Origin of the sequence: Geodermatophilus africanus (assembly GCF_900107105.1) — a bacterium.
Classification (GTDB): Bacteria; Actinomycetota; Actinomycetes; order Mycobacteriales; family Geodermatophilaceae; genus Geodermatophilus; species Geodermatophilus africanus.
On record NZ_FNOT01000001.1, the window covers coordinates 398,919 to 454,449 of the forward strand.

Here is a 55,531-nt window from a genome sequence, read left to right on the forward strand (position 1 = left end):
CCAGCCGCGCCGGCCGGCACATCGGCAAGGAGGCCATCCAGCTGCACGGCGGGATCGGCGTGACCGCCGAGTACACCGTCGGTCACCACACCAGCCGGCTCACCGCCATCGACCACGTCCTCGGCGACGGCGACTGGGCGCTGTCCCGCCTCGCCGCGGACGTGATCGGGCACGAGACCGTCGACCCGCTGGGCGCGCCCTACACCGGGTGACGTCGGGCACCGACGCACCGCGGCCGGCGTCCCCCTCGTGGGGCGCCGGCCGCGGTGCGTGTCGCACCGGTCGTCAGCTGAGCATCGCCATCCGCAGCTCCTCGGCCTCGGCGCGGACCCGCTCCACCACCAGGTCCAGCGCGTCCTCGGTGAGCAAACCGCCGCAGAGCCGGCCGACGGGCACCGGGACGTGCGGCCGCCGGGACAGTCGCGCGGCCACCTCGAAGGCGACCCGCAGCAGCGCGCCGTCCGGGGCGGTCAGGTCGTCGAGGGAGTGCAGCGCGGCGACCATGCGGGGCGGGAAGCCCCAGTGCTCGAGCGCGACGGCGGTCAGGCGCAGGGCGTGGATGCCGTAGCGCCGCTCCTCCGCTAGCCGCCGGCTGGGCAGGTCCGGCTCATCGGCGACGAGCTGGGCGTAGCCCTCCGGGTCGTTGTGGTGCAGCAGCGCGCTGCCCAGCTGCGCCAGCATGCCGAGGCACAACGCGTCCGGGGGGCGCTCGCCGAACCGAGGCGCCAGCAGGGTGGCGGCCTGCGCCAGGTGGGTGCTGGTCGGCCAGAAGTCCTCCGGCAGCCGCGACTCGTCGTCGAGGTCGGTCAGTGCCACCGTGGCCATCGTCCGCACGGTCATGAAGCCGACGACGGCGATCGCGAACTGCAGGGAGCCGACCCGCCCGCTCATGCCGAAGTACGCGGAGTTGGCCAGCTTCGTGACCCGCCCGGCCAGGGCCAGGTCCCCGGCCAGGATCGCCGCCAGCTCCCTGGCGCTCGTGTCGTCGGCGCTGGCCCGGGCCACGATCTGCGCGGCCACCGCCTTCTGCGTGGCCATCGTGTCGATGCCGGCGAGGATGCGCTGCACGTCCAGCGGTGCGGGGACGGTCGCGGTGGTCACGGTGCGAGCTCCTGTCGGGAGGCGAACCAGGTGGTGCACTCGGCGCCGGTCATGGGCAGGCCGAGGCCGAAGCCCTGCAAGTAGGTCACGCCGAGCCCGGTGAGCTCGGCGGCCTGCTCCGGGGTCTCGACGCCCTCCGCGACCGTCGACAGGCCGAGGGTGCGGGCCAGCCCGATGACCGCGGAGGCGATCTCGTTGTGACCGGCCGTGAGCTCGGCGACGAACGACCGGTCCACCTTGAGGCTGTCGACCGGCAGGTGCCGCAGGTAGGCCAGGGAGGAGTAGCCGGTGCCGAAGTCGTCGATCGCGAGGTGCAGCCCGAGGTCCCGCAGGTCCTGCAGGATGTCGCGGGCGGCGGCGGGGTCGGTCATGAGCGCCGACTCCGTGAGCTCCATGGACAGCCGGGAAGGCGCCAACCCGTGCCGGTCCAGCGCGGCCTGCACCTGCGCGGGCAGCGACGGGTCCAGCTGCAGCGCCGAGACGTTGACCTGGGCGTGCGACGGGGCCCCGGCGCCCAGCTCCCGGGTCCACTCGGCCAGCTGCCGGCAGGTCTCGTCGAGCACCAGCAGGCCGAGCCCGTCGATGAGCCCGCTCTGCTCGGCCAGCGGGACGAACACCTCGGGGCTCACCGGCCCCCGCTCGGCGTGCCGCCACCGGGCCAGGGCCTCGACGCCGACCGCCACGCCGTCGCCGGCCCGGAAGATGGGCTGGTAGGCGACCGTAAGGGACCGCTGCTCGATCGCGTCGCGCAGGTCGGCGACCAGTCGGAGCCGGTCACGCGCGGCCTCGCGGCCGTTCTCGTCGAGCAGGGCGACCCGTCCCTTGCCGCCCGCCTTGGCCTGGTAGAGCGCGATGTCGCAGTCCCGGATCAGCTCATTGGCGTCGGCGTGCTCGGCGGTCTGGACGGTCACGCCGACGCTGACGTGCGGCCGGACGTCCACGCCGCCGAGCCGGACCGGCCGGCTCAGCGTCGTGACGACGCGCTGCGCGAGGGCCACGGCACCGTCCTCGGCCAGCCCTTCGCAGACCACCACGAACTCGTCCCCGCCGAACCGCGCGATGAGGTCCCCGGGGCGCACCGCGCGGCGCAGCCGGTCGGCGAGCTCGACGAGCAACGTGTCCCCGGCGGTGTGACCGAGGGAGTCGTTGACCAGCTTGAAGTCGTCGACGTCGAGGAACAGGCAGGCCAGTCCGCTGTCCCCGGCGGTGAAGCGTTCCGCCACCCAGTGCTGGAGCAGGGTCCGGTTGGGCAGCCCGGTCAGCGGGTCGTGGGTGGCCTGGTGGGCGAGGCGGGCCTCGAAGGCCAGCCGCTCGGTGATGTCCTCCAGGGTGCCCACGAACCCGGCGCCCACCCCGGGGGTGAGCAGCGGCGAGAGCCGCAGCACCGCCGTGCGCACCTCGTGCCCGGCGAGCACCAGCCGGACCTGCACCTGCCCCTCCTCGCCGTCGAGGACGGCGGTCACCCGGTCGACCACCGCGTCGACGTCGTCGGGGTGCAGCACGGTGAGCCAGCCGGTGCCGAGCAGCTGCTCGGCGCGCAGCCCGACGAGGTCGCACAGCGCCTCGTTGGCGTGCGCCAGCCGCATCCCCTGCTCGGAGAGCAGCATCGGCACCGGCGACCGCTCGGTGATCGTCGCGAAGCGCCGCTCGTGCGCGTCGGCCGTCGCCCGCAGCGCTCGCTCCAGCTCGTTCGCCGTGGCGATGATCCGGACCATCCACCGCCGGCCGCTCGGCTCGGGCATGGCGACCAGCACGCACTCGACCGCCGCGCCGGTCGCCGTCCGGACCGGGACGGTGACCTGGGCGGTGCGCTCCCGCAGGAGCAGGGCCAGTCCGCCGTCCCCCAGGTCGGGCAGCAGGACGGCCAGCGGCGACCGGCGCAGCTCGTCCGGCGGGTGGCCCAGCAGGTGCGCCGCGCTGTCGTTGCCCCAGCTGATGAGCGCCTCGCCGTCGACGCACTCGACCACCAGGAGGGCCGTCGCGTCGCCGACCGTGGCGCTGTAGAAGATCGACGGGCTCACCTCGGTCGGCAGACGGTCCACACGCGACTGCACCGTCTCGCTCACGTGCCCTCCCCCGGATGTCGTCCTGCGCTGCGCCGTCCGGCGCTCGTCCCGGTCGTCGGCCGGGAGGGCCGCGCCCTTGAGGGAGCGGTGCGCTCCCCTCCACCCTCTGGGTGAGGCGGGTGGCACCGCGGCCCCGCTGCTCCCCGAGCATCGCGAGCCGGAGCTCCTCGGCCTCGGCGCGCACCCGGTCGAGCACCGGTCCGACGGCGTCCTCCTGCAGCTGCCCGCCGGCAGCTCGGGCTCAGCGCGTCCGGCTCGGTGGTCGCTCCTACGGAGCGTGACGCAGCCCACTCACGGTGCTGGACCGGGAGACGGCAGAATCGCCCCCGGCTGCGCCACCGGTGCACGCCGTCCCGGCCACCCGCCCACCGGCGGGCGCCACCGCTTTACCGGACCGCACCGTCACCCACGGCGGGCGGCGACCGACCCCGTGCAGGAGGAACCCGGACGTGCTCATCGGAGTCCCTCGGGAGACCCGGCCCGGCGAGACGCGCGTGGCGGCGACGCCGGCCACCGTGCGCCAGCTGACCGCGCTGGGCTACGACGTCGTCGTCGAGGCGGGGGCGGGGACGGCGGCCAGCTCCCCCGACGACGGCTACCGCGAGGCCGGGGCACGGGTGGGGACGGCCGACGACGCGTGGGGCGCCGACGTCGTCCTGCACGTGGCCAAGCCGACCCCCGAGGAGGTCGGGCGGCTGCGCGCCGGCGCGGTGCTGGTCAGCGCCCTCGCTCCCGCGCTCGACCCCGACCTCCTGGCGACGTTGGCCGCCCGGCCGATCACCGCGCTGGCGATGGACGCCGTCCCCCGGATCAGCCGCGCGCAGTCGCTGGACGTGCTCAGCTCGATGGCCAACATCGCCGGCTACCGGGCGGTGATCGAGGCCGCGCACGCCTTCGGCCGCTCCTTCACCGGACAGGTCACCGCGGCCGGCAAGGTGCCCCCCGCAACGGTGCTCGTCGTCGGCGCGGGCGTCGCCGGGCTGGCCGCGATCGGCGCGGCCAGCAGCCTGGGCGCGATCGTGCGGGCCACCGACGTCCGACCCGAGGTCGCCGAGCAGATCGCCTCGATGGGCGGGCAGTACGTCGGGGTGCCCGCCGACGAGCCGCTGAGCGGCCGCGGCACCGGCTACGCGAGCGTGACCAGCGAGGACTACGACCGGCGGGCCGCGGAGATGTACGCCGAGCAGGCCCGCGAGGTCGACATCGTCATCACGACGGCGCTGATCCCGGGCCGTCCCGCGCCGCGGCTGATCACCGAGGAGATGGTGGCGAGCATGCGGCCGGGCAGCGTGCTGGTCGACATGGCCGCCGCGCAGGGCGGCAACGTGGCCGGCTCCGTGCCCGACGAGGTCGTGGTCACCCCCAACGGGGTCACGATCATCGGCTACACCGACCTGCCCGGCCGGCTGCCCGGCCAGGCCTCGCAGCTGTTCGGCACGAACCTGGTCAACCTGGTCAAGTTGCTCACCCCCGGCAAGGACGGGCGGCTGGTGCTCGACCTGGAGGACGTCGTCCAGCGCTCGATGACCGTGGTGCGCGACGGCGAGCTGCTGTGGCCACCGCCCCCGGTGCAGGTGTCGGCGGCGCCGGCTGCCGCACCGGCCCCGCGCCCGGCTCCGCCGGCGCCCGCGCCGAGGGCGCCGCGCTCCCCCGCCCGGACCGCCGCCGTCGTCGGGGTCGCCGCGGCGCTGCTGTTCCTGGCGGCCGCGTTCTCGCCCAACCAGCTGATCGGCAACCTGACCGTGTTCGCGCTCGCGGTCGTCGTCGGCTTCTACGTGATCGGCAACGTGCACCACGCGCTGCACACGCCGCTGATGAGCGTCACCAACGCGATCTCCGGGATCATCGTGGTCGGCGCCCTGGTGCAGATCGGCCACACCGGCGCCGTGGTCACCGTGCTCGCCACGGTCGCGGTGCTGGTCGCCAGCATCAACGTCTTCGGCGGCTTCGCCGTGACCCGCCGCATGCTCGGCATGTTCACGAGGAGCTGACCATGACCGCCGTCTCCGCCGCCGCCGCGGCCTACATCGTCTCCGGCCTGCTCTTCGTGCTCAGCCTCGCCGGGCTGTCGAGGCACGAGACCGCGAAGTCGGGCAACGCCTTCGGCATCGCCGGCATGGCCATCGCCCTCGCCGCCACCGTCGGGCTGGCCGCCCGCAGCATCGAGGCCGCCGCCGTCGGGCTGATCGTCGTCGCCATGGCCGGCGGCGCGGCGATCGGGCTGTGGCGGGCCCGCCGGGTCGCGATGACCGGCATGCCCGAGCTCATCGCGCTGCTGCACAGCTTCGTCGGCCTGGCCGCCGTCCTCGTCGGCTGGAACGGCTACCTGTCGGTCGAGGCGGACGCCGGGGAGCAGACCGAGGTGCCGGCCGGCCTGCTCGGCATCCACTCCGCCGAGGTGGGGATCGGCGTCTTCATCGGCGCGGTCACCCTCACCGGCTCGATCGTGGCCTTCCTCAAGCTCTCGGCGCGGATCAAGAGCAACCCGCTGATGCTGCCGGGCCGCAATTGGCTCAACCTCGGCGCGCTGGTCGCCTTCGCCGCGCTCACCGTGGCCTTCGTCGTGGCGCCGTCGCTCGGGGTGCTGGCCGCGATCACGGTGCTCGCGCTGGCACTGGGGTGGCACCTGGTCGCCTCCATCGGCGGCGGCGACATGCCGGTCGTCGTCTCGATGCTCAACAGCTACTCGGGCTGGGCGGCCGCGGCCTCGGGCTTCCTGCTGGACAACGACCTGCTGATCATCACCGGCGCGCTGGTCGGCTCCTCGGGTGCCTACCTCAGCTACATCATGTGCCGGGCGATGAACCGGTCGTTCCTGTCGGTCATCGCCGGCGGCTTCGGCAACGAGGGCAGCACCGCCTCCGGCACCGAGGACGGTGAGCACACCGAGATCACCGCCGAGGAGGTCGCCCAGCTGCTGCGCGACGCCGGGTCGGTGGTCATCACGCCCGGCTACGGCATGGCGGTGGCGCACGCGCAGTACCCGGTCGCCGAGCTCACCCGCACGCTCAGCGAGAAGGGCGTCGCGGTGCGGTTCGGCATCCACCCGGTCGCCGGCCGGCTGCCCGGGCACATGAACGTGCTGCTGGCCGAGGCGAAGGTGCCCTACGACATCGTCCTGGAGATGGACGAGATCAACGACGACCTCGCCAAGACCGACGTGGTCCTGGTCATCGGCGCCAACGACACGGTGAACCCGGCCGCGCTCGAGGACCCGGGCAGCCCGATCGCCGGCATGCCGGTGCTGCAGGTGTGGGAGGCCGAGCACGTCGTCGTCTTCAAGCGGTCGATGAGCACCGGCTACGCCGGCGTGCAGAACCCGCTGTTCTTCCGGGAGAACACCCGGATGCTCTTCGGCGACGCCCGCGAGCGGGTGGAGGACATCCTCAAGGCGCTCTGACGGTTTGCGGGGACGGCCGGGTCCGGCGACGGTGGGGGTCGTGGACCCCTTCCGCGGCCTCGGCCTCCCCCGCATCCCCGGGCTGTCCGAGCTGATCGACGTCCTGCAGAAGCAGACCGAGGCGCTCGCGCAGCTGCCGCGGACGCTCACCGACCTCAACACCGCCGTCCGGGAGCTGATCACGGCCACCCGGGTGGCCACCGAGACCATCGCCTCGGCGCAGCGGACCGCCGAGCGGCTCGAGGGCCTGGTCGACGATCTGGAGGAGCCGGTACGGGCGCTGCGCCCCGGGCTGGAGCGCGTCGGCCGGGTGCTCGACGACCCGGCCATCGAGACCGTGCCCGACACCCTGCGGACCGTCGCCGACGACCTGCTGCCGCTGGTGCACGGGCTGCGGCAGGCCACCGACCGGGTCGGCTCGCTGACCGGTTTCCTGCGCCGCCGTGCGCCCGGGCGGGACGGCGGGCCGGAGGACGACCTCTAGTCCCGCTCGAGCAGGAAGGCGAACGGGTCGGGCAGTCCCCGCATGTCCATGAGCCCGAGCAGCAGGTCCGGCGTCACCCGGCGGAAGACGTCGACCACCGGCAGCCGGTCGTAGACCAGCGCCGCGGTGGGCACCCCGCGGTGCACCACCGGGCGCAGCCGGGCGGTGGGCCGGCGGGTGGTCAGCAGCGGCCGGACGGCGGCGAACGCCAGCCGGGCCGGGGCGCTGCGGGCCAGGCCCGGCGCGCGGCGCAGCAGGGTCAGCGGGGCGGGCGCGGGGTCGACCGGGCGCGGCCGGCCGGAGCGGTCCGGGAACAGCAGCGGGTGCACCGTGTCGGCGTCGAGCACCTCCTTGCCCCACCAGCGGTGCGCCGGGAGCAGGCCGTCGAGCGGCGAGCCGGTGGGCAGCTCGGCGCCCCGCCAGCGGCCGGTCATCTCCGCGACCGCGACGCCGGGCAGCCGGTCGGCGAACGCCAGCACGTCGGCCGGCGCCGCCCCGACGCGGTGCCGCTCGACCCACCGCTCGGCGTCGCTCACGAGTCCTCCCAGTGCGCCGGGTGCTCGAGCCCGGCCGGCAGCCGGGTCGTGGCGTCGCCGCGGGCCCCGGCCACCTGGCGCCGGGTGAGGAACAGCGCGCCGGAGAGGTCGGTGCCGCCCACGTCCGCGCCTCGCAGGTCGGCGCCGAGCAGGTCGGTTCGGTGGAGGTCGGCGCCGCGCAGGTCCGCGCCGATCAGCAGGGCCCCGCGCAGGCTGACGCCGCGCAGCTCCGCACGCCGCAGGTCGGCGCCCACCAGGTCCGCGTTGCGCCGTTCGGCCCGGCGCCGACCCCCCGACCGCGGCCGGACGCCGGACCGCGCCAGCTCGCTGACCGACAGCAGCAGCGCGCCCACCTCCGCCTTGAGGGCGCCGGCGTCGACGGCCGCGAGCTCGTCGGGGCCGGCGGCGGTGAGGTGGGCGGTGCGCTCGTGCGCGGCGGCCAGCTCCCGGTGCAGCGGCGCGGCGGCGTCCAGGGCGCGGGCCTCGGCCAGGTACCAGAGCAGCTCGTGCAGCAGCCGCTGGACGCCGAAGGCCGCGAACACCGTCGCCGCCTGCTCCGGGGACTCACGCCAGTGTGAGGAGCCGGCGAACGTCACCTGCACCGTCTGCTGCCCGGCGCCGAAGCAGTCGAAGACCGTGCAGCCGGGGAAGCCGCGCTCGCGCAGTTGCGCGTGGATGCCGCAGCGGTCGTCGTCCTGGAGGTTCGGGCAGGCGGACCCGGCCGGCTTGTCGATGGCGAAGTCGGCCGAGGCGGCGAACGCCGGGGCGACGCAGCACAGTCCCGTGCACCGGGTGCAGTCGGCGCGCAGCCGGGCGCGGGCCGCGACGGCGTCGGGCACGGGCGCTCCTCGGCTCAGGTGGTCGGGCGCTCGAGGGTCACGAGCACGCCCTCGACGCCGCCCGGGCCGATCCGGCCCTTGACCTCGACGGACGTGATCGCTTTGAGCTGCCAGCCCTCGCGGGCGTGCTGGTTGAGCACCTTCTCCAGCTTGTCACCCGACATCTTCCCGCCGATGAGCCCCTCGCGGAGCTCGACCACCCGGTACTCGAAGCGCTGTGCCACGGCGTCCTCCTCGTCTCCGTCGTGCCCTGCCGCGATGATGCCTGAGTGGACGTGCTGAGCAGCCGGGTCCTCCTGCGGCCGGTCGACCCCGGGCGGTCGCAGGCCTTCTACCGCGACGTCCTGGGTCTGGCGGTGTACCGCGAGTTCGGCCCGCCCGAGCACCCCGGCCTGGTGTTCTTCCTCGGCAACGGCCTGCTCGAGGTCTCCGGGCCCGGGGACGAACCGCCGCGCGGCCTCGCGTTGTGGTTGCAGGTGCGCGACGTCGCCGCCGAGGTCGACCGGCTGCGCGCCGCAGGGACGACGGTGCTGCGCGACCCGCGCACCGAACCGTGGGGGCTGGTCGAGGCGTGGGTCGCCGCCCCCGAGGGCGTGCGGATCGTGCTCGTCCAGGTGCCCGCCGACCACCCGCTCCGGCGCGACCAGCGGTAGCTCAGGCGCGCGGCGTCGTCCCGTCGTCGGGGTCGGCCGGGTCGCCGGGACGGCGGACCAGGTCGGCCACCGACTCCTCCAACCGGGCCCAGGTCGAGCTCCACTCCACCAGCGGCTCGAGGATCCGCTCGAAGACGGCGAGCTGCTCGTCGAAGGCCTGCAGCTGGGCGGTCATCGCCGCGATCTGCTGCCGCTGACTGCGCACCGCCCGGTCGATGGCGCGCAGCTGGGCCGCCGACAACGCACCGGGCGGCGAGGGCAGCCGCGGCATGGAGAAGGGCACCGCGCCCCGCGCGCGGTCGGTGAAGGCGCGCAACTGGCCGACGAACTCCTCGACCGACCGGCTCACCCGGTTGCCCGACCCGCTCTCGCGGCCGCCCGCATCCTGCTCGCTCATGGCCCCATGATCCCGCCGACGGGTCCCCGGCGCGCTCCCGGCGTGCCACGCTGGGGTCGTGCTGTGGGCGCAGCTCGTCGCGGTGGTGCACGGGCTCGCCGTCGTCCTCATGCTGACCGGCGCGCTGGTCGCGCTGCGCCATCCCCGGCTGCTGTGGGTGCACGCACCGGTCGCGGCGGCGATCCTCGCGGTCCACCTGGCCGGGGCGCCGTGCCCGCTCACCGACCTGGAGCTGGCGCTGCGCGAGCGGGCCGGCGGTGAGCCGTACCCCGGCGGGTTCCTCGGCCACTACGCCCTGGCCCCGTTCGGGCTCGACGTCGCCGGCCCCGCCGTCCAGGCCGGCATCTACACCGTCGCGCTGGTGCCCAACGTGCTCGGCTACGGGCTGCTGGCCGCGCGGGCCGCTCGCGAGCCCCGTAGGTGTGCGAGAACGGTGGTCTCCGTCGGGGTCGAGGCCACACTTTCCGCACAGCCGCGCGTCCCCCTCCGGGGCGCAGGGCTCAGCCGCCGGTCAGCGCCTTCAGGGTCTCCGCGTTGCGGACCGCGTGCCCGTGCCCGTCGTTGTTGAAGTAGGCGTAGACGTCGCGGCCGGCGCCCGCCCACTCGCCGATCCGGTCGGCCCACCAGCGCAGGTCGGCGTCGGGGTAGGAGCCGGCGTAGAGGTGGGCGTCGTCCGGGCCGTGCAGCCGCACGTACACGAACGGCGCGGTCGCCCGCAGCACGCACGGCAGGCCGGCGCCGCTCATCACGCAGTACGCCGCGCCGTGCCGCTCGAGCAGCGCGTACACCGCCTCGTCGTGCCAACTGGGGTGGCGGAACTCCACCGCGACCCGCAGCCAGTCCGGCAGCAGGCCGAGGAAGAAGTCGAGCCGGGCGTCGTCGCGGGCCTGGGTCGGCGCCAGCTGTACCAGCAGGACGGCGCGCCTGTCGCCCAGCTCGTGCCAGCACTCGGTGAGCCGGCCGACCCACGTCTCGGGCGCGTACAGCCGCTTGGCGTGGGTCAGCCCGCGCGGGGCCTTGACGGAGAGCTGGAAGCCGGGGGGCAGCCGGCGGCGCCAGGAGGCGAAGGTCGCGGTGCGCGGCCAGCGGTAGAAGCTGGCGTTGAGCTCGACGGTGCCGAAGCGCCGGACGTAGTGCGCCAGCCGGTCGCGCGGCGGCGTGCCCGGCGGGTAGAGGACGCCGTCCCAGTGGTCGTAGCTCCAGCCCGACGTCCCCACGTGCACGCTCAGGGCAGCCGCCAGACCGTCGTCCGCCGCAGCCCCGGGCCCTCGGTCTCCGGGATCTCGTACACGGCGACGGCCTCGAGCCGGTCGTGCGGCAGGTAGGGGCGGCCGGGGTCGCCGACGTAGACCTCGAGGCCGCGGGCGCGGGCCCGGTCGAGGAAGGGCAGCACCCGCTCGGTCATCTCCCGGTCGTAGCAGACGTCACCGGCGAGGACGACGTCGGCGCCCACCGGATCGCGGCCCAGGACGTCACCGGTGACGCTGATCCCGCCGACGCCGTTGAGGCCGGCGTTGACGCCGACCGCCGTCCGGCTGAACGGGTCGACGTCGCTGGCCAGTACCGAGCGGGCGCCGGCGAGGCGCGCGGCCAGCGCCACCAGCCCGCTGCCGGAGCCGAGGTCGAGGACGACCCGCCCGGCCACCACCCCCGGGGTGTCGAGCACGTAGCGGGCCAGGGCCTGCCCGCCGGGCCAGGCCGCGGCCCAGAACGGTGGGCTCTCCCCCGCCCCGCCGTCGGCGGCCTCCATCGCCTCCCACAGGGCGACGACGTCGTCGGCCACGTGCAGCCGGACCTCCGGGACCGCGGAGGGCCGCCGCACCTGGGTGTGTGCGCGGACGAAGGCGGAGGGGACGGCGCGGGCGGTCACGTCCCGCAGTCCACCACGGGGCCGCACCCGGGCAGCGGGCCGCCTGGGAGCATCCGCCCGTGCTCGTCGCCCGGTCGATCGCCCTGTTCCTCGCCGCCGCGCTGCTCGAGATCGGCGGCGCCTGGCTGGTCTGGCAGGGCGTGCGAGAGCACCGCGGCTGGCTCTGGATCGGCCTGGGGGTGGTGGCCCTCGGCGCCTACGGCTTCGTCGCCACCCTGCAGCCGGACGCCTCGTTCGGCCGGGTCCTGGCGGCCTACGGCGGTGTCTTCGTCGCCGGGAGCCTCGCCTGGGGCATGGCGCGCTGGACGGCTACCGGCCGGACCGTTACGACGTGGCCGGCGCGCTGGTCTGCCTCGTCGGCGTGGCGATGATCATGTACGCGCCGCGGGGCGGCTGACCCCGGACACGGCCGAGGGCCGCTCCCGCGGTGCGGGAACGGCCCTCGACGGCCCGAGCGAGGCGTGGGGGAAGGGTGGTCCTTCTAGTACCAGCCGTTGGCCTGCGAGTGCGACCAGGCGCCGCAGGGGCTGCCGTAGCGGTTCTCGATGTAGATCAGGCCGGCGTCGATCTGCCGGTAGCCGTCCGACGTCTTGGCGATGCCGGTGCTCGCCCAGGTCGAGTTCAGGAACTGCGGGATGCCGTAGGCGGTGCTGGTGGGGTTCTGCGCGTTGGGGTTCCAGCCGCTCTCCTTGCCCCACAGCTTCTCCAGGCAGCTGAACTGCTCGGCGCTGCCGACCTTGGCCATCGCGTACTCCTTGTAGGAGCCGCGCGGCGCGGGCGACGACGACGAGCTGCCGGCGGCCGGCGCCGCAGCCGGGGCGGACGCGGCCGCCTCGCGCTGGGCGGCCTCGCGGGCGGCGGCCTCGGCCGCGGCCTTCTCGGCAGCAGCGCGCTCCGCGGCTTCCCGGGCGGCCTGCTCGGCGGCGGCCTTCTCGGCGGCCTGGCGGTCCAGCTCGGCCTGCTCGGCGGCGGCCTGCGCCTGCGCGGCCTGCGCCTCGGCGGCCTGGCGCTCGCTGCGCGAGGCGGCGAGGTCCTGCAGCGGGGCCAGCTCGGTGGCGGCCGGGGCGCTGAGCGGCTGCTGCGCGCCGTCGGCGGTGATGCCGAGCTGCTGGGCGACGCTCACGGAGGCGGGGACCGTCTCGGTCTCGGCCTCGGCGGCCGGCTGCGTGCCGACGACGGTGGTGACGACGATCGCGCCGGCGGCGGCCGTGGCCAGCAGGATCGCCGGGCGGCGGCCGTGGGAGGGCAGCCGCAGGCGGCGCCTGACGGTGCGGTCGGTGGAGGCGTCGGTGGCCGGGACGGCCGGGAACTGCTTGGTGTTCATCAGGCGGGGGTGCTCCGTGGCGAGAGGGCGCGCGGGGTCGGTCCTCCTGGCAGAGGACAGCCCGGTGCGGCGCGGTCTACGGGGGATGCCGGCGGATCAGGAAGAGCCGGCGGGCGCGATCGGGTGCCGGGTCAGCTGGCCGGGGAGGAGGCGCGAGGTGCGCATGGCCGGGCGAGCCGGCGAGCCGTGAGGGCCCGGGGGCGGGGCATGCGGAGTGCTCCGTTCTTCCGTGAGCCGCCTACCGAGTTAGCTGACGGGTTCGGGCGGGAAGCAGCCCTACCGGCCCGCGCATCGTGCTCGCGGGCGGGATTCACCCCAGTACTGCGGTGGGTCCCCGGCTCGCGCCCGCTGGCGGCGGACACGACTCGGCGGCGTCCGGTCAGGCTCCCCGAGCGGGGACGAGACGACCGACCGGACTCAGCCACCGTAGGCGCCGTTACCGTCCCGTGACAATGCCGCGAGGGGCAACTGTGACGCGAGTGACGTCGCGGTGCGGCGCGGGCCCTCCCTCCGGGGGAACCGGGCGAGGGGAATACCGCGGGCCGCGGTACGTTGCACCGGCCGGTAGTTGCACTCTCAACCAACGGAGACCGACATGCAGTTCGGCGTCTTCTCGGTCAGCGACATCACGACCGATCCCACGAACGGCCGCACGCCCAGCGAGGCCGAGCGGGTCCAGGCGATCGTCACCATCGCCAAGAAGGCCGAGGAGGTCGGGCTCGACGTCTTCGCCCTCGGCGAGCACCACAACCCGCCGTTCTTCTCCTCCTCGCCGACCACGACGCTGGCCTACATCGCCGCGCAGACGCGCACGCTGCAGCTGTCGACGGCGACCACGCTGATCACCACCAACGACCCGGTGAAGATCGCCGAGGACTACGCGATGCTGCAGCACCTGACCGGCGGCCGCGTGGACCTGATGATGGGCCGCGGCAACACCGGCCCGGTCTATCCGTGGTTCGGGCAGGACATCCGCAACGGCCTGCCGCTGGCGGTGGAGAACTACGCGCTGCTGCGCCGGCTGTGGGACACCGACGTCGTCGACTGGTCCGGGCAGTACCGCACCCCGCTGCAGGGCTTCACCTCGACCCCGCGGCCGCTGGACGGCGTCCCGCCGTTCGTCTGGCACGGCTCGATCCGCTCCCCGCAGATCGCCGAGCAGGCCGCCTACTACGGCGACGGCTTCTTCTCCAACCACATCTTCTGGCCGGCCGAGCACACCGCCCGGATGGTGGAGTTCTACCGCCGCCGCTTCGAGCACCACGGCCACGGCGCCGCCGATCAGGCGATCGTCGGCCTCGGTGGGCAGGTGTTCATGCGGAAGAACAGCCAGGACGCGATCGCTGAGTTCCGGCCGTACTTCGACAACGCCCCGGTCTACGGCCACGGCCCCTCGCTGGAGGACTTCTCCCGCGAGACGCCGCTGACCGTCGGCTCCCCGCAGCAGGTCATCGAGCGGACCCTCGGCTTCCGCGAGTACGTCGGGGACTACCAGCGGCAGCTGTTCCTCATCGACCACGCCGGCCTGCCGCTGAAGACCGTGCTCGAGCAGCTGGACATCCTCGGCGAGGAGGTCGTGCCGGTGCTGCGCCGCGAGTTCGCCGCCCTCAAGCCCGCGCACGTGCCCGACGCGCCGACCCACGCCTCCCGGGTGGCGGCCCGGCGGGCGTCCCTCGAGGAGGTCCCCGCATGACCACCCGCACCCTCGCCGTCGTGAGCGCCGGGCTGTCCACGCCGTCGTCCACCCGGCTGCTGGCCGACCGGCTCACCGCCGCCACCGTCGCCGCCCTGCGCGAGCGGGGCGACGACGCGACGGTGGAGCTCGTCGAGCTGCGCGCGCACGCCCGCGACCTGGCCGACAACCTCGTGACCGGGTTCGCCAACGAGCCGCTGCGGGCGGCGATCGACACGGTCACCGGCGCCGACGGACTGATCGCGGTGACGCCGGTGTTCTCGGCGTCCTACAGCGGGCTGTTCAAGACGTTCTTCGACGTCCTGGACAAGGACTCGCTGACCGGGACGCCGGTGCTGCTCGGCGCCACCGCCGGCACCGCCCGGCACTCGCTGGTGATCGAGCACGCCATGCGGCCGCTGTTCGCCTACCTGCGCGCCATCCCCGCGCCCACCGGCGTCTTCGCCGCGTCGGAGGACTGGGCCGGCGCCGGCGGCGTGGACGCCGAGCTGGCCCGCCGCATCGAGCGGGCGGCCGGCGAGCTGGCCGACCTGGTCGCCGGCCGGCCGTCCACCAAGCGGCCGGCCGATCCGTTCGCCGACGTCCCCTCCTTCGAGGAGCTGCTCCGCGGGGCCTGAGCTCCGTACTCCTCCGCGATCACGGCGCCGGGACCACCTGCCGAGCCTGGTGGGTGGTCCCGGCGCCATGGTCTCGAGGGACGACGCGCGTCCGTGCCGGGCCGCCATGGTGCTCACCGTGGGCGACGGAGCCGGGTCACCCGCTCCGCCGCCCGCCGGGTCAGCCCTGCCGGGGCGGCGCGCCCGATCCGGCGGGCCGGTCGGCGGCCTCGCCGGCGACGTTGTCCCGGACGGCGTACTGCCGTGCGGAGGGCACCTCCGCGGCTCCCGCTCCCCCGGGCGCCGGCGCGGACGGGGGGACGGCCGGCTCCGGGCGCCCGTGGAGCGGCCCGTACAGCAGGACGAGGCTGGCCGCGCAGACGACGGCGAGCACGACCGCCGAGAGCCCGATGTAGTCGTCCCACACGCCGGTGAGCAGCATGAACGCCGGGACGGCTGCGGTCAGCAGGCCCGCGATGAGCGCGATGGCCCCGGTGTACCGGGTCAACTCCTCCCGCTTGAGCCCCAGGACCAGGAAGAACAGCCCCCACAGCGCTGCCCAGTACAGCCAGATGACGCCGAAGGCCGCGTCGGTCGGCTGGACGTACCAGAAGTTGAGGCCGGAGAAGACGAGGGCGCACGCCGCGACGAAGGCGGAGAACCAGCCGAGCCCGGTGCCGTCGAGGCCGGCCAGCAGGTTGATCCCGACGTACAGGTAGGTGAACCCGAAGAGGTAGAGCCCCGAGGCGTTCAGCGTGATCGCCGCGTCACCGCCCGCGGTGAAGATCAGGTACGTCGGTGTGACGACCTGCAGCGCGCCGACGAACAGGTTGAGCGGGGCGGCGGCCCGCGGCTCCACCCGGCCCAGCAACATCAGGCCGTTGACGGCCAGGACAGCCCCGACGTACAGCAGTCCGACGCTTCCCATGTGCGTTCATCTCCTCGCGTCCCACCGGGTGGTGATCCCTCGTGGCGTCGGCGGAGGGTGCGGCCGGGTCGGCGTCGATCGATCCCGGCCGGGCTCCGCCGGGACTACGCGCGCCTGCGCGACCGGGGACGGGAGGAGGCGCCCGGGCCCGGTGCCGGGGACAGGGGCGCCCTGTGGTGACCGGTGGTCATCTCGACCTCCCAGCCGGTCGGAGGGCCGCGCCGGGAGGCACGGCGTCGTGCGTCGACCGCGTGCGGGATGACGATGTGCCGCTGCCGGGGACGCGTCAATGACCCCCCGGGTGACTGCTCCCGGCCGGTCCCGCGGCCCGCGCCGGGCCCGCGCGCCCTCACCCGCGGAGCACGCGGGGGAGCACAGCGGAGCTACCGGTGTGGGTGTGGCAGCCCGTCGTCCCGCCGGTCCCGATCAGGGGTCGCGGGGTGGTCGGCGTGGGGACCGTCGGGGCGTCGGTCGTCGGGAAGTCCCTCGTCGGCCAGTGCGGCATCGAGCAGCGCGGCCAGACCGTCGAGGCTGCGGTGCGGGCCGCCGGTCCGGTGCACGATCGGCTCCTCGCCCGCGCCGTCGTTCTCGGCCAGGGCCGCGGTGAGGCCGTGCACGGTCCGCAGGGTGGCCTTGCCGAAGCGGTCGACCGCCTCGTGCTGCGCAACCCGGGGCGGCGTGTCGTCGTCCATCCCCCCAGTGTGGCCGCCACAGCAGGTCACTGCCGACGGGCATGAGGCGACGGCGCGCTGGGTAGTGCGCGCCGGGCGCTCACGGCGCACGGGGGCCGCACGAGCACACAGAGGAGAACGGTCCGTGGAGAGCCGGATCGAGGTCAGCTGGACCTGCAGTCCCTGCGAGGTGGCCGGCCAGGACGCCGAGGCCGCCGGTGAGCGGCCGACGTGCTGGAACTGCGGCGGGCCGGTCGTGGTGACCGCTCGGCCCACGGTCCGGACGATCGGCGGCCCGGACACCCGGTAGGGCGCCCGGACCACCGCGCGTCACCCTCCCGCGCCGGACAGCGGCCGGGACACCGTCACGGAGCCGTCGTCACGAGGTCACCGCACACTGCCCCCTGTCCGCCTTCGCCGGGCCGGACGCCGACGGCCGGACGTCGAAGTCGAAGATCGCCGTCGGCAGGTACAGCGACGCGCAGGCGTTCGGGATGTCCACGACGCCGCTGATGCGGCCCTCGATCGGCGCCGCACCCAGCAGCAAGTAGGCCTGCTCGCCGGAGTACCCGAACTTCTCCAGGTACCGGACGGCGTTCAGGCACGCCCGCTTGTAGGCCAGCGTGGCGTCGAGGTACTTGTTCGTGTTGCTCTCGTGGTCGACCGAGATCCCGATGAAGGTCAGGAACTCGGAGTAGCGGGGCTCGACGTTGCCGGGCATGAACACCGGGTTCGTGGTCACCCCGTAGGTCTCCATGCCGCCCTTGATCAGGTCGATGTGGAAGTCGATGAACCCGCCCATCTCGATGGCGCCGCAGAAGGTGATCTCTCCGTCGCCCTGGCTGAAGTGCAGGTCCCCGCCGGAGAGCTTCGCGTCCCGCACGTGCACCGGGTAGAACACGCGGGAGCCACGGGTGAAGTTCTTGATGTCGTGGTTGCCGCCGTTCTCCCGGGCCGGCACGGTGCGCGCGCCGTCCCGGCCGATGCCGGTGAGCACGTCCCCGTCCGCCGTCCCACCGAGGGTCTGGTCCTCCAGTGGGAGCAGCGCCAGGGCGGGCACCCGGTCGGGGTCGGTGTCGGCCAGCGCCTTCTCCCGCTCGTTCCACCGGGCGAGCAGGTCGGCCGAGGGCGCGGTGCCGAACAGCCCCGGGTGGGTGATCCCCGTGAAGCGCACCCCCGGGATGTGCCGGGAGGTGCACGTCTGGCCCTGGAAGTCCCAGATCGCCTTGTAGGCGTCCGGGAAGTAGTCGGTCAGGAATCCGCCGCCGTTGGCCTTGGCGAAGATCCCCGTGTAGCCCCAGCCCTGGCCGGGGGCGTCGCCGTACTCCTGCGGCGCCTGCACCGGCCCGAGGTCGAGGATGTCGACGACGAGCAGGTCGCCGGGCTCGGCGCCCTCGACCCCGATCGGCCCGCTGAGCATGTGCGCCCGGTTCAGGTCGACGTCGCGGACGTCGTTGGCCGAGTCGTTGTTGCCGATCTGTCCGTCGGTCCACTCCCGGCACTCCACCCGGATGGTCTGCCCCGGCCGGACCATCGTGGCGACCGGCACGTCCGGGTGCCACCGGTTGTGCCCGGGTACGGCCTGGTCCCGCATCGACTTGGCCTGGTCGACGGTGAACACCACGTCTGGCATCTCGCCACTCTCCGATCTCGTGTCGTGCTGAGTGCAGCCCGCGGTCCACGGGCCGCGCGGGGCCGGCCGTGCTCAGCAGGAGCCGTTGTCGGCCGGCGGCGGGCCGGTGCACTGCCGGTCCGCCCGTCGTCCTGGTCGCCATCACCCCCTCCTCGGCCGGGGCGGACCCTCCGTCCCGGCCGGTCAGGGACGCGGCAGTGCGCCCCACCGCGGGTCGCGGGCGACCGGCCGGCCGGCCGCGGGCGGCACGGCGGTGGTCACCGCGGGGGCGTCCGCGCTGGCCTCCTCGCGCCGGCGGGCGGACGCCACGGCGGTGGGGATCCGGCTCAGCAGCGGTGGGGTGTACTGGCGGCGGCCGGCGGCTCCGCAGGACGGGCAGGTGCTCGTCGGCTCGGCGGTGCCGATCGGCCGGAGCACCTCCCAGGGGCCGCACGCCCCGCACCGGTACAGGTAGCTGGCCATCAGCGGCTCCGGACCTCGGACGGCTGGGCTCAGGGAGGGACCGTAGCCACCCCGCCGATCGGGTCGACCGCCCTCCGACACGGGGGCAGGAGCCGATCCCGTCGTCCCGCGCGTCCCTACTCCCGGCCCGTCGGGCGTGACCGTCGGTCGGAGGTCAGCGGATGGCGTCCTCCGAGGGGACGGCGGACCCGCCCTGGGGGGCCTCGGCCGTCATGATCCGCACGATCTCCTCGCGGTCGGCGGCCGACGGCAGCCCCCACCCCGGCTCGTAGCCGTAGACGTCGCCCAGCGGCGTGGAGGCCGTGCGCCCGGTGAGCACCTCGACGGAGGACGAGTCGATCAGCCCCGGGTGCTCGACGCCGCAGGCCTCGGCGACCTTGAGCAGGTCGCGGCGCAACGTCCCGATGTAGTTCGCCGCGCGGACCGACTTCAGCTGCGGGTCGAGGCCGTGCGCCAGCCAGGGGTTCTGGGTGGCCACGCCGGTCGGGCAGGTGTCGGTGTGGCACTTCTGCGCCTGGATGCAGCCGATCGCCAGCATCGCCTCGCGACCGACGTTGACCATGTCGCAGCCGAGCGCGAAGGCCACGATCGCGTTGTCGGGCAGGCCGAGCTTGCCGGCGCCGACGAAGGTGACCTGCTCGTGCAGCGCCGCGCGGGCGAACACCGCGTGCACCCGGGCGAAGCCCAGCTGGAACGGCAGGGACACCGAGTCGGTGAAGATGAGCGGCGCCGCGCCGGTGCCGCCCTCGCCGCCGTCCACCGTCACGAAGTCCACGCCGCGGCCGGTGCCCGCCATCAGGTCGGTCAGCTCCCGCCAGAAGCCCATGTCGCCGACCGCGGACTTGATCCCCACCGGCAGCCCGGTCTCGGCGGCGAGCAGCTCCACCCAGTCGAGCAGGCTGTCGGTGTCGGAGAACTCCGCGTGCCGCGACGGGCTGATGCAGTCGACGCCCTCGCGGACGCCGCGCGCGGCGGCGATCTCGGCCGACACCTTCGCGCCCGGCAGGACGCCGCCCAGGCTGGGCTTGGCGCCCTGGCTGAGCTTGACCTCCAGCGCCCGGACCGGCGCCGAGGCGACGAGGTCCTTGAGCCGCTGCAGGTCGAAGCGACCCTCCTCGTCCCGGCAGCCGAAGTAGGCGGTGCCGATCTGGAACACCAGTTCCCCGCCGTGCCGGTGGTGCACCGAGAGCCCACCCTCGCCGGTGTTCTGCAGGCACCCGGCGAGCGCCGCCCCGCGGTTGAGCGCCTCGATGGCCGCCCCGGACAGCGACCCGAAACTCATCGCCGAGATGTTCACGACCGAGGCCGGCCGGAACGCCCGCGCCCGGCCGCGCGGGCCACCGAGCACCTTGGCGCTCGGCAGTGCGACGTCGTGGCCCGCGTGGACGGAGGCGGGCGGCACGGCCCGGCCGAACGTGCGGTGGTTGATGACCGGGTAGCCGGCGGTGAACTCCAGGTCGTTGTCGGTGCCGAAACCGAAGTAGTTGTTGTCGTGCTTCGCCGACGCGTACACCCAGCGCCGCTGGTCGCGGGTGAACGGGCGCTCCTCGTTGTTGCCCGCCACGAGGTACTGGCGCAGCTCCGGGCCGATGAACTCCAGCAGGTACCGGGCATGGCCGATCACCGGGAAGTTGCGCAACAGGGTGTGCTCGCGCTGCAGCAGGTCGCGCGTGGCGACCGCGGCGAGACCGGCGAGGCCGGCACCGGCGAGACGGAGGGTGCGTCCCATCGCGCCACGATGTCACCGCGGGCCCGGTTGCGGCGGGTCCGCCGACGCGGGGCCTGTGCCCGGCGCCCCGCCCTCGGTCGCGATCATGGCGCCCTGACCACTCCTGGCGGCCCCCTGCAGGGTCCCGCCGTCGGCCCCGTCCAGAGGCTCGTCCCGAGCCTGCGAGGGATGAGGAGGACGGGGTCCTTGCACGGTGGGGGGCAGGGGGTCCTTCGTCAGAGGAAGAAGCTCAGCACCAGCGCGAAGAGGAAGCCGATGGTGCCGAGCAGGGTCTCCATGACCGTCCAGGTCTTCAGCGTCGTCTTCTCGTCCATCCGGAAGAAGCGGCTGACCAGCCAGAAGCCGGAGTCGTTGACGTGCGACAGCACCGTCGCCCCGCCGGCGATGGCCAGCACGATCAGCGCCAGGTCCACCGACGAGAGCCCGTCGGTGGCCTCCACGACGGGGGCCATCAGCCCGGCAGCGGTCGTCAGCGCGACGGTCGCGGAGCCCTGCGCCACCCGCAGCAGCACCGAGATGACGAACGCCGCCACGATGACCGGCAGGCCGATGTCGCCCAGGACGTCGGCCAGCGCCTGACCGATGCCGCTGGCCCGCAGCACGCCGCCGAACATGCCGCCGGCGCCGGTGATCAGGATGATCGCGCACACCGGGCCCAGGGCGCTGTTGACGATCGACTCGACCTGGGCGCCGCTCTCCCCGCGCCGGAGCCCGAGCACCACCATCGCGACGAGCACCGTGACGAGCAGGGCCACCGGGGTGGCGCCGAGCAACTGGCCGGCGCGGACCAGGAACGAGGTCTCGTCGAGCGCGCCCGCGGTGGACAGCGTGGAGAGCCCGGTGTTGAGGAAGATCAGCACCAGTGGCAGCAGCAGGATGCCGATGACGGTGCCGAAGCGGGGCGGCGCCGGCCGGGTCGCGGTCTCCGTGGCCCGGCTCCCCGACGACGCGATGCCCGGCGAGGTGCCCTCCACCGACGGGTCGGGCTCGTCGTCGGCCGTCCGCGGGACGTCGTCGTCGTCGAGGATGTGCGGCACCGCGACGTCGTAGCGGCGGCCGGCCCACAGCCCGAACAGGTAGCCGCCGAGATACCAGGTCGGCAGGCCCACGATCAGGCCGAACACCAGCACCAGGCCGATGTCGGCGCCGACCAGCTCGGCGGCGGCGACCGGCCCGGGATGCGGCGGCACGAAGGCGTGCATCACCGCGAAGGCCCCGGCGGTCGGTAGCCCGTAGGTCAGCAGCGAGCCGCCCAGCCGCCGCGCGACCGTGAAGACGATCGGCAGGAAGACGACCAGCCCGGCGTCGAAGAAGATCGGGAAGCCGAACAGCAGCGCCGCCACACCCAGTGCCATCGGCGCCCGCTTCTCGCCGAACCGGCCGATCAGGCTGTCGGCGAGCACCTGCGCGCCACCGCTGTGCTCCAGCAGCCGGCCGAGCATCGCGCCCAGCCCGACCAGCAGTGCCACGCTGGCGAGAGTCGTGCCGAACCCGCCGGTCAGCGTGGTCACGACGTCCTCGAGCGGGATCCGGGTGGCCAGCGCGGTGAGCAGGCTGACCAGCACCAGCGCGAGGAACGCGTGCAGCTTCAGCTTCATGATCAGGAACAGCAGGACGCCGACGGCGGCCGCCGCGATGAGCAGCAGCGGCCCGGCGCCCAGCGCCGGTTCGACCTCGGGCACGGGCTACTCCTCCTGGGATCGGACGGCGGGTCAGACGGGGTGGGGCGGGTCGTCCAGGGCGTCCAGCGCGGTGAGGACGTCGGTCAGCGCGTCGGTGGAGCGCTCGACCAGCGGCCGCAGCTCGCCATAGACCGCGGCGTCGGCGGGGTCGGGCTCCACCGGGTCGTGCACCGTGACCAGCGCGGTCGCGGCGTCCAGGTCCGGCAGCGCGCCGAGGGCGTGCAACCCGAGCAGGCAGGCGCCCAGGCCGGTGCCCTCCGGGGAGTCGGCGACCCGCACCGGCAGGTCCAGGGCGGCGGCGAGCGTGCGCACCCACAGCGGCGAGGCCACCGCACCCCCTGTGGCGCGCACCTCGCGCACCGGGACGCCGGTGGCGGCGAACGCGTCGCGCACCAGGGCCAGCTGCTGGCAGACGCCCTCGACCGCCGCGCGCACCAGGTGCGGACGGCGGTGCTCGCGGCGCAGCCCCAGGTAGGCCCCGCGCAGCCCCGAGCGCCACCACGGGGCGCGCTCGCCGAGCAGGTAGGGCAGGCACAGCAGCCCGGCGCTCCCGGCGGGGACCCCGGCCGCCTCGTCGAGCAGCCGGGCGTCGAGCGCGTCGGCCTCCTCGCCCTGCGGCTCGGGGGAGCCGGGCTCGACGGCCAGCGCGTGCGAGGCCCAGCGCACCACCGAGCCGCCGTTGTTGACCGCTCCCCCGACCACCCAGTGCTCGTCGGTCAGCGCGTAGCAGAACAACCGGCGCCCTGGGTCGACCGTGGGCGCCGGGACGACGACCCGCATCGCCCCGCTGGTGCCCAGGGAGACCGCGGCGACCTCCGGGCGCACCGCCCCGACGCCGAGGTTGGCCAGCACCCCGTCGGAGGCGCCGACGACGACCGGTGTGTCCGCCGGGAGCCCGGTGGCGGCCGCGACGTCGGCGCGCAGCCCCGGCAGCACCGCGGTCGTCGGCCGGACCTCGCCGAGCTGGTCGGCCCGTACGCCGGCGATGCCCAGCGCCTCGTCGTCCCACCGGCCCGCGCGGAGGTCGTACAGGCCGGTGGCCGAGGCGCACGAGCGGTCGACCACCTGCGGGCCGCCGCACAGCGCCGCGACCACCAGCTCCTTGACCCCGCCCCAGCGCGGTGTCCCGGCCACCCGGTCGGCGTCCTGCGCCCGTTCCCAGGAGAGCTTCACCAGCGGCGACATCGCGTGCACCGGGGTACCGGTCCGGCCGTGCAGGGCGGGCGCGCGCCCGTCGGCGTGCAGGGCCTGCGCCCACTCGGCGGCCCGGGCGTCGGCCCAGGTGACCAGGGGCCCCAGCGGCGCGCCGTCGCCGTCCATCGGCACCAGGCCGTGCATGGCCGCGCAGAGCGCGACCCCGACGACCCGGTCGCCGCGCTCGCGGGCCCGCTCGGCGACCGCGGCCAGCGCCTCGACGGCCGCCTGCCGCAGCCGGCCGGCGTCGAGCTCGGCGCGGCCGGGACCGGGCACCAGCAGCGGGTAGCCGACGCTGACTACGTCCCGGACCCGGGCGTCGACGCCCGCGGTCACCGCCTTCGTCGCCGTCGTCCCGGAGTCGAGCCCGACGACGACGTCCACGCCCACCTCCCGCTCGGTCCTGCGGTCGGCGCCGACGCTAGTGGCTCAGCCGGGCACCGGCGCGCGGGCCGGTTGCTCCCCTGCGACCAGCGTCTGCAGCGCCTCGTCCAGCCGCGCGGTCAGCCGGCGGACCTCGGCGTGGGCCCGCGCCAGCTCCTCCTCCGCCGCCGCCCGGGCGTCCTCGGCCTCCGCGCGCATGCGCTCGCAGTCGGCGACCGCGCCGTCCCTGACCTCCCGGGCCCGCCGCAGCAGCGCGTCGGCCTCGGCCCGCGCCACCGCGCGCAGCCGGTCGGCGTCGGCGGCGCCGGCCTCGGTCAGCCGCGCGGCCTCGTCGGCGGCCAGCCGCAGGATCTCCCCGACCCGCTCGGAGGTGCGCACCTGCTCGCGCCCGGCCGGGGAGCAGGCGAGCAGCCGGCGGGAGATCTCCAGCTCCGCCGAACAGCTGCCGTAGCGGGTCAGCAGGTCGTCGTTGGCCCGCCGCAGGGCGAGCAGCTCGGTCTCGGCCCAGGCGACGTAGTCGTCGACCTGCAGCCGGTCGTAGCCGCGCAGCGCCGCCCGGAACGCCGGCCGGGGTCCGAGGAGGGCGTCGGGCTCGCCGGCGGCTGCCCGGTCGGGGGACGGCGGCCGGCCCGACCCTGGCCCGCCACCGGCCCGGACCTCGTTGCGTCGCACCACCCGCGCCTCCCCTGCTCCGCGTCCTCCAGGGCCGGGACGCTGCCAGACCCCGGCGGCCGGGTGGGCGGGCGCCGTCCCGGCGCGGCGGGGGCTCCGGTGGTGTCCGCCGCCTGCGTGCGGGCCCGGCCACGGGGCGTGAGAGCGGACCGGCCAGCGGGCGAGTGACGGGGGCCTTCCTCAGTGGTAGGCCGAGCGCCCGCGCAGCCGGGCGCCGACGGCGGCGACCAGCGGCGCCAGCACCACGCCGTCCCGGGCCATCCGGGCGCGCAGCTGCCGCCGGTGCCGCAGCACGCCGGCGAACCCGATCGCCCAGAACAGGTACTGGGTGGCGAACGCGGCGCGGAAGGCGTCGAGCGAGTAGCCGGTCGAGCCGCCGGGGGTGAGCAGGTCGAGCACCGCGCCCACGGCCAGGACGGTGAGCAGCGAGGCGAGGAAGCCGCCGACGTTGACCACGCCGCTGGCGCTGCCCTGCCGCTCGGCCGGGTTCCAGGTGCGGGCGAAGTCGAAGCCGATCATCGAGCCGGGGCCGTTGGTGCCCAGGACGACGACCAGCAGCACGAGCAGCGGCAGCGGTGCCCGCCCCGGCCACAGCAGGACGACGGTCCACGTCACGACCGTCGCCACGAGGATGGCGAACACCAGCGTGGAGCGACGCAGCGGCCAGCGCCCGCACAGCCGGCCCAGCAGCGGTCCGACGCCGATGCCGACCAGCACCAGCAGGGTGAGCAGCCCGGCCGCCGTCGCCGGACTCAGGCCCTGGCCGAGCACCAGGAAGGGGTAGCCCCACAGCAGCGCGAAGACGGTCCCGGAGAACTGGGTGACCAGGTGGGTGTAGAGGCCGATGCGGGTGCCCGGCTCCCGCCAGGTCAGCGCCAGGCTGCGGCGCACCTCCGCCAGCCCTGCCGGCGGCGCCAGCTCGGTGCCCGGGGGCGCGTCGCGCAGCGCGACCAGCACCAGGACGGCGACCAGCACGCCGACCGCGGCGGCGCCGAGGAAGGTCGCCTGCCACGACGTCGAGTGCATCAGCGCCACGAGCGGGTAGGCCGCGACGATCTGCCCGAACTGGCCGAGGATGCCGGTGAGCTGGGTGACCAGCGGGACGGTCCGGCCGGGGAACCAGAACCCGACCACCCGCAGCACGCTGACGAAGGTCATGGCGTCACCGGCGCCGACGAGCACCCGCGCCGCGATCGCCGTCGGCACGTCGCCGGCCAGCGCCAGGGTCGCCTGCCCCGCGGCCATGGTCAGCGCGCCGGCCAGGATCAGCCGCCGCGAGCCGAAGCGGTCCAGGGCCACCCCCACCGGCACCTGCATCGCGGCGTAGACGACCAGCTGCAGCACGAGGAACAGCGAGACCGCCGAGGCGCCAGCCGAGAAGCGCTCCTGCGCCTCCACCCCGGCCACGCCGAGGGAGGCACGGTGGAAGACGGCGACGGTGTACGCGGCGAGCGCGACGAGCCACACCGCGTAGGCACGGACCGTGGGGCGGGAGGCGGTCGTGGTCGTCACCCCAAGGACGACGCCACGACCGTCGTCGTTGCTTCCCGGACCCCCGGTGAGATCGGTCACCGGACCGGTGTGCCCCCGAACACGCCGCAGACCCGGCAGGGGGAGTCTCGGGGCCTCGGCCGCGCGGTGCCGGTCGGGGGACACAGGAATGACCGGCGGGGACCGGGGGCAGGAGGGACGTCGTCCGCCGGGCCCCACCGGGTGCCGGCCGCACACCGTGCCCGACCGAGGAGAGGAGCCCCCGATGGCGTCCGTCATCCACTACACCATCGCGACCGAGGCGGAGAAGTACGCCGACTTCCGCCGCGTGCTGTGGACCGGCAAGAACACCCAGCTGGTGATCATGACCATCCCGCCGGGTGGCGAGATCGGCGAGGAGGTCCACGAGGACATCGACCAGATCCTCACCTTCGTCAGCGGCACCGGCGAGGCGCGGATCTCCGGGTCCACGAAGAAGGTGGCGCAGGGCGACCTGGTCGTCGTCCCGGCCGGCACCAAGCACAACTTCGTCAACACCGGTCCCAACCCGCTGGTCCTCTACACCGTCTACGGCCCGCCGGAGCACGCCGACGGCGCGGTGCACAAGACCAAGGAGGAGGCCGATGCGGCCGAGGAGGCCGGCGAGGACGAGCCACCGACCGAGTGAGCCGCCGGGGCGGGGGGCGCGGCCGATCCCCCGCCCTGCCGGCAGGGGTCGTACGACCCCTGTCCAGGTGCGGCACCGACCGGCGGGCTGGTGCAGTGGTCCCGGGTCCGACCGGGAGGGGTGTGCCATGGCGACGAGTGCCGTCGCACCGCGCCGGCTGCTGTGCGTGGCCCCCCTCGCCCCCGCCGGCGGCGTCGACACCCTGCTGACCGCGTTCGGCATGCTCGCCGACGACCACCCGGAGCTGTCCGCGGAGGTCGTCGGCACCGGGCCGCTGGCGCGCGTGCTCCGGTCCCACGCCGACTACCTCGGCCTGGCCGAACGGGTCGGCTTCCGCGGCCGGCTGGCTCCCCCGGCGGTCCGGTCCGCGGTGCGCGACTGCGCCGTCCTGGTGCTTCCCCACCGCCACGGCACCGCCGCCGTGCCGGCCGCCGGGACCGCCGTCCTCGAGGCGCTGGAGGCCGCCTGTCCGGTGGTGGCGACCCCGCTCGCGCCCTACCTCGACCTCCTCGACGCCGGCACGGTCGTGCCACCGGACGACCCGACGGCGATGGCGCAGGCGCTCGTGTCGGTGCTGACCGGCACCCGGGCCCGGGCGGCCGGCGCCGGTCCGGGAGCCGCCGGACCGGGAGGCGCATCGCGTCCGGAGGCCGACGGGCACCTGCTGCGCCGGGCCTGGCTGCGGGTCCTCGGGTGACACCGGCGGGACCGTCCGCCCTCCGCTCGTCCGGGTCATCCCACCCGCTCGTGCCTTGCGCACCGCCGCCCCGGGGTGGCACAACACCCCAGCAGGCCGGTGTCGCGCCTGCGCCGAGCGGGGGTGCGATGGACAGCGAGCCCGCGACGGTCGCCGTGCCCGCGGTGAACCCGGGCTGGGTCGTGCTGGGGGACGGCGCGACCGGCGCCCACCCGCGGCCGGCCTCCCCCTCGGTGGGGCGGGTCGTGCTGCGCTTCGTGCTGGCCAACCTGATCGCCGTCCTCCTGCTGCTGGCCGGCGGCCTCTGGGCCGGCGTGGAGGCCGCCGAGGACGAGGCCCTGGCCGACGCCCGCCGCACCACCGAGCTGCTGGCCGACGTCCTCGTGCAACCCCTCGTCGACGAGCAGCTGCTGGCCGGCGACCCCGCTACGGTCGCCGCCGTGGACGCGTCGCTTCGGGCGCGGCTGGCGGAGACCCCCGTCCTCCGGGTCAAGATCTGGACGGCCGAGGGCCGCGTCGTCTACTCCGACGAGGCGCGCCTGATCGGGCTGAGCTACCCCCTCGACGCCGGCGGCCGGCAGACCCTGCGCGACGGCGTCACGCGCGCCGCGGTCAGCGACCTGACCCGCCCGGAGAACCGGTTCGAGCGCCCGGAGGGCCGGCTGCTCGAGGTCTACGGATTGGTCGGGGGCCCGGACGGCCGGCCGCTGCTCCTGGAGACCTACTCGACGTACGAGGCGGCCACCGAGCGGCGCTTCGAGATCTGGGCCCGGTTCGCGCCGATCTCGATGGTCGTGCTGCTCACCCTGGTCGCCGTCCAGCTGCCGCTGGCCCGGCGGATGGTGACCCAGCTGCGCGCCACCCAGCAGGAGCGCGAGCTGCTGCAGGCCCGGGCGCTGGAGGTCTCCACCGAGGAGCGCCGGCTGATCGCCGGCAGCCTGCACGACGGGATCGTGCAGGACGTCTCGGCCTCGGCGCTGCTGGTCGCCCGGGCCGCCGACGACCTGCGGACCGGGCCCGACCGCGGCCAGCACCGGCAGGTCGCCGAGGTGCTCGGCCAGGCCGCCGGGGCGCTGCGGGAGGCAGTGCGCTCGCTGCGCTCCCTGCTGGTCGAGATCCACCCCCCGACCCTCGACCGCGCCGGGCTGCCCGGCGCCCTGGCCGACCTCACCGCGCGGCTGCGGCCCCGCGGCATCGACGTCCGGCTGATCGTCGCCGAGGACCTGGAGGTGGACCCGGTGACCGCCACGCTGCTGCTCAGCACCGTGCAGGAGGCGCTGCGCAACGTGGTCAAGCACTCCGGCTCGCGCAGCGTGGCCGTCACCGTCGAGCAGCGGCCGGGGCGGCTGGTCCTCGAGGTCGCCGACGACGGCGTGGGCTTCGACGTCGGCGCCTCGGTCGGCCGGGCGCACGCGGGCCACCTCGGCCTCCGCCTGCTGGCCGACCGGGCCGCGGCCGCGGGCGCCACGCTCGCCGTGCGCACCGCGCCCCGCGCCGGGTCGACCCTGCGACTGGAGGTCCCCCACCCGTGATCGACGTTCTCGTGGTCGACGACCACGCGCTCATGCGTACGGGGCTGTCCGGGCTCATCGCCGCCGCCGGCGACATGCGCGTGGTGGGGACGGCGGCCGACGGTGCCGAGGCGGTCGCCGAGGTGGCCCGGCTGGCGCCGCACGTCGTGCTGATGGACCTGTCCATGCCGGTGCTGGACGGCGTCTCGGCCACCCGCCGCATCGTCGAGGAGCACCCGGACGTCGAGGTGCTCGTGCTGACCTCCTTCTCCGACCGGCAGCGGGTGATGGAGGCCCTGGACGCCGGCGCCGGCGGCTACGTGCTCAAGGACACCGAGCCGGCCGACCTGCTCGCCGCCATCCGCTCCACCGCCCGCGGCCACTCCCCGCTCGACCCCCGGGTGGCCCGCACCGTGCTGCACGCGCGGCGGGGCCCGGCCCGGGCGGCAGAGCTCACCGACCGCGAGCAGGAGGTGCTCGGGCTGGTCGGCCGCGGGCTGGCCAACAAGCAGATCGCCCGCCGCCTCGGCATCCGCGAGAGCACCGTCAAGGCGCACCTGACCAGCGTCTTCCAGCGGATCGGCGTCCGGGACCGCACCTCCGCAGCGCTCTGGGCCCGCACCCACCTGCCCGAGAAGCCCGGCGCGCCGGCCCGGCCCCCTGCAGGGACCCGCCGCGAGCCCTGATGGCCTCCGGGCAGGTAGAAGGACCCCGTCCTCCTCACCGTGGAAGGACCCCGTCCTCCCCACCCTTCGCGAGCTCAGGGTGGGACCCGGGACGGGGCCTCGCGCGAGCCTGCGAGTGGCGGGGGGCAAGGGGGTCCTCCAAGGGGAGGACGGGGTCCTTCCCCTGGCGGGGACAGGGGTCCTCAGAGGGGGGTGGGGAGTCCTCCTTCACCCGCAACGGAGCCGCTGCACCAGCGGCGCGGTGGACGCCGGCAGCAGCCGGGCGGCCGGCGCCGGCAGCAGCACCTCGACGGCGACGTCCTCGTCGACCCGGTAGGGCTGCGTCAGCAGCACCGAGCCGAGGGTGCGGCGCAGCCGGGAGACCTCGGCGCGCACGGTGACCGTCCGCGTGGGGTCGCCGAAGAGGTCCGCGGCCAGGGCGGCCGCCGAGCGCCCCGCCGGGTGCCGGGCGAGGGCGAGCAGGATCTCGGCGTGCCGCAGGCTCAGCCCGGCGCGCCAGCTGCCGCTGGCCCCGGTCACCTGCACCTGCGGGCGGGGCCCGGCGAGGTCGAGCACCAGGCCCGCCGGCCGGTCGCCGTCCGCCGGGTCGCACGGGCGCAGCAGCCAGCCGCCGGGCAGCGGCTCGACGGTGCACCGGCCCAGCGCCGGGACCCACACCGCGCCGGAGTGCACCTCCTCGGGCAGCGCCACCCGGTCCGGCGCGGCCAGGCCGGTCGCGGCCGCCGTGCAGCCGTCGACGCCCACCACCAGCGCCGGGCCGGTCAGCCGGGCGAGGATCGGCGCGGCCAGGCTCCGCAGCCGCTCGACGTGCCCGGTGTGGGCCCGCTGGAGCGCCTGCCCGGCGAGCGCGGCGACGGCGTCGACGAGGGCGATCGTGCTCGGGTGCACCGTCGACGCCGGACCGGAGAGGTCGACCACCCCGAGCACCCGGCCGGTGACCGGGTCGCGCAGCGGGGCGGCCGCACAGGTCCAGGGCTGGTGGCCCTCCGCATAGTGCTCGGCGGCGTGCACCTGCAGCGACGCGCGGACCACCACGCTGGTGCCGATGGCGTTGGTGCCGACGACGTCCTCGTCCCAGCACGAGCCCTCGACGAAGCCCAGCCGGTCGGCCCGCCGGCGCACCTCGGCGCCGCCCTCCCGCCAGAGCACCCGGCAGGCGGCGTCCCCCACGACCAACACCTGCCCGGCGTCGCGGGCCACCGGCAGCAACCGCTCGCGCAGCACCGGCAGCAGCGGGGCCAGCCCGCTCTCCGCGCGGCGGCGCTCGAGCTCGGCGCCGTCCAACGGCGCGACGTCCGGGGTGCACGAGGGGTCCAGGCCGCTGCCGCGCAGCCGGCGCCACGACGCGCCGATGACCGGCCGGGGCGCCGCGGGCGGGGTGCCCCCGGCCAGGGCCGCGGCGCGCACCTGCGCGAGCAGCCGGGTATGCGCGCGGGGATCGGCTCCCGGCGGGAGGGCGCTCTGGACAGCGGTCATGGGCAGCTCCTCGACTGTGACCTGCGCCACGACCATATGCCGTGCAACCCCCTGCAACGCCTCCCGCCCGTGCGTCCGGGCCGGTCTGCTGGACGCCGACCCCGCCCGCGACGACGCAGGAGGCGCACTCTGTGACGCAGACAGTGGAACGACCGAGCACCGCCGGCTCCCCCGCCGAGCGCACCGACGCCTGGCTGGCCGCGTTCGAGGACGCGCTCACCGCCCGGGACGTGGACCGCGCGGCGGGCATGTTCGCCGCGACGAGCTTCTGGCGCGACCTCATCGCCCTCACCTGGAACATCACCACGGTGGAGAATCCGGCCGGGGTGGCCGAGCTGCTCACCGCGACCCTGGAGCACACCGAGCCGCGCTCCTTCGCGGTCGAGGAGCCGCCCGAGGAGGCCGACGGTGTCACCACCGTCTGGTTCACCTTCGAGACGGCGGTCGGCCGCGGGAGGGGGCTGGCGCGGCTGGTCGAGGAGGACGGCGGGACGAAAGCGTGGACCCTCCTCACCACTCTCTATGAGCTCACGGGCCACGAGGAGCCGAAGGGTTCCCGCCGGCCGATGGGTGCCGAGCACGGGGCGAACAAGCAGCGGCTGACCTGGCTGGAGCGCCGCCGGAAGGAGGAGGCCGAGCTCGGTACCTCCGTGCAGCCCTACGTCCTCGTCGTCGGCGGCGGCCAGGGCGGCATCGCGCTCGGTGCCCGGCTGCGCCAGCTCGGCGTGCCGGCGCTCGTCGTCGACAAGCACCCACGGCCGGGCGACCAGTGGCGCGGCCGCTACAAGTCGCTCTGCCTGCACGACCCCGTCTGGTACGACCACCTGCCGTACCTCAAGTTCCCCGACACCTGGCCGGTGTTCTCGCCCAAGGACAAGATCGGCGACTGGCTCGAGTCCTACGTCGAGGCCATGGAGGTCCCGTACTGGACCAGCACCGTGGCGACGAAGGCGACCTACTCGCCCGAGAAGGGGGAGTGGACCGTCGAGGTCGAGCGCGAGGGCGACGCCCTGACGCTGCGGCCGAAGCACCTGGTGCTGGCGACCGGGATGTCGGGCAAGCCCAACGTCCCCGACATCCCGGGTCGGGACGTCTTCCGCGGCGACCAGCACCACTCCTCGGCCCACCCGGGGCCGGACGCCTACGCCGGCAAGCGCTGCGTCGTCATCGGCAGCAACAACTCGGCGTTCGACATCTGCGGGGCGCTGTGGGAGAACGACGCCGACGTCACGATGGTGCAGCGCTCCTCGACGCACATCGTCAAGAGCGCCACCCTCATGGACATCGGCCTCGGCGCGCTCTACAGCGAGGAGGCGGTCGCGAACGGGGTCACCACCGAGAAGGCCGACCTGATCTTCGCGTCGATCCCGTACCGGATCATGCACGAGTTCCAGATCCCGCTGTACGAGCAGATGGCCGAGCGCGACGCCGACTTCTACGAGCGGCTGGAGAAGGCCGGCTTCCGGCACGACTGGGGCGACGACGGCTCCGGCCTGTTCATGAAGTACCTGCGCCGCGGCTCCGGCTACTACATCGACGTGGGCGCCGCCGACCTGGTGGCCGACCGTCAGGTGAAGCTGGTGCAGGGCCAGGTCGTCCGGCTCACCGAGGACGCCGTCGTCCTCGAGGACGGCACCGAGCTGCCCGCCGACCTCGTGGTCTACGCCACCGGCTACGGCTCGATGAACGGCTGGGCGGCCGACCTCATCTCGCCGGAGGTCGCCGACACGGTGGGCAAGGTATGGGGTCTGGGCTCGGACACCACCAAGGACCCGGGGCCGTGGGAGGGCGAGCAGCGCAACATGTGGAAGCCCACCCAGCAGCAGGCGATGTGGTTCCACGGCGGGAACCTGCACCAGTCACGGCACTACTCGCTGTACCTGGCACTGCAGCTCAAGGCCCGGTACGAGGGGATCCCGACGCCGGTCTACCGGCTGCAGGAGGTGCACCACACCTCCTGAGGCCCATTCTCCGCCCGAGTTGATCATAAGGTTGTTGCTGTGAGACACGCCTCCAGCGGCGTGTGCGCCTGCGACAACCCCATGATCAACGGCTGCAGACGGCGAGGACGGCGCCCCGCGGGGACACGCTCAGGCGGCGGCGCCGTCCCGGCGGGCGTGGGCGGCGGCGACGACGTGCGGTACCAGCGCCTGGGCGATGTGCGCGTACCCGGCCGACGAGGGGTGGAAGCGGTCGGCGGAGAACAGCGCCGGGTCGGTGCCGAAGGCCGCGGACACGGCGTCGGAAACGGCGGCGACCATCGCGCCGTTCGCGCGGGCGACGGCGGCCTGCGCGCGCTGCAGCTGCCTCGAGGCGACCTGCACCAGCGGCCGCAGCGCCGGCGGCACCCAGGGGACGGTCGACATGTCCGGCGCCGGGACGACGACCACGTCGGTACCGGCCTCGCGCAGCCCGGCCAGCGCACTGGCCAGGGCCGCGGCCGCCTGCGCCGGGGGCACCAGTCGCGCCAGGTCGTTGGCGCCGACCACCACCACCGAGAGGTCGACGTCCAGGGCTGCGGCCCGGCGGACCTGCGCGGCCAGGTCCCGGGACACCGCCCCGGGGACGGCGAGCACGGACAGGTCGACGTCGTAGCCGGCGTGGGTCAACGCGGCGGCGAGGCGCGGGCCGAGGGCGTCCCCGGGACCGGCGGCACCGGCGCCGTACGCGAGCGAGTCACCGAGGAGGGCGAGCCGGAGGGTCGTGCGGATCACGGTTCGTACAACGCCGGCGCACGCTCCGCCATGCCCGCCGCGCGGACGCGACAGGGTCCGGCCGGGAAGCCCGGCCGGACCCTGTCGCGTCGGCCTCGTCCCGGGTCCCGCCCTGAGCTGGGGAGGGACGAGGTCCTCTCTATGCCTTCGGGCCGCCGGCGGCGTAGACGACCTGGCCGGAGACGAAGCCCGCGCCCTCGCTGACGAAGAAGGACGCCAGGTGCGCGATGTCCTCGGGCTGACCGACGCGCTGCACCGGAATCTCCTTGGCGGCGTAGGCGATGAAGTCCTCGAACGCGACGCCCATCCGGTCCGCGGTCGCCTTGGTCATCTCGGTCTGGATGAAGCCGGGCGCGATCGCGTTGGCGGTGACGCCGAACTTGCCCAGCTCGATCGCCAGGGTCTTGGTGAAGCCCTGCAGGCCGGCCTTCGCCGTCGCGTAGTTGGCCTGGCCGCGGTTGCCCAGCGCCGAGGTGCTGGAGAGGTTGACGATCCGGCCCCACCGGGCGTCGATCATGTGCTTCTGCACCGCGCGGGTCATCAGGAAGGCGCCGCGCAGGTGCACGTTCATGACGACGTCCCAGTCGACCTCGGTCATCTTGAACAGCATGTTGTCGCGGATGACGCCGGCGTTGTTGACGAGCACGGTCGGGGCGCCCAGCTCGGCGGCGACGCGGGCGACCGCGGCCTCGACCTGCTCGGCGTCGCTGACGTCGGCGCCGAGCGCCAGCGCGCGGCCGCCGGCGGCCTCGATGGCCTCCACGGTCGCCTTGCCCGCGGCCTCCTCCAGGTCGAGCACGCCCACGGCGAACCCGTCCTGCGCCAGCCGCTTGGCGACGGCCGCACCGATGCCCCGCGCGGCTCCGGTGACGATCGCCACGCGGGTGGCGGTGCTGTTCGACTCGCTCATCTGTTCGTCCCTCTCGATGTCTGCGCCGTACGGTGCGCTGGACCACACCGTACGGACCGGCTCCCGCGAGGCTACCGGCCGGTAGCCGCGTGGTGTCGGAGGCGCGGGTCAGGGCCAGGTGCTGGCGACGACGATGCCGGCGACGGACAGCTGGACGGCGGCCAGCACCAGGCTCGCCGGGTGAAAGGCCACCTCGGTGACGTGCCGGCCCAGCTTGCCGGGGGTGAGCAGGTCGAGGACCACGAAGGCGACCGCCTGCAGCACCACGCCGAGCACGCCGAAGACGACGGTGTAGAGCAACGCCTGGCCGAACCCGCTGGTGGCGTTGGTCCAGATGGCGCTGAAGATGACCAGTCCCTGGGCCAGGAACCCGGCGGCGAGCACGATGCCGGCGTTGACCGACCGCTCCTCGTGGATCTGCCGGCCGAGGTGGCCGGGGGTGAGCAGGTCGAGCACGAGGAAGCCGAGGGTCAGCAGCACGATGCCGACCCCGGTATAGGCGACGGCGTAACCGATGCTGGCCAGCACGAGGGACCTCCGGGGGACGCGGGACGGGCGGACGCCGGACGTGTCTACCGCACCGGCGCCCCGTGGGCCCGCCCCGCCGTGCCGCGTGCCGCCGCCGGCTCGACCGGTGCGGATCACGTGAGCCGGCTTCCGCGCCACGGTCGGCTCCCCGCTCGCCGACGCTCGCTGCGGTGCTCCCGCGGCTGTCAGCCGGTGACGACGTCCACTCGGTCGAAGCCCTCGGCCGTGGTGGGCGGGACGAAGCGCGCCGCCGTCCCGTACAACCCGGCCGGTGGCACCCGCGCGCGGCCCTCGCGGGCGTCGTTGCGCGCCGCGCAGACCGGCACCGGGGTGTCCAGCCACACCGCCCGCACGCCGGCCCCGGCCGCCCGGGCCGCCGCGATGAGCGGGGCGCGGTCCGCGGGCGTGGGGTGGGTGTTGTCCACGACCACGCTGCGCCCCTCGGCCAGCAGCTCGGCCACGACCCGCTGCTGGCGGGCCTCCCGGCGGCGGGCGTTGGGCCAGTGGTCCTTGCTGACGACGACGTGCGTCCCGGCCAGGTGCTGCCGGACCCACGTCGACTTGCCGCCGCCCTGGAGCCCGGCCATGACGACCAGCTCAGGCGAGCTCAGCGTCGGCCTCCCTGCAGGGACCCGCCCCGAGCCTGCGAGGGGTGGGGGGCAGGGAGGTCCTCCTTCACGCGGTCTGGCGCAGCGGCCTCACGTCGGCGTCGTCGTCCAGCGCGGGCCGGGGCGCCGGGTGCTCGACGAGGGCCAGGACCCGGCCGGCCATGAACCGGGCGGTGCGGACCGGGGTGCCGCCCCGGGTACTCTCGGTGACCTCCACGAGCCCGCGGCCGTGGCTGACGTCCACGCGCCGCCCGACGCGGGTGGCCTCGATCTCGTAGGTGCGGGTGGTCCCACCCGCGTCGATCACGACCTCGACACGGTCGCCCTTCATCGCGTCCTCCAGACGTCGCGCCGGGCGGTGTGCCCGACATGGGAACAACGTCCTCCTGGGGTACGACATTCCGGGCTGACCTGCGGCTTCAGTCCTCCGAGGAGCGCCGGTGGGGCCGTGGCACGTGCAGCGCGCGAACCGAGGCGAGCGCCGCGCGGCGGGCGTGTGCACGCTGCCGGGCGCGGCTGGTCCGGGGCGCTCGGGGTTCCTCGCGGAGCAGCGCGTCGAGCCAGTGACCCCGCGGGTCGACGTCCACCAGCAGCGCCTTGAGCAGCAGGGTGAGCGGGATGGCCAGCAGCGCGCCCAGCGCGCCGAGCACCCAGCCCCAGAACAGCAGCGCGACGAAGGTGACCGTCATCGACAGGCCCACCGAGTCGCCGACGAACCGGGGCTGGATCAGCGTCTGGACGACGAAGTTGAGCAGCGCGTAGACCGCGACGACGACCCAGAACTCGGTCCAGCCGCCGTCGAGCAGGCCGAGGATCGCCGGCGGCACCAGGCCCAGGACGAACCCGATGTTGGGCACGTAGTTGGTGATGAACGACAGCAGCGCCCACACCACCGGGAGCGGGATGCCGATGATCGCCAGCGCGATGCCGTCCCCGATGGCCACGATGCCGCCGAACACGGTGCTGACCCACAGGTAGCTGCGGGTGCCGCGGGCGAACAGGCCCAGCGCGATCGGCAGGTGCGGGCGCTCGGCGGCGACCAGCGCCAGCCGCCGGCCGAAGCCGCCGGACTCGATGGCGAGGAACACCAGCGCGGCCAGCAGCAGCACCAGCGTCGAAGCGGCGTCGGTCGCGCGCGCCAGCACGCCTGTCGCCACGCCGACCAGCTGGCTGTAGTCGAACTGGGCGACCAGGTCGGAGAGCTGGCCGGAGACGATGCCGCGGTCGTTGAGGTCGGCGACCACCGAGGCGATCAGCGCCTCGGCCTCCCCGGAGTAATTCGGCAGCAGGGCGGCGAACTGGGCGATCGACACCACCAGCAGGGCGACGAAGCCGAGCAGCACGGTGCACACCAGCAGCAGCAGGACGCTCGTGCTGGCCCAGCGCGGCCAGCCGTGCCGCTGCAGGAAGCGCTGCACCGGCGTGAGCGCGATGACCACGACGAGGGCCAGCAGCACCGGGCCCACCAGCCAGGCGATCGACCGGACGCCGGCGATCGCGATCGTCGCGGTGGCGGCGCCGATGAGCAGCACCATCCAACGCGGCATGCCGCCGGTCGGTGGCCCGAGCACGTCCTCGGGCAGGGGCTCGGCCTCCGACCGGGCCACCGCGGCGGCCATCGAGGCAGCCTCCGCGGCGGCGGCCGGCGGCACGCCGGTGGCCCCGTTGGCCGGCGGGACACCGGTCTCCGGGACACCCCGCTGCGTGGTCACGGTCGGTCCCCTCAACCCTCGACGCCGGCGGGCGTGCCGGCGGTTCCGGTGCCCGACGGCCCCGGGTGGATCCCGACCATGTGCCCTCCTCCGCAGATTGTCGTGCTGCGCCGGCCGCCACCCTGGCACGCGCGGCCGGCCGGCCTAGGGACGCGCATCGTCGAGCAGCGCCGTCATCGCCGGCAGGTCGAAGAACGCCGCCGTCTCCCGGGCGGTCGGGCCGCCGGCGTCCGGGTCGGCGCCGGCGGCGAGCAGGGCGCGCACGGTCTCCTCCGACTGCTTGAACACCGCCGCGGCCAGCGCCGTCTGGCCCCGGTCGTTGACCCGGCCGGCGTCGGCACCGCGCTGCAGCAGCGCCGCGACCGTGTCCGGGTGGCCGTGGTAGGCGGCCAGGATCAGCAGCGTGTCGCCCTTGTCGTTGGTCAGGTTCGCCGGCACTCCGGCGTCGACGTAGGCGGCCAGCTCCTCGGTGGCCCCGCCCCGTGCCAGGTCGAAGACCCGCGCCGCCAGCTCGATGACCCCGGGGTCGATCCCGCCGCTCTGCTGCTCAGTCACGGGACGAGGGTAGGAGGTCGCTCCGCCGGCCGGAGCGCGGCGCTCAGCCCGCGGCCACGCGGTCGGTGAGCGCCAGCACGCGGCGCCAGACGTCGGAGCACGCCTCCGCCCAGTCCCCGTGCGCGCGGTCGAAGAAGGAGTGCGGGGCACCGTCGTAGACCGCCGTCTCCACCTCCGCGCCGCCGGCGCGCAGCCGCTCGGCCAGGGCCAGCTGGTCCTCGACCGGGGTGGCGGCGTCGGCGCCGGCGACGACCATGAGCGTCGGACGGAGAGCCGGCGCGTCGCCGGTCAGCTCGGGCCGGCCGTAGAGGCCGACGCTGCCGGCCAGGTCGAGGTCGCCGCCGGCCAGCCGCCACGCGTGGCTGCCGCCGAAGCAGAAGCCGACGGTGACCACGGGCAGGTCCGGACGGGTGCGCTGCCGCAGGTACGCGACCGCCGCCGTGACGTCGGCGTCCACGCCGGCCGCGGCGACCTGCGGGAGGTGCGCCCGCCAGTCGAAGTCCTGGCCGCGGGCGCCGCTCTCGGGCAGCCCCGCCGTCCGCCCGAACCAGTCGACCGCCACGGCGGGGAGCCCGGCCTCCGCGAAGCGCTCGGCCAGCGCCACGTAGTACGGGTGCAGCCCGCGGACGTCGGGCAGCAGGACGACGCCGACCCGCGCCTCGCCGGCCGGCGCGGCGTAGGCGGCGGCGACCGCGGTGCCGTCGGCCGAGGTGAGCGTCAGGGTGCCGCGCTCGACGACGTCCCCGCTCCGCGGCGGGGCGGGCGGGCGGCTGTCGGTGTCGTGGCACACGCCCCGGTTCTACCCCCCGGGGCGGGTGGGCTGCCCGCTCAGGTGTCGGCGGCCGCGTCGGCCGCGCCGGGGTGCCCACCGAAGACCTGCGCGGCGACCTCGCGGCGGACGTCGGCCAGCCAGTGGTGCTGCTTGTCGGCCTGCGCGATCAGCCGCTCGAACAGCGCGCTGTCGATGCGCGGGTCGGCCTCACCCGCCGCCCGCAGCGTCTCGAACCCGGCCCGCTTGGCCAGCACCGCGGTCGAGATGAACTCGAACTCGACCAGGTCCGACAGCGGCGAGCGGGTCAGCAGGTGCCCGTTGAGCTTGGCGCGGGAGACCTTCTCACCCAGCCAGACCGCGGCCTGCTTGTACTCCCGCACCGGCAGGCCGAGGGCCTCCATCGTGCCGCGCAGCCCCGACCGCTCCTCGAGCAACTCGTCGCGCAGCTCCTCGAGCCGCGGCTGGTAGGGGGTCCCGCGCCAGCGGCCGAGCATCCGGCTCACGAGCTCGATCCCGCCGGTGGCCGCGGCGAGGTGGTCGTTCGTGTACACGCCGAGCAGGTCGGCGTTGCGGATCCCACCTGGTGCGGTCGACTCGGACACGAGGACTCCCGGGGTGCGGACGGACGAGGATCAGGACCATTCTCGCCGTCCCGTGATCACCGCGCGCGGCGGCGGGTCACCCGGCCGCCCGGGTGAGCAGCCGCGCGGCGGTCGGCCGCAGCTCGCGCTCCAGCTCCCACAGGCCCGCGGCCAGCCGCTGGCCCACCGCCTGGCGGGACACCCCCAGCGCCGCGGCGGCGTCGGCCTGAGTCCGGCCCGCGCCGACCAGCTCGATCGCCTCCCACGCCGGCGCACTGCGCCGCTGGACGACGACGGCCAGCGCGCTCAGCACCGCCTGCGCGTCGCCGGCGTCGCGCGGGACGGCGCCGCGCACGGCCAGCCGGACGCTGCGCTGCCCGGCCGCGTCGACCGCCCGGCGGGCGCACAGGTAGGCGAGCCCGGCGCCGGCGCGGGTGCTGTCGGGCAGCGGCGTCTGCACCGGACCGGCTCCGACGCCGATGCGCCAGCCGCCCTCGCGCACCAGCCGGAGGACGACGTCGACGACGACCGCCGGGTCGCCGAGCACGCCCTGCAACTCGTCCCCCGCCGTGCGCTCGAAGGCCAGCACCGTGGGGACGTCGTCCGCGAGCCGCCGCAGGAGGCCGGCGACCCGGTCGGGTCCGCGGCGGCTGCCCTGCTGGTCGACGGTCAGCACGTACGGCACGCCGCAAGCCTGACAGCTCCCCCGGAGCCGGCAAGCCTCAGAGCTTGTCGACGACCTCCGGCGGGAAGCCACCGGTGGCGACCGGGCCCCAGCGCTCGATGGTCACGCGCAGCAGGGACTTGCCCTGCCGGGTCATCGCCGCCCGGTACTCGTCCCAGTCCGGGTGCTCCCCGCTGATCGCCCGGTAGTAATCGACCAGCGGCTCCAGCGCCTCGGGGAGGTCGAGCACCTCGGCGCGGCCGTCGACCTGCACCCAGGGGCCGTCGAAGTCGTCGGAGAGCACGCACATCGACACGGCGGGGTCGCGCCGGGCGTTGGCCGCCTTGGCCCGCTGCGGGTAGGTGGACACCACCACCCGCCCCTCCTGGTCCAGGCCGCAGGTCACCGGGGACAGCTGCACGCCCCCGCCGCTGCGCCGGGTGACCAGCACGGCCTTGTGCCGGGGACGGAGGAACTCCTCGAGAGCGGCACGGTCGACGCGGTCGGCGGTCGCGGTTCTCGGCATGGCGAGGACGTTACGACCGCCGCGTCATGATCGTCCCGGCGCGTTCCGGGGTACCGCCGTGCTGTGATCGACCGCATGAAGCTCCGCCTGCCCGGCCGCTCGGGCGCGTCGTCCGAGGAACCGACCGGCGACGAACCTACAGCCACCGGGCGGACACCCAGCTTCGCCGCGATGGCCTCGGCCGGGGTGACGGCCAGCCCGGCCCCCAGCGCGAACCGCGGGCCCCGGCTGCAGAAGGGCGTCCGGGCGCTCGCCATCGCCTCGGCGCAGCTGCTGCTCATCGCGGCCGCGCTGGTGGCGGTCGGCTGGGTGCTCGGGAAGCTCTGGCCGATCCTGCTGCCGGTCATCCTGGGCCTGCTGTTCGCGACCGTGCTGTGGCCGCCCACCCGGCTGCTGCGCCGGCTCCGCTTCCCGCCGGCGCTGGCCGCCCTGGTGGTGCTGGTGGCCTTCCTCGCGGTGATCGGAGGCCTGTTCTCGTGGATCGTGCCGCAGGTGGCCGACCAGGCCGATGAGCTGGCCGACGCCGCCACCGCGGGGCTCCAGGACGTGCAGGAGTGGGTGACCGGGCCGCCGCTGAATCTCGGCGAGGACCAGATCGGCCAGGCCGTCGACCAGGTGATCAACACCGTCCAGGGCAACGCTCAGAACATCGCCGGCTACGCGCTGACCGGCGTCTCCGCGGTCGGCAGCGGCCTGCTGAACCTGGTGCTCGCCCTGGTCCTGGCGTTCTTCTTCATCAAGGACGGCCCGCGCTGGATGCCGTGGCTCGCCGCGCAGACCGGCCCGAAGGTGGCCCCCCACGTCGCGGCCCTGTCGTACAAGACGTGGACCACCCTGTCGGAGTTCATCCGGCAGCAGGCGCTGGTCGGGTTCATCGACGCGTTCTTCATCGGCCTGGGCCTGTGGATCCTCGGCGTCCCGCTGGTGCTGCCCCTGGCGGTCCTGACCTTCTTCGGCGCGTTCATCCCGATCATCGGCGCCTTCGTCGCCGGCGCCTTCGCGGTGCTCATCGCCCTGGTCAGCAACGGCTGGCAGACGGCGCTCATCGTCCTGGTCATCGTGCTGGTCGTGCAGCAGCTGGAGGGCAACGTGCTGCAGCCGATCATCCAGGGCCGCGGGCTGAACCTGCACGCGGCCGTGGTGATCCTGGCGGTCACCGCGGGCGGCAGCCTGTACGGCATCCTCGGCACCTTCCTCGGCGTCCCCGTGGCCGCGCTGATCGCCGTTATCTACCGCTACGTCCGCGACGAGCTCGACGGCCGCACACCGGAGGTCGCCGACGACGGCACCCGCGTGCAGGTCACCGGGGACGAGACCGGTGCCACCGTCGTCCGGGAGCGGGTCGCGACGCCGGCCGCCGGCCGCGGGGACGCCGCAGCGGACGCCCCGGCCGAGGACGACCCCGAGCCACGGCCGCCGTCCTGACCCCTCCAGGGGACCCCCGGGAATGCGGCCGGCACGGGGGGAGCTGTAGAGAGCAGACCCGTACCGCGAGGAGGCACCACCGTGGCGCAGCGACCGGAGGAGCTCGTCGAGCTGCTCCCCGAGGCCGAGCCGTTACTGGCGCGTGAGGCCGCGGTCACCGAGGCCGGCCACCGCCGCGGGCTGGTGCTCGTGCACGACCTCGCCGGGGACTTCGACGCGGCCTCGGCCGGCGCGCTGGCCGGTGCGCACCTGCTCGCCGCGCTGCCGCACGAGGTCATCGCCCGGTTCGACGCCGACAGCCTGGTCGACTACCGCGCGCACCGGCCGCGGGTGACCTTCTCCGGCGACCGGTACGAGTCCTTCGCCGCGCCCGAGCTGCTGCTCTACGCGCTGGAGGACGACGCGGGCGAGCCGTTCCTGTTGCTGCACGGCACCGAGCCCGACTTCGCCTGGGAGCGGTTCGTGGCCGCGGTCGGCGTTCTCGTCGAGCGGCTCGGCGTCACCTCGGTCGTGGCGCTGCAGGCGATACCGATGCCGGTGCCGCACACCAGGCCGGTCACCGTCACCGCCCACGCGACGCGGCGCTCGCTGATCGCCGAGTACCCCGTCTACTGGGGGGAGATGCGGATCCCCGGCAGCGTCACCGCGCTGCTGGAGCTGCGGATGGGCGAGGCCGGCGTCGACGCCTACGGGGTGGCCGCGCACGTGCCGCACTACCTGGCGCAGACGACCTTCCCGGCGGCGTCGCTGACGCTGCTGGAGCACCTGTCCCGGCTGACCGGGCTGCACCTGCCGACCGAGGCGCTGCGGGAGGCCGCGGAGGCACACCGCAGCGAGGTCGACGCGCAGATCGCCCGCTCGCCGGAGAACACCGCGGTCGTGGCGGCGCTGGAGCAGCAGTTCGACCAGTTCACCGCCGCCCGCGAGGGCAGCGACCTGCTCAGCGAGATCGGTGAGGTGCCCAGCGGCGAGGAGATCGGCGCGGAGCTGGAGCGGTACCTCGCCGACCAGGACCGCAAGCGCCACCGGGACTGAACCCGCTCGCTCAGCCGACGACGGCGTCCCGGCGCCGGGCCAGGCTGAAGGCGACGGCCCCGAGCAGCCCGACGACGGCGAAGAGGTAGAAGCCTCCGGGGAAGGCGTTACCGGTGGCGAACAGGGCGCCGGTGATGGTCGGCCCGACGATGGCCCCGATCCGGCCCGCGCCGGCGGACCAGCCCAGCGCCGTCGCGCGGACCTGCGGCGGGTGGTTGGCGCTGACGAACGCGTAGACCAGCACCTGGGCGCTGAAGACGAAGCACCCGGTCAGGAACACCATGGCGTAGATGCCGACGATCGGGAGCCTGATCGACAGCAGCGCCAGGAAGACCGCAGCCCCGGTGAACCAGACCACGCCCGCGGCCCGGGCGCCGACCCGGTCCGCGACGGTCCCCGCGACCAGCAGTCCGACGATGGCGCCGACGTTGAGCACGAGGAGGAAGGCCAGCGCGGCACCGAGCTCGTACTCGGCCTCCCGCATGATCGTGGGCAGCCAGTTGTTCAGGCCGTAGACGAGCAGCAGACCCATGAACGACGTGATGCCGATGACGACGGTGTTGCGCACGTAGACCGAGGTGAACAGCGTCCGGACGGTGGCGGCGGCTCCCGCCGCACCGGCCTCTCCCGCGTGCTCGGCGACTGGCGCGGCCGGGGTCTCCAGCTCGAGGCCGTACCGCCGCGCGACCTCCTCGGCCTCGGCCCGCCGGCCGTGGGAGACGAGGTAGGACGCCGACTCGGGCAGGTGCCGCAGCATGAGCGGGATCAGGACCACCGCCGGCAGCGCGCCGATCACGAACATCCAACGCCACCCGATGTTCGGGATCACCACGATCGCCAGCGCGGCCGTCGTGACGGCTCCGACGTGGTAGCCCGTCATGATCGTCGTCGTCGCGCGGCCGCTGCGGCCGGAGCGGGTGAACTCGTTGACCATCGCGATGGCCGTGGGGAGGCAGCCTCCGAGGCCGATCCCGGCGAGGAAGCGCAGGACGCCGAACACGATCTCGTTGGGCGCGAAGGCGCAAGCGAGCGTGAGCAGCGAGAACGCCGCGACCGCCCCGATCAGCGCCTTGCGCCGGCCCACGAGGTCGGTCAAGGTCCCGACGGTCAGCGCGCCGATCATCATGCCGACGAGGCCGATGGTGATGACGAAGGTCGTCCCGGCGCCGGACAGCGCCCACTCCTCCGGCGACTGGAGGGTCGGGACGACGGTGCCCACCACCACCAGGTCGAAGCCGTCGAGCAGGACCGCGATCCAGCACAGCGGGGCGACCCAGCCGGCTGCGCGCCCCGCGGCTCCTGGACGTCTCGCCGTCCGGCCGGTGCTCGTCGGTGTGCTGCTCATGTCTCCTCCTGGCGCGACGCTGCGGACCCCGGGGAGACGGTAGGTGAGCCAGGCCACCAGACCCAGCCCGAACTCCCGGCCAGTGGAAGGTCGCCGATCGGGTCTGGAACCCACGGCGGGCCGCGACCGGAGGTCCGGTCGCGGCCCGCCGGCCGTGCTGCGGGGGTCAGCCCTGGGCGACGATGTCGCCGGTCGCCTTCCGCACCACGGTCCGCTCCTCGGTCGCTGGCGCTCCCTGCGATGCTCCCGTGGCTGTCAGGCGACGACCACGTGCTCGTTGGGCACGCAGTGCGTCATCTGGTGGCCGGTGACGTCACGCGGACCGTTCTTGCCGAGGTTGGCGGCGCGCTGCTGCTCCTCCTCGGAGAGGGTCTGCGTCTGCAGCGGCGGCAGGCCGCGGACGTCGTCCGCGGTGATGCCCAGGGCGTCGCCGACGCGCTGGCCGAGCTCGTCCTCGCACATGAAGAAGTGCCAGACCATCCGCTCCTGGATCTCCCGGCGGCACTGCGAGAGGGCGTCGACCAGGTTCTGCACCAGGTCGTCCTTCTCCCACTGCTCCGACAGCAGGTAGCGCTCGCCGGCCTGCGCGTAGTCGTTGGTGCGCGGGATCCGCTTGCGGGTGAGCCGGCCGGTGACGAGCGGGCCCTGCTCGTCGTGGGTCGGATACTGCGCCTCGCGCAGGCCGCCCAGGATCGAGGGCTCGTAGTTGACGTGCGGGTTGGTGCCCACGTCGTCCCGGCCGTAGGACATCTGGCCGCCCTGCTGGTTGGTGGCGACCCGCGCCCTGGGCCGGTTCACCGGCAGCTGCAGGTAGTTGGGGCCCACCCGGTAGCGCTGGGTGTCGGAGTAGGAGAACGTCCTGCCGACCAGCATCTTGTCGTCGGAGAAGTCCAGGCCGTCGACCAGGACGCCGGTACCGAAGGCGATCTGCTCGTTCTCGGCGAAGAAGTCCTCCGGCATGCGGTCGAGGGTCATCGTCCCGACCTTGCGCAGCGGGAAGGCCTCCTCCGGCCACACCTTGGTGTCGTCGAGCGGGTCGAAGTCGAGCTCGGGGTGCTCGTCGTCGCTCATGATCTGGACGTACAGGTCCCACGAGGGGAAGTCGCCGGCGGCGATCGAGTCGTAGAGGTCCTTGGTGTGGGCGCCTAGGGTCTGCGCCTGCACCGCCGCGGCGTCGGCGCCGGTCCAGGACCTCACGCCCTGCTTGGGCAGCCAGTGGTACTTGACCAGCACCGTCTCGCCGCGGTCGTTGACCCACTTGTAGGTGTTCACGCCAAAGCCCTGCATGAACCGGTAGCCGGCCGGCGTGCCGCGGGGGCTGAAGACCAACGTGACCATGTGCATGGCCTCGGGGGTCTGGCTGAAGAAGTCGAAGGCGCGCTCGGCGACGCTGGCCTCGAAGGTGACGGGGTCCGGCTTCTGCGAGTGGATGAAGTCCGGGAACTTGATGGCGTCACGGATGAAGAAGACGCCCAGGTTGTTGCCGACGAGGTCCCAGTTGCCGTCCTCGGTGTAGAACTTCACGGCGAAACCGCGCGGGTCGCGCGCGGACTCCGAGGAGTCCCGGCCACCGGCCACGGTCGAGAAGCGCAGCGCGACGTCGGTGCGCTTGCCCTTCTCCTGGAACAGCTTGGCGCGGGTGTACGTCGAGACGGGCTCGTCACCGACGGTGCCGTCGGCCTCGAAGTAGCCGAAGGCGGTCACGCCGCGGGCGTGCACCACGCGCTCCGGGATGCGCTCCCGGTCGAAGTGGCTGATCTTCTCGAGGAACTGGTAGTTCTCCAGCGTGGCCGGGCCGCGGGCCCCCACCGTGCGCTGGTTCTGGTTGTCGTAGACCGGGTGACCCTGACGGTTGGTCAGGACCGGACGGTCCGCCTCGCTCGGCGCCGGGCCCTGCGATGCGACGTCGGTCATGCGTTGACTCCTCCTCGATTGTCGTGCTGAAGGACCTGAGCGGTCACTCCCGGTGTCCGTACCCGGCACTCGCGGCACAGACCCCAGAAGACGACCTCCGCCTCGTCCACGACGAAACCCGCCGTGTCCGAGGGCGTCAGGCACGGAGCCGCCCCGACGGTGCAGTCGACGTCCGCGACCGCGCCGCACGAGCGGCAGACCAGATGGTGGTGGTTGTCCCCGACCCGCAGCTCGAACAGCGCGGGCGCGCCGGCCGGCTCGATCCGGCGGGCCAGGCCGCTGCTGACGAGCGCCTGGAGCACCCCGTAGACCGCCTGCGGCGACAACGTCGGGTGCAGCGCGCGGGCGGCACTGACGATGGTGTCGACGTCCGCGTGCGGACGCTCGGCGAGCACCTGCAGCACCGACAGGCGGGGCCGCGTGACGCGCAGCCCCGCGGTGCGGAGCTGCTCCTGCCAGGTCGTCGCCATCGGGGTCCACGAAACCCCGTTTCCTTGAATCAGTCAAATCACGGCGCGTCGAGGGTGCGCGCCGGCGAGCCCGGCGACCGGCTGGAACGGCCCCTCTGCAGGGGCCCGCCGCGAGCTTGCGAGTGGTGGGGGCAGAGGGGTCCTTTATCAGGCGAAGACGATGGTCTTCTCGCCGTCCACGATGACCCGGTCCTCGACGTGCCAGGTAACGGCCTGGGCCAGCACCTGGCGCTCGACGTAGCGGCCGATGCGGCGCATGTCCTCGACCGTCGCCCGGTGGTCCACGCGGGCGACCTCCTGCTCGATGATCGGGCCGGCGTCGAGCTCCGGCGTCACGTAGTGCGCGGTCGCCCCGATCAGCTTCACGCCGCGGTCGTGCGCTGCCCGGTAGGGGTTGGCGCCGACGAAGGCCGGCAGGAAGCTGTGGTGGATGTTGATCAGCCGCTCCGGGAACCGGCTGCAGAAGTCCGCCGACACGATCTGCATGTAGCGCGCGAGCACCACCAGGTCGACGTCCCCGATCAGCTCCAGCGCCCGCGCCTCGGCCTCGGCCTTGGTCCCCGGCGTCACCGGCACGTGGTGGAACGGGACGCCGGCCGCACGGGCGACCGGCTCGAGGTCGGGATGGTTGGAGACGACGGCGGCGATCTCGGCGCGCAGGTCGCCGGCGCGCACCCGGTAGAGCAGCTCCTGCAGCACGTGGTCGGTCCGGGACACGAACACCGCCAGCCGCGGCCGGTGCGCCGCCTCGGTCAGCCGCCAGGTGAACTGCCACTGCTGCGCGAGCAGCGCCAGAGCGCCCTCGAGCTGCTGGCGACGGGCGGTCAGGTCGGCGAGGAAGAACTCCAATCGCAGCGTGAACGTGCCGCCGACCGGGTCCGAGGAGTGCTGCTGCGAGTCGATGATGTTCGCCCCGACGTCGGCCATCAGCCCGCTGACGACGGCGACGATCCCCGGCCGGTCGGGGCAGCGGACGACCAGGCGGCCGACGTCCAGCCGGTCGTCGCGCGGGCCGGGCGAGGGCAGTTCGGCGGACACGGGAAGCGAGGATGCCAGGCCACCGGGACCCCGGTCCTGACGGGTGACGGCGCCGATGATCAGGGGCCTGCGGTGGCGACACGCTCACGTCCATCGGCGGGTCCCACCCGGGACTCCGTGATCGTCGCGGAGGGGACCGCGGCGGCTCAGGAGGGAGCGCGGCTCACGGGGCCGGGGGCAGGACGGCGCGCTGCGCCCCGGCGATGTCGAACAGGTCGCCGTAGTCCTCGACCCGGGCCAGCACGTCCTCGGTGCGGAAGCGCAGCAGGCCGGGGTCGGCGCCGTCGAGCACCGCCTCGACCTCGTCCCAGCCGATCGGCGTGGACACCGTCGCGTCGGGTCGGGCGCGCAGCGAGTACGGCGCGACCGTCGTCTTGGCCGGGTTGTTCTGGCTCCAGTCGATGAGCACCTTGCCCGGCCGCAGCACCTTCTCCATGCGCCACACGACCCGGTCGGGGGTCTCGCCGGCGAGCTCCTGGGCCAGCGCGCGGGCGTACCGGCTGGGGTGCTCGCGGTCGCGCACCCGGATCGGCGCGTACACCTGCACCCCCTTGGAGCCCGACGTCTTCACCACGGGGTCCAGGCCGTCGTCCACCAGCCGCTGGCGCAGCCGGTCGGCCACCTCGCAGCACTCCAGGATCCCGGCGTCCGGGCCGGGGTCGAGGTCGAGCACCAGCAGGTCCGGCAGGGCCGGCTGCAGGCGGCTGCCGACCTGCCACTGCGGCACGTGCAGCTCCAGCGCGGCCAGGTTGGCCGCCCAGGCGAGATCGGCGACCGTCTCCAGGATGACCATGTCGAGGGTCTCCCGACCGCGGGAGCTGCCGGGGCTGGGGACGGTCACCTTCCGCACCCAGTCGGGGGCGTGCCGGGCGCTGTTCTTCTCGAAGAACGCCTGCCCCTCGACCCCGTCCGGCCAGCGGGTGAAGGTGACCGGCCGGCCGGACAGGTGCGGCAGCAGCACCGGCGCGATCCGCACGTAGTAGTCGATGACCTGGGCCTTGGTGAACGAGACCTCGGGGAAGAGGACCTTCTCCAGGTTGGAGACGTGCAGCTGCCGCCCGTCGACGCGCACCAACTGCCGGGTCACCCGACGTCCCGTACCCGGTTCACCACTCCTCGACCACGTCCTCCGGGACCAGGTCGTCGCGCAGCCCGCGCCACGACGGGTGGCGCATCCGGCCGTCGGCGGTCCATGCGGCGAAGGCCACCTCCCCGACCAGCTCCGGCACCACCCAGTGCGCGTCGCGGGTGACCTCGCGGGGCAGCGCGTCGGCGAACGGCGGCCGGCCGGCCGGGGTGAACAGCGGCTGGAGCTCCTCCAGCGCCGCGGCGGTGAAGCCGGTGCCGACGTGCCCGGCGTAGACCAGCCGGCCGGCGTCGTCGTGCACGCCGACCAGCAGCGAGCCCACTCCCCCGGCACGCCGGCCCTGCCCGGGCCGCCAGCCGCCGACGACGACCGCCTGCGTCCGGACGTTCTTCACCTTGCGCCAGTCCGGCCCGCGCAGCCCCGGGCGGTAGGGCGAGTCCAGCCGCTTGGCGACGACGCCCTCGAGGCGGTTGTCCCGGCTGGCGGCCAGCACCGCGGGCCCGCCGCCGCGGAACCACGGCGTGGGGACCCATCGCTCGCCGGCGACGCCGAGGGCGTCCAGCCGCTCCCGGCGCTGCGCGTACGGCAGCTCGAGCAGGCTCTCGCCGTCCTCCGCCAGCAGGTCGAAGACCAGGTAGGTGACCGGTGTCGCGGCGGCCATCCGGCGCACCTCCGGGCCGGTGCGGTGCATCCGCCCCTGCAGCGCGCCGAAGTCGGGGCGGCCGCGGGCGTCCAGGGCGACGACCTCGCCGTCGACGACCGCGTCGTGGCCGACCAGCGCCGACGGCAGCCGGCTCAGTTCGGGATAACGGACGGTGATGTCGGTGCCGCTGCGGGCCCATAGCGCCAGCTGCCCGCCCTCGACGACGGCCACGGCCCGCACGCCGTCCCACTTGAACTCGTAGCCCCAGGCCTGGTCCTGAGCCGCCGGCGGCAGCTCACCGGGGGTGGCGAGCATCGGCACCAGCGGCGCGCCCTCCGCGGGGCCGTCGAGCGCACGGACCCGCCAGCCGCCGTCGGGCAGCCGGGCCAGCACGTGCCGGCCGCGCAGCCGCCGTCCGCCGAGAGCCACGACGACGCGGGCGTCGGTCCACTGCTCGACGGCGTAGCGGCCGGAGTCCCAGCTGGGGCCCGCCACGGCCCCCTGCCCGGTCGGGACGGCGGGCAGCGCGGGTCCCCGCGCGGCCGGCGGCCCCTCCGGCAGCAGCCAGCACCACGGGACGCCGTCCCGCTCGAGCCGCAGCCCGAGGCCCGACGCGCACTCGGTGACGGCGAACGGCTCCCCGGCCTCGGGGGGCGTCCGCCGGGTGCTCCGGGGGGCCGGCACCTCAGGCGGTGCGGCGGGCCCGCTTGGCCGGCGCCTTCTCGGCGGTCGCCTTCTTCGCCGGGGTCGCCCCGGTCGCGGTCGCCTTCTTCGCCGCGGTCGTCCTCTTCGCCGGGGTCGCCCCGGTCGCGGTCACCTTCTCGGCCGCGGTCGGCCTCGCGGCCGTCCTCTTCGCCGCGGTCGCCTTCTTGGCCGGCGCCCGGCGGGCCGGGGCCTCCTCGGCGGGCGTGCCGCCCCGCGCGGCCTCGACGCTGCGGCGCAGCGCGCTCATCAGGTCGACGACGGCGGCGCCGGAGTCGGCGGTCTCGGGCAGCGGCTGCACCTCGCCGCCGCTCTGCTTGGCCTCCAGCAGCTCGGCCATCGCCTCGCGGTAGTCGTCGGTGAACTCCGTCGGGTCGAACTCACCGGTCATCGACCCGATCAGCGCCTCGGCCATCTGCAGCTCCTGCGGCCGCACGGCGACGTCCTCGTCGAGGAAGCCGAAGTCGGGACGGCGGATCTCGTCGGGCCAGCGCATGGTGTGCAGCACCATCACGCCGTCCTTGACCCGCAGCGCCGCCAGCGACTCGCGCGACCGGATGGAAATCTTGGTGATGGCGACCCGGCCGGCGTTCTCCAGCGCGTTCCGCAGCAGCACGTACGGGCGGGTCGCCGAGGGGTCGGGCTCCAGGTAGTACGTCTTCTCGTACTGGATCGGGTCGATCTCGTCCTGGTCGACGAACTGCAGGACCTCGATCTCCCGCCGGCTGGCCAGCGGCAGTTCCTCGAAGTCCTCGTCGGTAAGCACGACCAGCTGGCCGTCGGGCAGCTCGTAGCCCTTGGCGATCTCGGAGTACTCGACCTCCTCGCCGTCGATCGAGCACACCCGCCGGTACTTGATGCGCCCGCCGTCGACGGCGTGCACCTGGTTGAACCGGATGTCGTGGTCCTCGGTGGCCGTGTACAGCTTGACGCCGATGCTGACCAGGCCGAAGGACACCGCCCCGCGCCAGATCGACCGCATGCCGTGCTCCTGTCGAGAGATCGGGTCCGCGACCGCGCGGGGAAGGCGGGCCGTCAAGATCGCAGGATAGGCGCGCCGGACGCCGGGTGGCAGGTCCGGGAACCCGCCCCTCCCCCGGAGGAGGGGTCAGCCGTCGCTGCCGCTGTCGTCCTCGCCACCACCGGTGGCCTTGCTCTGGATGGCGTCGTAGGCGAACTGCAGCACGTCGGACCCGGCAGCCGTGGTCATGACCAACGCCGCCAACCGCGTGGCGTTGGGCGCGGCGACGTAGCCGAACACGAACGCCGTCCCCACCCACTGCGCCAGGCAGAACGGGCAGGTGACCAACTCGCCGACGGCGTGCTTCCAGCCGCCGTGCACGCGGACGTCCTCGGAGAGCTCCGCCTCGCCCGACGCTCCGTTGAAGGTGGCGAACGGCGCCCGCAGCGGGCTGGTGACCGGGTCCTTGGCGATCCGGCGGGCCAGCCGGAACGTGCCGATGGTGATGAGGACGGCGTCGCCCAGCGGGATTCGCTCGGGCAGCTGCTTCCCCGAGGCGCGGACGACGGCGGCTCCGGTGGCCACCACGGTGGAGTAGACGCTCATCGCGCCGAGGAAGCCGCCCAGCGGCCGGTCCTCCCCGTTGTTGTAGGCGCGCTCCTGCGCCTTCGCCCACCGGCGGACGGGGGAACCGATGTCTGCGAGAGCCATGGCAGCCGGGCTACCCCGGCACCCCCACCGGCATGCGGGACGACGCCGGCGAGCGGGGTCACGCATGCCCGGCGGGTGACCGGGTAGGCGAGGGACCAGTCCGCGGCCGCACCCGGCCGCGCCCCGCGGGGACCAGCCCCCGCCGCAGCGTGCACCAGGAGGAACAGGCCATGACCCAGCCCGAGGGCCAGACCGCCCGCGACGTCTTCCCCGAGGACGAGGGCGTCCCCGAGATCTCGCAGGACGACTCCCCGACGATGGCCGGGGCCGAGGACCCGCAGTTCGCGCCCGTCCCCGGCGACGAGCCCGGCGCCAGCGTCGACTTCGGCACCACCGCGTTCGAGCAGTCCGAGGGCGAGTCCCTGACCGGCCGGCTCGAGCGCGAGATCCCCGACGACCAGCCCGACGTCCGCCCCTCCGAGGACCCCGCCCGCGGCATCGGCCAGCTCGAGCAGGACTACGACACCACGCCGGACACCGACTCGGGCACCAACCGCACCGCCGACGACGTCGAGGCCAGCCTCGACCCGGTGGTCGGCGGCGAGGGCCCGGAGGAGTCCGCCGTCCACGTCGTGGACTGACGAAGGACCCCTGACCCCCCGCCGCTCGCGAGCTCGCGGCGGGACCCTGCAGGGGACCGTGCCCTTCCCCCGCTCGGCTGGTAGATCGCGCGGGATCCCGCCGGTCACCAGGGGCGGGTTGGCGCGTTGGACCTCGGCTGTCTACGTTGAGGGTGCGGTTGAGCAGGCAGCCGCGGCCGTGCCGGGCGATCTCCCGGTGCGGACACGAACGACGACGTGCGTGTCCGGGGGCCACGACATCCGGAGGGCCGCACAGCGGTAGATTGACCGGCGGTCGTGCCGCCGGGTACTGCCGTTGAGAGGAGCTCAGCCCGTGACCACATCCGACCTGCCTGCCGAGGGGCAGCCCGACGTGTCGACCGAGGGCACGGAGGCACCCTTCGACGACGTGATCACGCTCTCGACCTCCACCGGCGAGGACGGCGTGGTCACGGTCACGGTCGTCGGCGAAGTGGACACGTTCACCGCCCCGGTGCTGCGCTCGTCCCTCGACACCCAGCTCGAGCAGCAGCCCCAGGGCCTGGTCATCGACCTGTCCGGCGTGCAGTTCCTGGGCTCCGCCGGCCTGGCCGTCCTCGTCGAGACGCAGAAGTCCGCTCGCGCCCGCGACGTCGACCTCCACCTCGTCGCCACCACCCGCGCGGTCACCCGTCCCCTCGAGGTCACCGGCCTGATCGACCTGTTCACCATCGTCGACGGCAGCGCCCGCTGACTTCCTGAGCAGGGAGCGGGGCACCGGGCCCTGCCCACATGACACGACGAGAGGCCCCGCTGCGGCGGGGCCTCTCGTCGTCATGGGGTGTCCCTCGGCCTGACTCCGCGCCCGGCCCCCTGCCGGGTCCCACCGCGAGCGTGCGAGGGGCGGGGGCGGGGGGTCCTCCCTCAGGCGCTGAGCAGCCGGCAGACCGCCTGCTCCAGGGTGCGCTGCACCTCGCGGTCCCCCTCGGCCTCCGCCGCCGCCGTCAGCGCGTCAGCGATGGTCTCCCCGTTCTCGTAGCGGTCCACCACCCGCGGGTCGACGTAGCTGGCCTTGCAGACCGCCGGGGTGTTCCCGAGCTGCTCGGAGACCTCCTTGTACGCGGCGTTGACCGTCCGCTTGCGCGCCGTCCTGCTCTTCGGTGGCGGAGCCGCCGCCAGCGTGGCGGCCATCTGCACCGTGGCGCTCCACGTGCGGAAGTCCTTGGCGGTGATCTCCGCGCCGCTGATCTCCTTGAGGTAGCCGTTCACCTCGGTGCTGGTCACGTCGTGCCAGGTCCGGCCGCCGCCGTCCGGGTCCGGCACCCAGTAGCCGAGCAGCTCCTCGCCGCCGTCGGGCCGCTTGAGCAGCTCGCGGACGACGTCCGCCGTCGGCTTGTCGGTGAGCTCCAGCTCCCGATCGATGCCGCCCTTGGCGGTGTAGGAGAAGAAGACCCGCTCGCCGCGCACCCGCACGTGCTCCTTGCGCAGCGTCGCCAGCCCGTAGGTGCCGTTGTCCTCGGCGTACTGCTCGCTGCCGACCCGGAAGGCGCCCAGGTCCAGCAGCCGGACGGCGGCGGCCAGCACCCGCTCCCGGGTCAGCCCCTGCCCGTGGATGGCGTCGACCACGGCGTCACGCACGTCGGGCAGCTGGTGGGCGATCTCCAGCACCCGCTCGTGCTTCTCGGCGTCCCGCCGGGCTCGCCACTGGTCGTGGTAGCGGTACTGCCGGCGCCCGGCGGCGTCCACCCCCGTGGCCTGGATGTGCCCGTTGGGCCAGGGGCAGATCCAGACGTCCTTCCAGGCCGGGGGGATGGCCAGCGAGCGCAGCCGGTCGAGGCGCTCGTCCCTGATCAGCGCCCCGGCCTCGTCGTAGTAGGCGAAGCCGCGGCCCGCCCGCCGGCGCCGCCACCCCGGGCCGTGCACGTCGCTGCGGCGGAGTCTCACGCCAGGGGGATGTGCACCGACGGCGTCCCGCAAACCCGGGACGGCGGCGGGTCGCCCGTCAGCGCAGCTCGACCAGCCCGCCGAGTCCGCTGATCTGGAGGATGTGCCGGGTGACCCCGCCCTCGGGCGCGTGCACGACCAGCCGCCAGCCCTCCGCCCCGGCGATCCGGGCCATGGCCAGGACGACGCGCACCGCCGCGCTGCTGAACAGGGTGACGGCCGTAAGGTCCAGCTCGACCCGGCCCGTGCCGCCGTGGCTGGCCTCCAGCAGCCGGATCCGCATCTGCTCGGCCCCGACCATGTCGACCGCGCCGGCGGCCCGCACCACCGGCCGCTCGCCGCTCCGGTCGACGACGACGTCCGCCGTGCTCGTGCCGCCGGGACGGTCCTCCTCGCCCTCCGGGCGGCGGCGCAGCCGCATGCTCAGCGTCACGGTCGTGCCGTGCTCGCCCTGCAGCACCACCCCGTCGACGAGCTGCCGCATGATCAGCAACCCGCGGCCGCGGTCCCCGGGGTCGCGGTCCGGCGGACGCCACCGGCCCTGGTCGCGCACGATCACGGTCAGCAGTCCGTCGACGTCGACCGCCGCGGTCACCTGCATCCGCCCCGGCTCCACGCCGCGGTAGGCGTGCTCCGCGGCGTTGGCGGTCGCCTCCCCCACCGCGACCATCACGCCGATCCGGTCCTGTTCCCCCATGCCCAGCCCGGCCAGCCAGCCGCCCAGGTGGCGACGGACCGTCGGCAGCGCGGCCGGGACGGCGGGCAGGTCCAGCTCCAGCGGCTGGGTAGTCTCCGCCCGGCGGTGCGCGACCAGGACGGCGATGTCGTCGGGGCGCTCCTCGGAGTCCATGAGGCCCTCGACGATCGAGGCGGCGAGCTCCCCCGGCGCGTCGCCGGCCAGGGCGCCCGGCGCGGCGACCGCGGCGCGCGAGACCTCCGCGAGCCGGTCCAGGCCCGCGGCCGACAGCGCGCCGGAGGTGGTGACCGCACCGTCGGAGAACAGCACGAGGGTGGCGCCCTGCGGCAGCTGCGTGGTCGCGGCCACGCTCGGCGCACCCGGCAGGGTGCCCAGCGGCGGCCGCGGCTCGAGCGGGAGGAAGTCCGAGCTGCCGTCGGCACGGACCACGAGCGGAGCAGGGTGCCCGGCCGCGGTGTAGGTCAGCCGCCCGGTGGCCGCCTCGAGCACCCCGTAGAAGACCGAGGCGCCCTCGACGTCGTCCATCTGCCCGGCGAACGCGTCGAGCGCGGCGAGGACCGCCGCGGGCGAGGGGTCGCGCAGCGCCACCGAGCGCATGGCGCCCCGCA

59 protein-coding genes, 1 pseudogene and 1 riboswitch (2 of these 61 only partly in view) are annotated in these 55,531 nt (G+C 74.7%); of the genes and pseudogenes, 20 read left to right on the forward strand and 40 right to left on the reverse strand.

The window, feature by feature from the left end; translation table 11 throughout:
* Positions 1-212 carry the 3' portion of an acyl-CoA dehydrogenase family protein gene (locus BLW63_RS01805; RefSeq protein WP_091150810.1) on the forward strand. 955 nt of this gene lie to the left of the window's left edge, so only the last 212 of its 1,167 coding nucleotides appear in the window; its start codon lies off the left edge, out of view; it ends in the stop codon at positions 210-212.
* Positions 213-285: 73 nt separating this feature from the next.
* Here BLW63_RS01805 and BLW63_RS01810 read toward each other — a convergent pair whose 3' ends face one another.
* A complete protein-coding gene (locus BLW63_RS01810; RefSeq protein ID WP_244522285.1) occupies positions 286-1,101 on the reverse strand; it encodes an HDOD domain-containing protein in 816 nt (271 codons plus the stop codon).
* A complete protein-coding gene (locus BLW63_RS01815) occupies positions 1,098-3,167 on the reverse strand; it encodes a putative bifunctional diguanylate cyclase/phosphodiesterase (RefSeq protein WP_244522286.1) in 2,070 nt (689 codons plus the stop codon). Before BLW63_RS01815 ends, BLW63_RS01810 begins: the two co-directional genes overlap by 4 nt.
* 449 nt (positions 3,168-3,616) lie before the next feature.
* Here BLW63_RS01815 and BLW63_RS01820 point away from each other — a divergent pair, with 449 nt between their 5' ends.
* From BLW63_RS01820 to BLW63_RS01830, 3 genes are read left to right on the forward strand one after another with little or no spacing between them, the layout of a single operon-like run.
* Positions 3,617-5,158: a Re/Si-specific NAD(P)(+) transhydrogenase subunit alpha gene (locus tag BLW63_RS01820; protein WP_091150812.1), complete on the forward strand. Its 1,542-nt coding sequence runs from the start codon at positions 3,617-3,619 to the stop codon at positions 5,156-5,158.
* Between the two features lie 2 nt (positions 5,159-5,160).
* Positions 5,161-6,567: a Re/Si-specific NAD(P)(+) transhydrogenase subunit beta gene (gene pntB / locus BLW63_RS01825; protein WP_091150814.1), complete on the forward strand. Its 1,407-nt coding sequence runs from the start codon at positions 5,161-5,163 to the stop codon at positions 6,565-6,567.
* Positions 6,568-6,607: 40 nt separating this feature from the next.
* Positions 6,608-7,051, forward strand: a complete 444-nt coding sequence (locus BLW63_RS01830) for a hypothetical protein (RefSeq protein WP_091151187.1) — start codon at positions 6,608-6,610, stop codon at positions 7,049-7,051.
* On the opposite strand, the gene BLW63_RS01835 is transcribed toward BLW63_RS01830, so the two are convergent.
* From BLW63_RS01835 to BLW63_RS01845, 3 genes are read right to left on the reverse strand one after another with little or no spacing between them, the layout of a single operon-like run.
* Positions 7,048-7,587 carry a DUF4334 domain-containing protein gene (locus tag BLW63_RS01835; RefSeq protein WP_091150816.1) on the reverse strand — a complete coding sequence of 180 codons (540 nt, stop codon included), beginning with the start codon at positions 7,585-7,587 and terminating at the stop codon, positions 7,048-7,050. The genes BLW63_RS01830 and BLW63_RS01835 overlap by 4 nt on opposite strands.
* A complete protein-coding gene (locus tag BLW63_RS01840) occupies positions 7,584-8,426 on the reverse strand; it encodes a pentapeptide repeat-containing protein (protein ID WP_091150819.1) in 843 nt (280 codons plus the stop codon). Before BLW63_RS01840 ends, BLW63_RS01835 begins: the two co-directional genes overlap by 4 nt.
* A 14-nt stretch (positions 8,427-8,440) precedes the next feature.
* A complete protein-coding gene (locus tag BLW63_RS01845) occupies positions 8,441-8,650 on the reverse strand; it encodes a DUF4177 domain-containing protein (RefSeq protein ID WP_091150821.1) in 210 nt (69 codons plus the stop codon).
* A 45-nt stretch (positions 8,651-8,695) separates the two neighbouring features.
* On the opposite strand from BLW63_RS01845, the gene BLW63_RS01850 reads away from it, so the two are divergent.
* The gene (locus tag BLW63_RS01850) at positions 8,696-9,079 is read left to right on the forward strand and encodes a VOC family protein (protein ID WP_091150823.1); all 384 of its coding nucleotides are present in this window, start codon (positions 8,696-8,698) and stop codon (positions 9,077-9,079) included.
* Between the two features lies 1 nt (position 9,080).
* On the opposite strand, the gene BLW63_RS01855 is transcribed toward BLW63_RS01850, so the two are convergent.
* Positions 9,081-9,476 carry a hypothetical protein gene (locus tag BLW63_RS01855; protein WP_091150825.1) on the reverse strand — a complete coding sequence of 132 codons (396 nt, stop codon included), beginning with the start codon at positions 9,474-9,476 and terminating at the stop codon, positions 9,081-9,083.
* 58 nt (positions 9,477-9,534) lie between these two features.
* Between BLW63_RS01855 and BLW63_RS01860 the strand changes: the two genes are divergently transcribed.
* A complete protein-coding gene (locus BLW63_RS01860) occupies positions 9,535-10,044 on the forward strand; it encodes a DUF2784 domain-containing protein (protein ID WP_091150827.1) in 510 nt (169 codons plus the stop codon).
* Here the strand turns inward: BLW63_RS01860 and BLW63_RS01865 are convergent.
* Positions 9,977-10,693 (reverse strand): DUF72 domain-containing protein, encoded by a 717-nt coding sequence (locus BLW63_RS01865; RefSeq protein ID WP_244522287.1) that lies wholly within the window; start codon positions 10,691-10,693, stop codon positions 9,977-9,979. The two genes, BLW63_RS01860 and BLW63_RS01865, sit on opposite strands and share 68 nt — an antisense overlap.
* A gap of 8 nt (positions 10,694-10,701) precedes the next feature.
* Entirely contained in the window at positions 10,702-11,346 is a 645-nt protein-coding gene (locus BLW63_RS01870; RefSeq protein WP_091150832.1) for a class I SAM-dependent methyltransferase, read from the reverse strand.
* Between the two features lie 59 nt (positions 11,347-11,405).
* On the opposite strand from BLW63_RS01870, the pseudogene BLW63_RS28445 reads away from it, so the two are divergent.
* Positions 11,406-11,582: pseudogene (locus tag BLW63_RS28445) on the forward strand (YnfA family protein); the annotation flags it as partial.
* 95 nt (positions 11,583-11,677) lie between these two features.
* Positions 11,678-11,743 carry a hypothetical protein gene (locus BLW63_RS28450; RefSeq protein ID WP_280140478.1) on the forward strand — a complete coding sequence of 22 codons (66 nt, stop codon included), beginning with the start codon at positions 11,678-11,680 and terminating at the stop codon, positions 11,741-11,743.
* 84 nt (positions 11,744-11,827) lie between these two features.
* On the opposite strand, the gene BLW63_RS01880 is transcribed toward BLW63_RS28450, so the two are convergent.
* On the reverse strand, positions 11,828-12,670 hold the full coding sequence (locus tag BLW63_RS01880) for an aggregation-promoting factor C-terminal-like domain-containing protein (RefSeq protein WP_091150834.1): 843 nt from the start codon (positions 12,668-12,670) through the stop codon (positions 11,828-11,830).
* Between the two features lie 220 nt (positions 12,671-12,890).
* Positions 12,891-13,051, reverse strand: a riboswitch (cyclic di-AMP (ydaO/yuaA leader).
* Between the two features lie 214 nt (positions 13,052-13,265).
* On the opposite strand from BLW63_RS01880, the gene BLW63_RS01890 reads away from it, so the two are divergent.
* Entirely contained in the window at positions 13,266-14,363 is a 1,098-nt protein-coding gene (locus BLW63_RS01890) for an LLM class flavin-dependent oxidoreductase (protein WP_091150838.1), read from the forward strand.
* On the forward strand, positions 14,360-14,980 hold the full coding sequence (locus BLW63_RS01895) for an FMN reductase (protein WP_091150840.1): 621 nt from the start codon (positions 14,360-14,362) through the stop codon (positions 14,978-14,980). The genes BLW63_RS01890 and BLW63_RS01895 overlap by 4 nt, the downstream gene beginning before the upstream one ends.
* A 160-nt stretch (positions 14,981-15,140) precedes the next feature.
* On the opposite strand, the gene BLW63_RS01900 is transcribed toward BLW63_RS01895, so the two are convergent.
* Together BLW63_RS01900 and BLW63_RS01905 are read right to left on the reverse strand one after the other, a co-directional pair.
* A complete protein-coding gene (locus tag BLW63_RS01900) occupies positions 15,141-15,887 on the reverse strand; it encodes an AmiS/UreI family transporter (protein ID WP_091150842.1) in 747 nt (248 codons plus the stop codon).
* Positions 15,888-16,270: 383 nt separating this feature from the next.
* On the reverse strand, positions 16,271-16,579 hold the full coding sequence (locus BLW63_RS01905; protein WP_091150844.1) for a hypothetical protein: 309 nt from the start codon (positions 16,577-16,579) through the stop codon (positions 16,271-16,273).
* Positions 16,580-16,703: 124 nt separating this feature from the next.
* Here BLW63_RS01905 and BLW63_RS26580 point away from each other — a divergent pair, with 124 nt between their 5' ends.
* A complete protein-coding gene (locus tag BLW63_RS26580) occupies positions 16,704-16,868 on the forward strand; it encodes a hypothetical protein (RefSeq protein WP_170856589.1) in 165 nt (54 codons plus the stop codon).
* A gap of 69 nt (positions 16,869-16,937) precedes the next feature.
* Here BLW63_RS26580 and fmdA read toward each other — a convergent pair whose 3' ends face one another.
* From fmdA to BLW63_RS01940, 7 genes are all read right to left on the reverse strand, one after another.
* Entirely contained in the window at positions 16,938-18,191 is a 1,254-nt protein-coding gene (gene fmdA, locus BLW63_RS01910; RefSeq protein WP_091150846.1) for a formamidase, read from the reverse strand.
* A gap of 183 nt (positions 18,192-18,374) precedes the next feature.
* Positions 18,375-18,653, reverse strand: coding sequence for an FmdB family zinc ribbon protein (locus tag BLW63_RS01915; protein ID WP_091150848.1), 279 nt, complete (start codon positions 18,651-18,653; stop codon positions 18,375-18,377).
* Between the two features lie 154 nt (positions 18,654-18,807).
* A complete protein-coding gene (locus BLW63_RS01920; protein ID WP_091150851.1) occupies positions 18,808-20,382 on the reverse strand; it encodes an FMN-binding glutamate synthase family protein in 1,575 nt (524 codons plus the stop codon).
* A 215-nt stretch (positions 20,383-20,597) separates the two neighbouring features.
* The gene (locus tag BLW63_RS01925) at positions 20,598-22,064 is read right to left on the reverse strand and encodes a GntP family permease (protein WP_091150853.1); all 1,467 of its coding nucleotides are present in this window, start codon (positions 22,062-22,064) and stop codon (positions 20,598-20,600) included.
* Between the two features lie 30 nt (positions 22,065-22,094).
* Positions 22,095-23,642: a gluconokinase gene (locus tag BLW63_RS01930; protein WP_091151190.1), complete on the reverse strand. Its 1,548-nt coding sequence runs from the start codon at positions 23,640-23,642 to the stop codon at positions 22,095-22,097.
* A gap of 45 nt (positions 23,643-23,687) precedes the next feature.
* Positions 23,688-24,317, reverse strand: coding sequence for an ATP synthase subunit B family protein (locus tag BLW63_RS01935; protein ID WP_091150855.1), 630 nt, complete (start codon positions 24,315-24,317; stop codon positions 23,688-23,690).
* A 177-nt stretch (positions 24,318-24,494) separates the two neighbouring features.
* On the reverse strand, positions 24,495-25,826 hold the full coding sequence (locus BLW63_RS01940; RefSeq protein ID WP_091150857.1) for an MFS transporter: 1,332 nt from the start codon (positions 25,824-25,826) through the stop codon (positions 24,495-24,497).
* A gap of 244 nt (positions 25,827-26,070) precedes the next feature.
* On the opposite strand from BLW63_RS01940, the gene BLW63_RS01945 reads away from it, so the two are divergent.
* From BLW63_RS01945 to BLW63_RS01960, 4 genes are all read left to right on the forward strand, one after another.
* A complete protein-coding gene (locus BLW63_RS01945; protein ID WP_091150859.1) occupies positions 26,071-26,472 on the forward strand; it encodes a cupin domain-containing protein in 402 nt (133 codons plus the stop codon).
* Between the two features lie 127 nt (positions 26,473-26,599).
* The gene (locus BLW63_RS01950; RefSeq protein WP_170856590.1) at positions 26,600-27,169 is read left to right on the forward strand and encodes a glycosyltransferase; all 570 of its coding nucleotides are present in this window, start codon (positions 26,600-26,602) and stop codon (positions 27,167-27,169) included.
* A 128-nt stretch (positions 27,170-27,297) separates the two neighbouring features.
* Complete coding sequence (locus BLW63_RS01955) at positions 27,298-28,701, forward strand: sensor histidine kinase (protein ID WP_091150862.1); 1,404 nt, start codon at positions 27,298-27,300, stop codon at positions 28,699-28,701.
* A complete protein-coding gene (locus tag BLW63_RS01960) occupies positions 28,698-29,366 on the forward strand; it encodes a response regulator (RefSeq protein WP_091150865.1) in 669 nt (222 codons plus the stop codon). Before BLW63_RS01955 ends, BLW63_RS01960 begins: the two co-directional genes overlap by 4 nt.
* A 207-nt stretch (positions 29,367-29,573) precedes the next feature.
* Here the strand turns inward: BLW63_RS01960 and BLW63_RS01965 are convergent, their stop codons facing one another.
* The gene (locus tag BLW63_RS01965; protein WP_091151192.1) at positions 29,574-30,842 is read right to left on the reverse strand and encodes a GAF domain-containing protein; all 1,269 of its coding nucleotides are present in this window, start codon (positions 30,840-30,842) and stop codon (positions 29,574-29,576) included.
* 131 nt (positions 30,843-30,973) lie between these two features.
* Between BLW63_RS01965 and BLW63_RS01970 the strand changes: the two genes are divergently transcribed.
* Positions 30,974-32,803, forward strand: a complete 1,830-nt coding sequence (locus BLW63_RS01970; protein ID WP_091150867.1) for a flavin-containing monooxygenase — start codon at positions 30,974-30,976, stop codon at positions 32,801-32,803.
* A gap of 129 nt (positions 32,804-32,932) precedes the next feature.
* Here the strand turns inward: BLW63_RS01970 and BLW63_RS01975 are convergent, their stop codons facing one another.
* From BLW63_RS01975 to BLW63_RS02025, 11 genes are all read right to left on the reverse strand, one after another.
* Positions 32,933-33,556: a GDSL-type esterase/lipase family protein gene (locus BLW63_RS01975; protein WP_091150869.1), complete on the reverse strand. Its 624-nt coding sequence runs from the start codon at positions 33,554-33,556 to the stop codon at positions 32,933-32,935.
* A gap of 139 nt (positions 33,557-33,695) precedes the next feature.
* Positions 33,696-34,466, reverse strand: coding sequence for a 3-oxoacyl-ACP reductase FabG (fabG, locus tag BLW63_RS01980; RefSeq protein ID WP_091150871.1), 771 nt, complete (start codon positions 34,464-34,466; stop codon positions 33,696-33,698).
* Positions 34,467-34,574: 108 nt separating this feature from the next.
* Positions 34,575-34,994, reverse strand: a complete 420-nt coding sequence (locus tag BLW63_RS01985; protein WP_091150873.1) for a DUF350 domain-containing protein — start codon at positions 34,992-34,994, stop codon at positions 34,575-34,577.
* Between the two features lie 185 nt (positions 34,995-35,179).
* Positions 35,180-35,581 (reverse strand): AAA family ATPase, encoded by a 402-nt coding sequence (locus BLW63_RS01990; RefSeq protein WP_091150874.1) that lies wholly within the window; start codon positions 35,579-35,581, stop codon positions 35,180-35,182.
* An 88-nt stretch (positions 35,582-35,669) separates the two neighbouring features.
* The gene (locus BLW63_RS01995) at positions 35,670-35,933 is read right to left on the reverse strand and encodes a hypothetical protein (RefSeq protein ID WP_091150876.1); all 264 of its coding nucleotides are present in this window, start codon (positions 35,931-35,933) and stop codon (positions 35,670-35,672) included.
* Between the two features lie 88 nt (positions 35,934-36,021).
* Positions 36,022-37,314 carry an AI-2E family transporter gene (locus BLW63_RS02000; protein WP_091150878.1) on the reverse strand — a complete coding sequence of 431 codons (1,293 nt, stop codon included), beginning with the start codon at positions 37,312-37,314 and terminating at the stop codon, positions 36,022-36,024.
* A 144-nt stretch (positions 37,315-37,458) separates the two neighbouring features.
* Positions 37,459-37,869 carry an ankyrin repeat domain-containing protein gene (locus BLW63_RS02005; RefSeq protein WP_170856591.1) on the reverse strand — a complete coding sequence of 137 codons (411 nt, stop codon included), beginning with the start codon at positions 37,867-37,869 and terminating at the stop codon, positions 37,459-37,461.
* A gap of 43 nt (positions 37,870-37,912) precedes the next feature.
* Positions 37,913-38,659 carry a dienelactone hydrolase family protein gene (locus tag BLW63_RS02010; RefSeq protein ID WP_091150880.1) on the reverse strand — a complete coding sequence of 249 codons (747 nt, stop codon included), beginning with the start codon at positions 38,657-38,659 and terminating at the stop codon, positions 37,913-37,915.
* Positions 38,660-38,697: 38 nt separating this feature from the next.
* On the reverse strand, positions 38,698-39,243 hold the full coding sequence (locus BLW63_RS02015) for a hypothetical protein (protein ID WP_091150882.1): 546 nt from the start codon (positions 39,241-39,243) through the stop codon (positions 38,698-38,700).
* Between the two features lie 76 nt (positions 39,244-39,319).
* Complete coding sequence (locus BLW63_RS02020; protein ID WP_091150884.1) at positions 39,320-39,907, reverse strand: hypothetical protein; 588 nt, start codon at positions 39,905-39,907, stop codon at positions 39,320-39,322.
* Positions 39,908-39,944: 37 nt separating this feature from the next.
* Positions 39,945-40,412, reverse strand: a complete 468-nt coding sequence (locus tag BLW63_RS02025) for a PPOX class F420-dependent oxidoreductase (protein WP_091150886.1) — start codon at positions 40,410-40,412, stop codon at positions 39,945-39,947.
* A gap of 75 nt (positions 40,413-40,487) precedes the next feature.
* Here BLW63_RS02025 and BLW63_RS02030 point away from each other — a divergent pair, with 75 nt between their 5' ends.
* On the forward strand, positions 40,488-41,837 hold the full coding sequence (locus BLW63_RS02030) for an AI-2E family transporter (RefSeq protein ID WP_244522288.1): 1,350 nt from the start codon (positions 40,488-40,490) through the stop codon (positions 41,835-41,837).
* A gap of 81 nt (positions 41,838-41,918) precedes the next feature.
* Positions 41,919-42,872 (forward strand): proteasome assembly chaperone family protein, encoded by a 954-nt coding sequence (locus BLW63_RS02035; protein ID WP_091150889.1) that lies wholly within the window; start codon positions 41,919-41,921, stop codon positions 42,870-42,872.
* Positions 42,873-42,882: 10 nt separating this feature from the next.
* Here the strand turns inward: BLW63_RS02035 and BLW63_RS02040 are convergent, their stop codons facing one another.
* The 8 genes from BLW63_RS02040 to BLW63_RS02075 all read right to left on the reverse strand — a co-directional run bounded on the left by BLW63_RS02040 (position 42,883) and on the right by BLW63_RS02075 (position 51,743).
* Positions 42,883-44,217: an MFS transporter gene (locus BLW63_RS02040; RefSeq protein ID WP_091150891.1), complete on the reverse strand. Its 1,335-nt coding sequence runs from the start codon at positions 44,215-44,217 to the stop codon at positions 42,883-42,885.
* A gap of 255 nt (positions 44,218-44,472) precedes the next feature.
* A complete protein-coding gene (locus BLW63_RS02045) occupies positions 44,473-46,131 on the reverse strand; it encodes a catalase (RefSeq protein ID WP_091150894.1) in 1,659 nt (552 codons plus the stop codon).
* Positions 46,128-46,601 carry a Fur family transcriptional regulator gene (locus tag BLW63_RS02050; RefSeq protein WP_091150896.1) on the reverse strand — a complete coding sequence of 158 codons (474 nt, stop codon included), beginning with the start codon at positions 46,599-46,601 and terminating at the stop codon, positions 46,128-46,130. The genes BLW63_RS02045 and BLW63_RS02050 overlap by 4 nt, the downstream gene beginning before the upstream one ends.
* A 147-nt stretch (positions 46,602-46,748) precedes the next feature.
* Positions 46,749-47,639, reverse strand: a complete 891-nt coding sequence (gene purU / locus BLW63_RS02055) for a formyltetrahydrofolate deformylase (RefSeq protein WP_091150898.1) — start codon at positions 47,637-47,639, stop codon at positions 46,749-46,751.
* Positions 47,640-47,802: 163 nt separating this feature from the next.
* Complete coding sequence (gene ligD / locus BLW63_RS02060; protein ID WP_091150900.1) at positions 47,803-48,726, reverse strand: non-homologous end-joining DNA ligase; 924 nt, start codon at positions 48,724-48,726, stop codon at positions 47,803-47,805.
* A gap of 19 nt (positions 48,727-48,745) precedes the next feature.
* A complete protein-coding gene (gene ligD, locus BLW63_RS02065) occupies positions 48,746-50,053 on the reverse strand; it encodes a non-homologous end-joining DNA ligase (protein ID WP_091150903.1) in 1,308 nt (435 codons plus the stop codon).
* A gap of 1 nt (position 50,054) precedes the next feature.
* On the reverse strand, positions 50,055-51,053 hold the full coding sequence (ku, locus tag BLW63_RS02070) for a non-homologous end joining protein Ku (RefSeq protein WP_091150905.1): 999 nt from the start codon (positions 51,051-51,053) through the stop codon (positions 50,055-50,057).
* 126 nt (positions 51,054-51,179) lie between these two features.
* The gene (locus BLW63_RS02075) at positions 51,180-51,743 is read right to left on the reverse strand and encodes a DUF1360 domain-containing protein (protein ID WP_091150907.1); all 564 of its coding nucleotides are present in this window, start codon (positions 51,741-51,743) and stop codon (positions 51,180-51,182) included.
* Positions 51,744-51,913: 170 nt separating this feature from the next.
* Here BLW63_RS02075 and BLW63_RS02080 point away from each other — a divergent pair, with 170 nt between their 5' ends.
* Together BLW63_RS02080 and BLW63_RS02085 are read left to right on the forward strand one after the other, a co-directional pair.
* Positions 51,914-52,324 carry a hypothetical protein gene (locus BLW63_RS02080; RefSeq protein ID WP_091150910.1) on the forward strand — a complete coding sequence of 137 codons (411 nt, stop codon included), beginning with the start codon at positions 51,914-51,916 and terminating at the stop codon, positions 52,322-52,324.
* A 313-nt stretch (positions 52,325-52,637) separates the two neighbouring features.
* On the forward strand, positions 52,638-53,036 hold the full coding sequence (locus BLW63_RS02085) for an STAS domain-containing protein (RefSeq protein ID WP_091150912.1): 399 nt from the start codon (positions 52,638-52,640) through the stop codon (positions 53,034-53,036).
* A gap of 170 nt (positions 53,037-53,206) precedes the next feature.
* Here BLW63_RS02085 and BLW63_RS02090 read toward each other — a convergent pair whose 3' ends face one another.
* Together BLW63_RS02090 and BLW63_RS02095 are read right to left on the reverse strand one after the other, a co-directional pair.
* Positions 53,207-54,226 (reverse strand): DNA topoisomerase IB, encoded by a 1,020-nt coding sequence (locus BLW63_RS02090; RefSeq protein ID WP_244522289.1) that lies wholly within the window; start codon positions 54,224-54,226, stop codon positions 53,207-53,209.
* 58 nt (positions 54,227-54,284) lie between these two features.
* On the reverse strand, positions 54,285-55,531 hold the 3' portion of the coding sequence (locus BLW63_RS02095; RefSeq protein ID WP_091150914.1) for a SpoIIE family protein phosphatase. It continues 610 nt past the right edge of the window; the window shows 1,247 of its 1,857 coding nt (coding positions 611-1,857); the start codon falls outside the window, past its right edge; the stop codon is at positions 54,285-54,287.

Excerpts from the sequence above, each read along its gene's own strand:
- pntB (WP_091150814.1), top strand. The coding sequence starts at position 5,161 with ATGACCGCCGTCTCCGCCGCCGCCGCGGCCTACATCGTCTCCGGCCTG.
- BLW63_RS01855 (WP_091150825.1), bottom strand. The coding sequence starts at position 9,476 with ATGAGCGAGCAGGATGCGGGCGGCCGCGAGAGCGGGTCGGGCAACCGG.
- BLW63_RS01880 (WP_091150834.1), bottom strand. The coding sequence starts at position 12,670 with ATGAACACCAAGCAGTTCCCGGCCGTCCCGGCCACCGACGCCTCCACC.
- BLW63_RS01890 (WP_091150838.1), top strand. The coding sequence starts at position 13,266 with ATGCAGTTCGGCGTCTTCTCGGTCAGCGACATCACGACCGATCCCACG.
- BLW63_RS01895 (WP_091150840.1), top strand. The coding sequence starts at position 14,360 with ATGACCACCCGCACCCTCGCCGTCGTGAGCGCCGGGCTGTCCACGCCG.
- BLW63_RS01900 (WP_091150842.1), bottom strand. The coding sequence starts at position 15,887 with ATGGGAAGCGTCGGACTGCTGTACGTCGGGGCTGTCCTGGCCGTCAAC.
- BLW63_RS01905 (WP_091150844.1), bottom strand. The coding sequence starts at position 16,579 with ATGGACGACGACACGCCGCCCCGGGTTGCGCAGCACGAGGCGGTCGAC.
- fmdA (WP_091150846.1), bottom strand. The coding sequence starts at position 18,191 with ATGCCAGACGTGGTGTTCACCGTCGACCAGGCCAAGTCGATGCGGGAC.
- BLW63_RS01915 (WP_091150848.1), bottom strand. The coding sequence starts at position 18,653 with ATGGCCAGCTACCTGTACCGGTGCGGGGCGTGCGGCCCCTGGGAGGTG.
- BLW63_RS01920 (WP_091150851.1), bottom strand. The coding sequence starts at position 20,382 with ATGGGACGCACCCTCCGTCTCGCCGGTGCCGGCCTCGCCGGTCTCGCC.
- BLW63_RS01945 (WP_091150859.1), top strand. The coding sequence starts at position 26,071 with ATGGCGTCCGTCATCCACTACACCATCGCGACCGAGGCGGAGAAGTAC.
- BLW63_RS01950 (WP_170856590.1), top strand. The coding sequence starts at position 26,600 with ATGGCGACGAGTGCCGTCGCACCGCGCCGGCTGCTGTGCGTGGCCCCC.
- BLW63_RS01955 (WP_091150862.1), top strand. The coding sequence starts at position 27,298 with ATGGACAGCGAGCCCGCGACGGTCGCCGTGCCCGCGGTGAACCCGGGC.
- BLW63_RS01965 (WP_091151192.1), bottom strand. The coding sequence starts at position 30,842 with ATGACCGCTGTCCAGAGCGCCCTCCCGCCGGGAGCCGATCCCCGCGCG.
- fabG (WP_091150871.1), bottom strand. The coding sequence starts at position 34,466 with ATGAGCGAGTCGAACAGCACCGCCACCCGCGTGGCGATCGTCACCGGA.
- BLW63_RS01990 (WP_091150874.1), bottom strand. The coding sequence starts at position 35,581 with ATGGCCGGGCTCCAGGGCGGCGGCAAGTCGACGTGGGTCCGGCAGCAC.
- BLW63_RS01995 (WP_091150876.1), bottom strand. The coding sequence starts at position 35,933 with ATGAAGGGCGACCGTGTCGAGGTCGTGATCGACGCGGGTGGGACCACC.
- BLW63_RS02025 (WP_091150886.1), bottom strand. The coding sequence starts at position 40,412 with ATGCCGAGAACCGCGACCGCCGACCGCGTCGACCGTGCCGCTCTCGAG.
- BLW63_RS02030 (WP_244522288.1), top strand. The coding sequence starts at position 40,488 with ATGAAGCTCCGCCTGCCCGGCCGCTCGGGCGCGTCGTCCGAGGAACCG.
- BLW63_RS02040 (WP_091150891.1), bottom strand. The coding sequence starts at position 44,217 with ATGAGCAGCACACCGACGAGCACCGGCCGGACGGCGAGACGTCCAGGA.
- BLW63_RS02045 (WP_091150894.1), bottom strand. The coding sequence starts at position 46,131 with ATGACCGACGTCGCATCGCAGGGCCCGGCGCCGAGCGAGGCGGACCGT.
- BLW63_RS02050 (WP_091150896.1), bottom strand. The coding sequence starts at position 46,601 with ATGGCGACGACCTGGCAGGAGCAGCTCCGCACCGCGGGGCTGCGCGTC.
- ku (WP_091150905.1), bottom strand. The coding sequence starts at position 51,053 with ATGCGGTCGATCTGGCGCGGGGCGGTGTCCTTCGGCCTGGTCAGCATC.
- BLW63_RS02075 (WP_091150907.1), bottom strand. The coding sequence starts at position 51,743 with ATGGCTCTCGCAGACATCGGTTCCCCCGTCCGCCGGTGGGCGAAGGCG.
- BLW63_RS02080 (WP_091150910.1), top strand. The coding sequence starts at position 51,914 with ATGACCCAGCCCGAGGGCCAGACCGCCCGCGACGTCTTCCCCGAGGAC.